We start from the raw sequence: 57,671 nt of genomic DNA, 5'->3' as shown, positions 1-57,671 counted from the left end.
GAGGTTGGCCCGCGCCGTCAGCGAGGCGGCCTGGGCCGGATCGTTGGCGATGGCCATGCTGGCGACGGCGACGCCGGGCGAATAGGCCAGCGCCAGATCGCGCTGGTTCGCCATCGGCTTGGTCGCGACGACCGCCAGCTTACCCGGGCGCGGGTTGCGGTGATACTCAAGCGCCATCGCGTCGAAATCGCCGGACATGGGCCTCTTCCTCCGATTAACGTGATTCCGGTTAATTCGCTGAACCGGCTTTGGACTGGTGGTTGGTTATAGCCGAAGACATACCCTGATCCAAAGGGAAAGGGGGCGATTCGAACCCTGTCGAACCGTCCCCCTTACCTTACATGACCCGGAAGCCGCCGGTGCGGATCACTTTCGCTTTTTCCGAAAACGGGCCGCCGCCGCGCCTCGCGTCAGATGCGGACGAGCGCCGGCTCCTTGAAGTGCTGCTGGTACTCGGCGACCGCCTTGCTCTCGTCGAACTCCCCTTCCATCTTGGCGACGACGACGGTGGCCACGCCGTTGCCGACCAGATTGGTCAGGGCGCGGGCCTCCGACATGAAGCGGTCGACGCCGAGCAGCAGGGCCAGACCCTCGATGGGCAGCACGCCGGTGGCCGACAGGGTGGCGGCCAGCGTCACGAAACCGCCGCCGGTCACCGCCGCGGCACCCTTCGAGGTCAGCATCAGGATGATCAGGATGTAGAGCTGCTGCCAGATCGTCAGGTCGACGTTGAAGGCCTGGGCGATGAAGATCGCCGCCATCGACAGGTAGATCGAGGTGCCGTCGAGGTTGAAGGAATAGCCGGTGGGGATGACGAGGCCGACGACGTGCTTGGAGCAGCCGAACTTCTGCATCTTCTCCATCATGCGCGGCAGCACGGACTCGGACGACGAGGTGCCGAGCACGATCAGCAGTTCCTGGCGGATGTAGCGGATGAAGCTCCAGATGCTGAAGCCGTAGGCCTTGGCGATGCCGCCCAGAACGACGAAGACGAAGATCGCCATCGTGATGTAGACCGACGCCATCAGCTGGCCGAGCGCGGTCAGCGACGAGATGCCGTACTTGCCGATGGTGAAGGACATGGCGCCGAAGGCGCCGACCGGGGCGACGCGCATCAGGATGCCGATGACGCCGAACAGCGCGTGGCCGACCTTGTCGAAGATGTCCTCGACGACCTTGCCCTTCTGGCCCATCGCCGACAGGGCGACGCCGAAGACCACGGCGAAGAACAGGATTTGCAGCATGTCGCCCTGGACGAAGGCGCCGACCACGTTGTCGGGCACGATGCCGACGACGAAGTCCATGAAGCCGTGCTCCTTCGCCGTGGTGGCGTATTTCTGCACGGAATCGGCCTTGAGCTGGCCGGGAACGATGTTCATCCCGGCGCCCGGACGCACGAGGTTGACGACCAGCAGCCCGATGCCGAGCGCGAAGGTGGTCACGATCTCAAAATAGAGCAGCGCCTTGCCGCCGACCTTGCCGACCTTCTTCAGATTGCCGATCGAGGAGATTCCGGTGACGACCGTCAGAAAGACGATCGGGCCGATGACCATCTTCACCATCTTGATGAACAGATCGCCCAGCGGCTTCATCTCCACCGCGAGCGACGGGTAGAAGTGGCCGAGCAGAATGCCGAAGCTGATGGCGGTCAGAACCTGGAAGGTCAGGTTGGTGTAGAAGGGCTTCTTCACCGGCCCATGCTGGGCGGTGGCGGTCGCGTTGCTCATCGACGGTCTCCTCGTGGCGTTCCTGCCGGGGCATCCGTTCTGTTGACCGACGATGCGGATGACCCCGTACTTGGTTGCCTGTGAAAGCAAGCGATGGGCCAATTGCTGAATCCAGCAACATCAAGGATTTGACGAATCCACATGCGCGAAAATCCACACGACAAGCCCTGTTGCGATGTGCGAAAATCCGCACAATCCCCGGATCTCCGCAGCAATGTTGCGGCGCAGCATGGTGTTTCGTGACGTTGCCGAAGCCCTTTGACGGAACAAGGACAGATTCGATCACACAGGGGGCCGCGCGGCTGGCGGCGCTCGCGCTCGAACGGCCGCGCCGGCTGCTGCTCGCCCTGCTGCTGATCGGGGTGCCGCTGGCCGCGGCGCTGGCCGCCGGCTGGGCCGCCGGGCAGGCGGAGACGGACCTGCACGCGCACGCGCACGCGCAATTGGCGCTCTACGACGCCAATCTGCGGGCCGAGCTGGAGCGCCACGCCGCCGTTCCCCTGGCGCTGGCGCAGGATTCCGAGGTCACGGCGCTGCTGGGCGACCCGACGCCCGAGCGCATCGACCGCATGAACCGCAAGCTGGAGGGCATCGGGAAGGCTCTCGGCGCCTCCGCGCTCTACATCATGGACACCAGCGGGCTGACGCTGACCGCGAGCAACTGGAACGGAAGCTCCAGCTTCGTCGGGCAGAACTTCGCCTACCGGCCCTATTTCCGCATGGCCATCGAGCGCGGCGAGGGCCACCATTTCGCGCTCGGCACCACCTCCTTCATCCCCGGCTACTACACCGCCCACCGGGTGGTGGCGGAAAACCGCACACTGGGCGCGGTGGTGCTGAAGGTCGGCTTCGACCGGCTGGAACGGGCCTGGGTGCCCAGCCCGGAAAAGCTGCTGGTGACCGACCGCGACGGCATGGTCTTCATCACCAACGTCGAGGACTGGCGCTACCACGCCCTGCCCCGCCGCCTGCCGATCGCCCTGCCGGTCGTGCCGGAGGGCACCAGCGAGGGGCTGGACGTGCTGCCCTGGGCCTTCGGCGGCGCCGCCGACCGCATCGCCATCGCCGAGAACGGGGTGGAGCGGCGCTATCTGCTGGCCTCGGTCGCCGTGCCCGGCGGCGACTGGACCCTGCACAGCCTGACCAGCCGGGAGCCGGTGTCGGGCCGCACGCAGGTCGCCGGTCTGCTCGCCGCCGCCGCGATGGCGCTGGCCGCCGTCGCCGCCTACGCGCTGGCCCTGCGCCGCGCCGCCTTCGCCGAGCGTCTGGCGGTCCAGGAGGAGGCGCGGGCCGAGCTGGAGCGCCGCGTCGCCGAAGCGACGGCGGAGTTGCGGGAGCGGGAGAACGAGCTGACCCAGGCGGCCAAGCTGGCGGCGCTGGGCCAGATGTCGGCGGGCATCGCGCACGAGATCAACCAGCCGCTGGCCGCCATGCGCAGCTTCGCCGACAACGCGGTCGTGCTGCTGGAGCGCGGACGGACGGATTCGGTGCGCGACAATCTTGGCGAGATCGCCGGCCTGACCGACCGCATGGCGGCGATCACCCGCCAGTTGAAGGGCTTCGCCCGGCGCGCCTCGGGCCGGCTGGGGCCGGTGTCGGCCAACGGCGCCGTCGGGCAGGCGCTGTCGCTGCTGGAATCCCGGCTGCGGCGCGACGACGTGACGGTCGAGACCGACCTGCCCGCTCACACCGTCTGGGTGACCGGCGAGGACGTGCGATTGCAGCAGGTGCTGGTCAACCTGATCGGCAACGCCGCCGACGCCGTGCGCGGCGCTCCGGTGCGCCGGCTGCGCATCACCCTGACCACGGCGGACGACGTGGCACTGCTCAGCGTCGCCGACAGCGGAACCGGCATCCGCGACGCCGACCTGCCCCGGATGTTCGTGCCCTTCTTCACCACGAAGGAGGCGGGCGAGGGGCTCGGGCTCGGGCTGTCGATCAGCCACGGCATCGTCGAGGATTTCGGCGGCAGCCTGACCGCCGCCAACGGCCGCTCCGGCCTGCTGGGCGGCGCCGTCTTCACCATGCGGCTCAAGGTCGCCGAGCAGAAAACAATGGAACAGTCATCATGACCGTGAACGGCAGCGGCAGCGGCACGGGCGGCGGCGGTGCCGGCAGCGTGCTTTTCGTGGACGACGAGCGCGCCGTCCGGCTGGCCGGGCAGCAGACGCTGGAACTCGCCGGCTTCGAGGTGACCGCCTGCGACGGGGCGGAACGCGCCCTGCGCCATGTCGCGCGCGACTGGCCGGGCTGCCTGGTGACCGACGTGCGGATGCCGCAGATGGACGGGCTCGCCCTGATGGAGCGGGTGCGGACCATCGACTCAGACCTGCCGGTCATCCTCATCACCGGCCACGGCGACGTGCCGATGGCGGTGCAGGCGATGCGCGACGGGGCCTACGACTTCCTGGAAAAGCCCTTCCCCTCCGACCGGCTGGTCGAGACCGTCCGCCGCGCCGTCGACAAGCGCCGGCTGGTGCTCGAGAACCGCCGCCTGCGCGCCGCCCTGTCGGGGGGCGGCGAATCCACCCAGGGCATCGTCGGCCGCACCGCCGGCATCGAGCGGCTGCGCGCGACCATCGCGGCGGTGGCCGACACCGACGCCGACGTTCTGGTGTTCGGCGAGACCGGCACCGGCAAGGAGATGGTCGCCCGCGCCCTGCATGGCGCCAGCGCCCGGCGCAAGCACCCCTTCGTCGCCCTGAACTGCGGCGCCATGCCCGAGGCGATCTTCGAAAGCGAACTGTTCGGCCATGAAGCCGGAGCCTTCACCGGTGCCGCCAAGCGCCGCGTCGGCCGCATCGAGCACGCCAGCGGCGGCACCCTGTTCCTCGACGAGATCGAGAGCATGCCGCTGTCGCTCCAGGTCAAGCTTCTGCGCGTCATCCAGGAACGGGTGGTCGAGCCGCTGGGCTCGAACGAGCTGGTTCCGGTCGACCTGCGCGTGGTGGCGGCGACCAAGGTCGACCTCAAGCAGGCGGCGGCGGCCGGGAAGTTCCGCGAGGATCTCTATTACCGGCTGAACGTGGTGGTGGTGAGCATCCCGCCGCTGCGCGAGCGGCGCGACGACGTTCCGCTGCTGTTCCAGCATTTCGTCGTCCAGGCGGCCGGCCGCTACAACCGCGAGCCGCGCGTCGCCTCGCCGGCCCAGATGCAGAGGCTGGTCGCCCAGGACTGGCCGGGCAACGTCCGCGAACTGCGCAACGCCGCCGACCGCTTCGTCCTGGGGCTGGAGGATGTGGCGGCGGAACCCGCCGCTCCCTCCCAGGCCTCGGCGCCGTCCCTGGCCGAACGGGTCGACCATTTCGAGAAGGGGCTGATCCAGAGCGAGCTGGCCCGCCAGAAGGGCAGCGTGAAGGCCGCCATCGAGGCGCTGAACATTCCGCGCAAGACCTTCTACGACAAGCTCAAGCGCTACGGGTTGAGCCGCGAGGATTTCGTGGAGTGACGCGGCCATGAAGGGCAACGCGACCCCGGACGGTCCCAACCGCCTGTTCGTCCTGACGGGTGGACCGGGGTCGGGAAAGAGCACGCTGATCCGCGCGCTGGAACAGGCCGGCCACGCCTGCGCCGAGGAGGCCGGGCGCGGCGTGATCCGCGACCAGACCGCCATCGGCGGTTCCGCCCTGCCCTGGATCGACCCGTCGGCCTTCGCCGAGCAGATGCTGGGCTGGGACATGCGCTCCCATCGCAACGCCCGCGGCCATCCGGGGGCCGTCTTCTTCGACCGCGGCGTGCCCGACACCGTCGGCTATCTGCGGCTGCACGGCCTGCCGGTGCCACCGCACCTGGAAAGGGCGGTCGACCTGTTCCGTTATGAAAAACGGGTGTTCATCGCCCCGCCCTGGCCCGAGATCTACGAGCGGGACGCCGAGCGCCGGCAGTCGCCGGAGGAGGCGGAGCGCACCCACCGCTCCATGGTGGAGACCTACGGCGACTGCGGCTACGAGCTGGTCGAGCTTCCCCGCCGTCCCGTGCCGGAGCGCGTGACGTTCGTTCTCGAACAGGCCGGACTCCGCTAGAGCGCTGGAAAACCGCCGAGCCTCGCCCCATGTCACCACGACAACCAGGATTTGGCCGCCTTGCCGATCGCATTTCCGGATTTCAAAGCCCAGGCGACCGCCCTCGCCTCCTTCATCGAGACGCACGCGGAGTGGGCCGGAGCCATCATCTTCCTGGTGGCCTTCACCGAGGGGATCACGATCGTCGGTCTTCTGGTTCCCGGCGTCGTCATGCTGACCGCGGCCGGGGCGCTGGTGGCCGCCGGCATCCTCGATTTCTGGACCGTCTATCTGGCGATCGTGGGCGGCGCCGTTCTGGGCGATGCCGCCTCCTACTGGCTGGGCCGCCTTTACGGCGAGCGTCTGTTCCAACTCTGGCCGTTCAGCCGGCGTCCGGAGCTGCGCGACCGGGGCGAAGCCTTCTTCCTACGGCATGGCGGCAAGAGCGTGTTCCTGGCGCGCTTCGTCGGCCCCCTGCGCGCCGTGGTGCCGACCACCGCCGGCATGATGGCGATGCCTCACCGGCAGTTCCAGACCTTCAACCTGCTGTCGGCGGCGATCTGGGCTCCCCTGCTGATGTCGCCCGGCCACCTCGCCTGGACCGGCTACGACCTGAGCAGCCTCGGCAACCGCAACGCACCGGCGGCCGGGAGCGCGGAAAGCGCGCCGGGGCTGTGCAGGGTCGCTCCCCCCGTCGCCGGCTCGCCGCGGAATCCGGCCTGCTGATTCCGCCAGCCCATCCCGGCCGATCCGCCGGACGCCAGGGTCAGCGCTTCAGCAGATCGGCGACGTTCAGCACCGCCTCCGCCACCTCGACCAGCCGCCTGTTCTGGTCCATCGCCATCTTGCGCAGCGTCCTGTAGGCCTGCTCCTCGCTGAGGTCGCGGTGCGCCATCAACAGCCCCTTGGCCCGCTCGACGATCTTGCGGTCGTTCAGCGCGGCGCGTGACTTCTCCAACTCCTCGTTGACCGTCTGGAAGCGGTGGAAGTGCCCGGACACGGTTTCCATGATCGACCGCACCAGCTTGGCGCTCAACCCGTCCACCGCGTAGATGCTGACACCGGCCCTGACGGCGCGGGCCATCAGCGGGCGGTCCTCCTCGCCGACCAGGAGCGCGATCGGGCGCGGCGTCTCCCGGTTGATCGACATCAGATCCTCCAGATAGTCGCGGTAAGGGGAGGCCAGATCGACGATGATGACGTCGGGCCGGTGCACCTGGATGGCGGCGCGCAGGTCGGCGTCGACGCCGATCACCGCCGCGATCTCCGCCCCGGACTCGCGCAGGCTGTCCTTCACCACCCCGGCGCGTTCGCCATCGTCGTCGACCATCAGAACCCGCAACGCTCCGCCCCCCGTCCGATGTCCACGCTTCGCGTCCGAAGCAAGATGCAAGCCAACCGCCAAACCCCCAAAGCCGGCCACCCGCCGCCCACGCTTTCAGCAGAAAGACGCCCGCGTGGCAGGATGCCTGGAAAAACGGCGCCTCCGCGGCCGGAACGGACAGCCGGAAGCCCTTGCATCGTCTCTCGGCGCAAAGGAACCGGCTCTTTGGTCTGGTTGCATCGGCCTTTTTCACCGCAAAATCCGGGCCATCCCTGTACCCAATCCGAAAGTCCCATCTTGACGCGACCTTTGCCCATTCCTTGGGCTGGCCGCCCATCGCCTGAACAGAATCCGGGAGTTCCGCAACCGCCGGGCTCTCCGTACGGAGTATGCCTTTGCCGGCCTCGCGCCGCGCCCTAGCTACTGTCCGGTTGGAAACCACCCTTCACGCGAGAACCAAGGAGACGACGATCATGGCGATGCGGCAATCCGACGCCGAATGGCGTGGCGACCTGAAATCGGGCAGCGGCAGGATGCGGCTCGGCAGCGGGGCGTTCGAAGGGTCCTACTCCTTCCCGTCGCGCTTCGAGAACGGCACCGGCACCAACCCCGAGGAGCTGATCGCCGCCGCCCACGCCGGCTGCTTCTCCATGGCGCTGTCGGCGGCGCTGTCGCAGGCCGGCCATCCGCCGACCCGCGTCCACACCAACGCCAAGGTCCATCTGGAGAAGGACGGCGCCGGTTTCTCGATCACCCGGATCGAGCTGGAATGCGAAGCCGAGGTTCCCGGCATCGACGCCGCCGCCTTCGCCCAGCAGGCCGACGGCGCCAAGGCCAACTGCCCGGTCTCCAAGGCGCTGGCCGGAACCGAGATCAGCCTGAACGCCAGGCTGCTCTGACGCGGCACCCCCTTGCGGATGCCCCGACCCGCGATGCTACAGTGCGCGCCGCCCGCGACCGGGCGGCGCGCCGTCGCCATGCCCGTCGCCGGCCAAGGGAAAGCGACGCGACGGGGGAAACGCGCCATGGCTCCGCAGGGGACCGCAGCAGACTTCACGGACGGCTTCATCGACATCGCCGGCGACCGGCTGGAATACCGCCGCATCCCGGCCGCGGGCGAGGGACGGCCGACGCTGGTCTTCCTGCATGAGGGCCTCGGCTGCATCGCCATCTGGAAGGATTTTCCCGACCGGCTGGCGGCGGCGACCGGCTGCGGCGCGCTGATCTACTCCCGGCGCGGCTACGGCGCCTCCTCCCCCGTCACCCCACCCCGCCCCATCGATTATCTGCACCGCGAGGCCGACATCGTGCTGCCGGCGCTGCTCGACGCCTTCGGCCTGACCGACACGGTGCTGGTCGGGCACAGCGACGGCGCCTCCATCGCGCTGCTCGCCGTCGCCGGCCCCCTCCTAGCCCCGCGCATCCGGCTGGCAATCGCCGAGGCTCCCCATGTCTTCGTCGAGGACGTCACCATCGCCGGCATCCGGGCGGCGGGCGACCTCTACCACAACGGCGGGCTGCGCGAGCGGCTGAAGCGGCTGCATGGCGACAATGTCGACGGCGCCTTCCACGGCTGGCACGAGACATGGCTGACCCCGGCCTTCCGGCATTGGAACATCGAGGATCGGCTGCCGTCGATCCGCACGCCGCTGCTCGTCATCCAGGGCGTCGGCGACGAGTACGCGACGGCGGCGCAGTATGACGCCATCGCCGCGCGCAGCGGCGGCCCGGTGTCGGTTCTGGTGCTGGAGGGTTGCGGCCACACCCCCCACCGCGATCGGGCGGAGGCCGTGCTCGCCGCCATGGCCGAGGCCATCGGCGTGGCGGCACGGCCGGCGGCATAAGCGCATCCACCCCATCCGGCCGGGGTACTTCTAGCCAAAGGGCCGATTGACCGTACCCTTTTCATCAAACCATAGTGCCCAGCCCTGTGCCGAAGCCTGTTGTTCCGGCCGCTTCCTTCAGACGATGGACGATGCCGTTGCCTGTCTTTGTCCGGATCATGATGCTTCTCGCCGTGCTTGCCCTTCCTGGACGGGCGGCCGTCGCGGCATCGGAAACCGCCGCCCGGGCGCCGGTGATCCTCGGGCTGGACGGCGAGTTCGGGCTGGCCAACAGCACCTCGGCGGAATCCATCGAGCGCGGCATCCGCACGGCCATCGACGAGATCAACCGGTCCGGCGGCGTTTTGGGCGGCCGTCCGCTGGATCTGGTGACGCGCGAGCACCGTTCCATCTCGGCGCGCGGCATCAAGAACATCCGCGAGTTGGCGGCCATCCCCAATCTGGTCGCCGTGTATGGCGGTCGCTTCAGCCCGGTGGTGATCGAGGAACTGCCGGTTCTGGAGGAGACCCGCACCCTGTTCCTCGCCCCCTGGTCGTCGGCCGACGCCATCATCGACAACGGCATGAAGCCGAACTACATCTTCCGGTTGAGCCTGCGCGACAGCCTGGCGATGCCCTTCCTGCTGGCGCACGCCCAGCGCCGGGGCTTGAACCGCGTCGGGCTTCTGCTGACCAACACCGCCTGGGGGCGCTCCAACCTGGAGGCGGCCAACCGCTATTTCACGGAGGGCGGCGTGCCGCAGCCGGCGGGGACCGCGTGGTACAACTGGCGCGACCGCTCGCTGATCGACAAGTACCAGGCGCTGGCGCAAGCCGGCGCGCAGGCCATCGTGCTGGTCGCCAACGACGACGAGGCGGCGATCCTGGTGCGCGAGGTCGCCGCCCTGCCGGCGGTGGAGCGGCTGCCCATCCTCAGCCATTGGGGCATCACCGGCGGCGACTTCGTCGGACAGGCCGGGGCAGCCCTGCACGAGGTGGACTTCAGCGTCATCCAGACCGTCAGCCTGTTCCGCACGCCGCCCGACCGCCTCGCTCCCGTCCTGGAAACCACCCGGCGGCTGTTCGGCCTCTCGCGGATCGAGGAGATCGAGGCACCCGTCGGCTTCATCCACGCCTATGACCTGACCCATATTCTGGCCCGCGCCATCGATCTCGCCGGCACCACCGACCGTGCCGCCGTGCGCGACGCCCTGGAGCGGGTCGGGCATTACCAGGGGCTCGCCCGGACCTACGACCGCCCCTTCACCCCGGAGCGTCACGAGGCGCTGACCGAGAAGGAACTCCTGATGGCCCGCTTCACGCGGGACGGCGTTCTCGTGCCCGACGGCGAGTGAAAGGGCGTATGATGACGACACCGGCGGATTCGGCACCGTCCTTCCTGCGCACCGTGCGGCGGCGCTTCACCGACGGGCGGCTGGCCCGCCGTTTCGCCTTCGTGTCGCTGATGCTGGGGGTGCTGCTGGCCGTCCTGATCGGCGCCAGCCTCTATCTGGTGTCAAGCCGCCATCTGATCCGCCAGCACCACGGCAACATCGAGGCCAACGCGGCCCTGGTCGCCCGCCAGACCGAAGGTCTGCTGACCACGCTGGTCGACACGGTGCGCGAACTGTCGGACAACAGCGTCCTGGCCAGCGCGCTGGTCGATTCCGCCGGCAAGGAAGCCTATCTGCTGCCCTTCCTGCGCAGCTTCAACCGGATCGCCAGCGTTCCCGTCGCGCTGATCTTCACCGATTTCGAGGGCGTCCCGATCGCCGACAACGGGCAGCGGACCGGGCAGTGGGCGGGCCGGCTGCGCATGACGCCGGAGGACATGGCCTGGCTGGTCCGCACCATCGCCACCGGCCATCCCGCCGCCACGGTGGTGTGGGAGAACGGCGTCCCGTTCCTGCTGGCGGCGGAGATGCTGATCTATTCGCGCACCGCCTCGCCGGAAGGCGCCCTGCTCTACAAGGTGCCGCTCAACACGCTGGTCCTGCATCCGGAGGCCGCGCTGCGCGCGACCGGCGCGCCGCCGCCGCCGACGGCCGACGGCAACATGGCGGTGGAGGTGCCGCTGTCGCTGCCCGAGCATCTGCTGCCGCTGCGCCTGACCCTGCGGCTGGAGGCCCCGGCAACGCCGTCCGCCGGCTTCCAGTCCTGGGTGCTGCCCTTCTACGGGCTGGTCGCCCTGATGTCCCTGGTGGCGCTCTATTTCGGCAGCCGGGCGGTGGGCAACCACATGACCCGGTCGCTGCGCGATCTGGAGCAGTTGGCCGGCGCCATCGCCAGCGACGGCTTCACCGGGCAGCGCGCCCGCGTGCGCGGCAACGACGAGGTCAGCGGGCTGGCCCGCACCTTCAACGCCATGCTCGACCACATCGGGGCCATCCAGAACGAGCGCGAGATGCGCGCGGTGGAGGAGATCACCGTCCAGCGCACGCTCGCCGAACGGGCGGAGCAGGCCCGCAACGAGGCCGAAAGCTCCAAGAACGAGGCGGAGCGTGCCCGCCAGGAAGCGGTCATGGCGCTGATGGTCGCCGAGCGCGCCAACGCCGCGAAGACCCATTTCCTGGCGGCGGCCAGCCACGACCTGCGCCAGCCGGTGCAGTCGCTGGTCCTGCTGACCTCGGCGCTGGCCGCCAGGCTGGGCGACCACCCGGCCTCCTCACTGGTCGGCAGCATCGAAACCTCGATGGAGGCGCTCTGCCGCCTGCTCGACGCCATCCTCGACGTGTCGAAGCTCGACGCCGGCACGGTGTCGCCCAACGTGCAGGCGGTCTCGCTCGGCGCCATCTTCGAGCGGCTGGACGCCGAGTACCGGCTGCGCGCCGCCGAGAAGGGCATCGGCTTCCGCAGCGTGCCGAACAGCCTGACGCTCTGCGCCGACCCGGCCCTGCTGGAGCGGATCATCCGCAATCTGGTGGAGAACGCGCTCCGCTACACCGACAGCGGGCGCATCCTGCTTGGTTGCCGGCGTGGCCCGTCGGGGCTGCGCATCCAGGTCTTCGACACCGGCATCGGCATCCCGCCGGAGCATCTGGAACGCATCTTCCACGAGTTCTATCAGGTCTCCAACCCGGCGCGCGACCGCGGCAAGGGGTTGGGACTCGGGCTTGCCATCGTCGACCGGCTCGCCCGGCTGCTCGGCTACCGGGTCCATGTCGCCTCCTGGCCCGGCAAGGGGTCCTGCTTCACACTGGAGATCGGCGACCTCACGGCACCGCCGCTGGAGGCCGAGAGGGCGGTTCCCGCCGATCCGGTCGCCCCGGACCCCAGCGGCGGAACCGCCCTGGTCATCGACGACGACCCGCTGGTGCGCGAGGGGCTGAGCCTGCTGATCGAAGGGTTCGGCTGGCGCGTCCTGGCCGCCGACGGCGCGGCGGGCGCCCTGCGGGTGCTGGCCGAATCAGGCCGCCTTCCCGATCTCGTCATCGCCGATTACCGGCTGGCGGACCATGAGACCGGCCTGGACGTCATCCGCGCGGTGGAGGCGGCGATGGCTGGCCGCCCGCCGCTCTGCGTCGTGCTGACCGGCGACACCGCGCCGGAACGGATCGCCGACGCGGAGGCCAGCGGCTACCGCATCCTGCACAAGCCGATCGGCGCCAAGGACATCGCCCTGCTTCTGAACGAGGCGGCGATTACCGCGACGACCCAGGGCCGTCCGGAGCGGCGGAGCCGGGGACCCGCCCTGATCGGCGGCTGATTCCGGGCGACGGTGCCCGGCGGCTGTCGGTTCTCACCCGCCCCCGTCGCGCCCCCGCACCGAAGCCTGCACCACCACGCTGACCTGATCCACCAGCCGTTCGATGATCTGCGCCGGAAGTCCCCCCTCGTGGTGGGCGGCGGCGGCATCCTCCAGGGTTCCCCGCGCCTCATCGACGGTGAGAAGCCCTTTTTCGACCATCGCAATCATCAGCGACTCACAAATCGAGAGCGCGGCCAACCCTGCCGCCTCCTCCTGCGCAGCCATGTCTCGCCCCCGTCGTTTACCACGGTTCCGGCATCATCCTGTCCCGAACCTGTTGAACAACAGGCCGAAATCGGCCCCGTCACACCCGTTCGGGGAAAAATTCTTATGCCCTTAACCTATGTTGTAGCCGTACCGGCCGAAAGGTTGAATCGTTCGTGGCTGCCCTTAATCGGGGTAGAGGCGCGACCGGCATTCAGGCGACAAATATTCTATCAAAGAAAGCAAAGAGACGACCATGACTCGCGCCTCGGCGAGATCCGTGCCGGAAGCCACTCCATTGTGGCTCAAACTCAGCAGCTACCTAATCCTTACGGATGAGGAGAAAGCTTATCTTTCTGAGCTTGAAAGGAATATCTTACGTCAGCCGCCGCGCAGCGATCTTCTCCAGCAGGGAGAGAAGTACCGCGATGTTCGCGTTATGCGTGAAGGCTGGGCGATCCGTCACAAGGCCTTGCCGGACGGCCGCCGCCAGGTCGTCAATTTTGTTCTCCCCGGCGATATCATCGGGATGTATTCGACCTTGTTCGAGTCCGCCGACCACAGCGTCACCACGCTGACGGCGGTCGAGGTCGCCTGTTTCCCCCCCGACCGGATCGTCGAACTGTTCCGCAGCTTTCCCCGTCTGGCCGCCGCGCTCGCCTGGTCGGGGGCGCGCGAGGAGGCCATCGTCGCCGAGCGGCTGCTCAGCCTCGGCCGGCGCACCGCGCTGGAACGCACCGCCCACCTGATCGTCGAGCTGCTGCGCCGGCTCACCACCGTCAACATGGCGGACAACGGGCATTTCACGCTGCCGGTGACCCAGGAGATTCTGGCCGACGCCCTTGGCCTCAGCATCGTCCACATCAACCGAACCCTGCGCCGGCTGCGCGACAGCGGCCTGATCGAGCTGAACGGCCAGCGGATCACCGTCAACGACGTCCGCCAGCTCGCCTCGGTCGGGCAGTTCGACGAGCTGTACCTCCACCTGATCCGTGCCCCGAAACGGTTGGAGCGCGCCTTTTCCGGAGAGGAGCGCCGCCCCCATGCCGGCGGCGCCGGCGAGGGCAGGCGGAAGATGTAGGATTCGGCCCGCGCGCCGGGGAGCGGCGCTCCCCGCCCCTCATCTCCGACCATCCGAAAAGACGAACGCCTTGACCCAAGCCTCCGACCAGGGTGTCCCCCCGAACCTCGACCAGCGGCTCGCCGCCCCCGCCCCCGGCGATCAGCCGGCACAGGTGCGGCGGATGGTGCGCCGGCTGGGCATCGGCGCCGCCCTGCTCGCCGTCACCGTGGCGCTGCTGCTCACCTTCGCCGGCTACCGCGCCTACCGGGAGACGAACACCGAGGTCCTGCGCGAAACCGAACTTCTGGTGGAGACGCTGTCCGGTCACGCGGCCCGCTTCATCGAGGCCGCGGACCTGATGCTCGACCGGCTGCGCCAGCTGGGCGAGGAAACCGGCTGGAGCGACCCGGCCCAATCAGCCCGCCTGCCTGCCGAGCTGCGGAGGCTGCGCGGCCTCATGCCGGCCGTCATGCGACTGGGAATCTGGGATGCCGAGGGGCGCCAGCTGGCCTCGACGGAGGACGATCTGCCGGCCGGATTCTCGGTCGCCGATCGGCCCTACTTCGCCACCCACCGTCCTGGCCCCGGCGGCACCGCGCCGGAGACGGCCAACGCCTCCCTGGCGATCAGCGAACCGCTGGCATCGCAGGTGGACGGCTCGACGATCATCGTGCTGAGCCGCCGGATGAGCCGGCCCGACGGCGGTTTCGCCGGAATCGTGACGCTGTCCTTCAAACCCATGGAATTGACCCTGCCTCCGACGCGGCCGCCTCCGGGCGGCCCCGCGTCGGTCTTCTGGACCCTGGGCGACCAGCGGATGCTGGCGGCCGAGGGGCCGACGGCGGAGCCCGCGGCCGCAACCGGGCAGGAACCGGCCCGCCGTCGGGTCGGCGCCTATCCATTGTTCGTCGAGGCGCTTCCGCCCAAGGGGGCGGAGTTCGACCGCTGGCTCGCCCTGATGTTGCCGCAGCTGGCGCTGGGGCTGGTCGTGCTGTTCGGTTTCGGGGCGGGCGCCTGGATCCTCCTGCGCTGGGCGTCGGCCGAGGATGCGCACCGCAGCACCCTGGCCACGCTGGCGACCCGGCTGCGCCGGTCCAACGCCGACCTGGAGGAGCGCGTCGCCGAGCGCACCAGGGAATTGTCCGAAGCGGTGGCCCAGCGCGACCTGCTGATGAAGGAGGTCAACCACCGGCTGAAGAACAGCCTGCAACTGGCCTGCGCGCTGGTGCAGATGCAGGGGCAGACCGGCTCCACCCCGGAGGTCCGGCAGCAGCTCGCCGACACGGTGGCGCGCCTTCAGGCGATCGCCCGCGTCCATGACCAGCTCTACCAGACCGACGATGTCCGCCGGGTGGAGGCCGCCCCCTATCTGCGGACGCTGTGCGCCGACTTGGAGCAGTCGACGCTGGCGAGCCAGCGCTTCTGGCGCATCGTCGTGACCGCCGATCCGGTCGATCTGCCGACCGATCAGGCGGTGCCGGTCGGGCTGATGGTCAATGAGCTCGTCACCAACGCCCTGAAGCACGGGCAGCCAGCCGAGGCGGATGGAGGCAACTGGGTCGTCGAGGTCGGGTTTTCCCAGCTCGCCGACGGACGGCTCCGCCTCACGGTGCGCGACCATGGCACCGGGCTGCCCGACGACACGCTGCCCCGGAGGGACGGAAGCCTGGGCATGAAGCTGCTCAACGGCCTGACCCGACAGTTGAACGCCACCCTGGCCGTCGAGAACGCCGCGCCGGGGGCACGGTTCATCATGACCTTCCGCCCCCAGGACGTGGCGTGAGGCGGGAACGCGTCGCAGGACCGCAATCCTGATCACGCCGCCATTGCTTGGGGCGGCGCGCCGGCAGGGGCAAGGATTCGGATAAAAACGCATCCGGTGGCGCCCACGGTTCGGAATATAAACCCTTCAGTTGCATCGCACGGGAAATTCACTTCCCATTTCGGGAATAATGAAAGGTTGTCCCAGGGCCACTCTGTGAAGGACGCCGCGACCAGCGGCGAATTCAATAAAATTTGAATCGGATCTTATTGTCTCTGCCGTTTTTTTGAACACGAACGCATGAAATTCTTCGCCACGCAGAGCACATCCTAAGATTGATTTCAGCACCCAGGCTCCGGATGGCGTGGTGGCGCGTCGGATGATGTCCCGACGGGATGCCTTGCCGGCCATGCCGTTCGGGCAGCCGCGTGTTCGGAAACGCCGTCTTTCCTCGCCACCCGCGATTTGCGTCGCAGCAATCCGCGATCCAGCCTCCGATCTGTATCGGACATCGCGTCGTCGGCGCAGCCCGTCGCGTCGCGCGGCACCGCCCCCGCGCCGACCGCAGCAAGACGGAAATCCAGAGCGGCTGCCGATTCGACGCCCCCATGGAGCGATTCCAATATGACACATAATCGCGCTTTACATGGATTGATCTGTATCATATTTTCCCCTTAGACAGTTCGTTGGACGCGCAATCAATCGCAGGGACGTCGATGTACACGCAAGGTTTGGACAGCAAGACCGAGCATGGCACCCAGCCGCCGCCCCGGCTGGTGACCGCCGAGGACAGCCGCTTCCAGGAACGCGTCGACGCCGAGGAGAAGATCGAGCCGCGCGACTGGATGCCCGAGGGCTACCGGCGCACCCTGGTCCGCCAGATCTCGCAGCATGCCCATTCGGAGATCGTCGGCATGCTGCCGGAGGGCAACTGGATCACCCGCGCGCCCAGCCTGCGCCGCAAGGTCGCCCTGCTGGCCAAGGTGCAGGACGAAGGCGGGCACGGCCTCTACCTCTACAGCGCCGCCGAGACGCTGGGCGTGTCGCGCGACGAGCTGGTCGAGCAACTCCTGTCCGGCAAGGCCAAATATTCCAGCATCTTCAACTATCCGACGCCGACCTGGGCCGACATCGGCGCCATCGGCTGGCTGGTCGACGGTGCCGCCATCATGAACCAGGTGCCGCTCTGCCGCTGCTCCTACGGCCCCTACGCCCGCGCCATGGTGCGCGTCTGCCGGGAGGAGAGCTTCCACCAGCGCCAAGGCTACGAGCTGATGCTGGCGCTCGCCACCGGCACGGCGGAACAGAAGCGGATGGCGCAGGACGCGCTGAACCGCTGGTGGTGGCCGGCCCTGATGATGTTCGGCCCGTCCGATGACCAGTCGGCCCATTCCGCCCAGAACATGGCCTGGAAGATCAAGCGCTTCTCCAACGACGAGCTGCGCCAGCGCTTCGTCGACGCCACCGTCCCGCAGGCCGAGTTCCTGGGCCTGACCATCCCCGACCCGGACCTGCGCCTCGACCCCGAGAGCGGCCATTACCGCTTCGGCGCCATCGACTGGACCGAATTCAACGAAATCCTGAAGGGCAACGGCCCCTGCAACCGCGAGCGCATCGAGGCCCGGCGCAAGGCGTGGGACGAGGGCGCCTGGGTGCGCGAGGCCGCCGGCGCCCACGCCGCCAAGCGCGCCGCCCGCGCGCTGAAGAAGGCCGGCTGACAAGAGACACGAGGGAAAGAGACCATGGCCCCGCCAAACACCGATCGCAAGGACTGGCCGCTGTTCGAGATCTTCATCCGCCCGAAGAACGGCCTCAGCCACAAGCATGTCGGCAGCCTGCACGCCGCCGACGCCCGCATGGCGCTCGACAACGCCCGCGACGTCTACACCCGCCGTGGCGAGGGCGTCAGCATCTGGGCGGTGCCGGCGGCCAGCATCGCCGCCTCCGACCCGTCCGAGAAGGCCAGCCTGTTCGAGCCGGCGGACGACAAGATCTACCGCCATCCGACCTTCTACGACATCCCCGCCGCCGTGAAGAACATCTGACATGAAGACCATCTGACACGGAAGGCCATCGCATGAGCACGGATCGCCAACAGGCCCTGTTCGGCTACGCGTTGCGGCTGGGCGACACCAGCCTGGTGCTCGGGCACCGGCTGTCGGAATGGTGCGGCCACGCACCGGAGCTGGAGGAGGACATCGCGCTGACCAACGTCGCGCTGGACCTCGTCGGCCACGCCCGCCTGCTGCTGAGTTACGCCGGTGAGACCGAGGGGAAGGGCCGCGACGAGGATCGCCTCGCCTACCGCCGCGACGTCTTCGACTACCGCAATCATCTGCTGGTCGAGCAGCCCAACCGCGACTTCGGCCACACCATCGTTCGCCAGTTCCTGCACGATTCCTGGGCGGCCGAGCTGTACGGCCGCCTCGCCGCCTCGGCCGACGCCACGCTGGCCGGCATCGCCGCCAAGGCGGCCAAGGAGGTGCGCTACCACGTCCGCCACAGCGCCGACTGGCTGATCCGGCTCGGCGACGGCACCGATGTCAGCCGGGCCAGGGTCGCCGACGCGCTGGAGCGGCTGTGGCCCTACACCGGCGAGATGTTCGAGCGCGACCCCGCCGAGGAGACGCTGGTCGCCGCCGGCATCGTCCCCGACCCGGCCGAGCTGCGCGCCGCCTGGAACGCCCGCGTCTCCGCCGTGCTGGACGAGGCGACTTTGGAGCGTCCGGCCGACGGCTGGATGCAGAAGGGCGGGCGGCGCGGCGAGCACAGCGAGCATCTCGGCTATCTGCTGGCCGAAATGCAGTTCCTGCCGCGCGCCTACCCCGACGCGGTGTGGTGAGGCGACCATGCCCGACGCAGCAGGCTGCTGGGGACCGGAGCCGGGGGCCGATGCGGCGGTGAAGGCCGCGTGGGAGGCCCTGGCCACGGTCATGGACCCGGAAATTCCGGTGCTGAGCGTGGTCGAGCTGGGGATCGTCCGCTCGGTGGCGCGCGACGCGTCCGGCCGGCTGGCGGTCACGGTGACCCCGACCTATTCCGGCTGCCCGGCCACCGGCGTGATCGTGCTGGAGGTGGAGACCGCGCTGGCACGCGCCGGGCTCGACGCGCGGGTGTCGGTGGTGATCGCGCCGCCCTGGACGACCGACTGGATCAGCGACAGCGGCCGCGCCAAGCTGGCCGGGGTCGGCATCGTCCCTCCGCCGAAATCCGGCAAGCGCGCGCTGACCGCTCCCGACGAGGCGGTCGCCTGCCCGCTGTGCGGGTCGGCCGATACCATGCAGATCAGCCGCTTCGGCTCGACCGCCTGCAAGGCGCTGCACCGCTGCAACGCCTGTCTTGAACCGTTCGACGTCTTCAAATGCCATTGAGCGGCCCCGACCGAGCGGCCGTACGTCCGACAAGGAATCCCGTCCCCATGAGCGCCCCCAGCTTCCACCCGCTGACCATCCGCGAGTGCCGCCGGGAAACCGCCGACACCGTGTCGATCCTCTTCGACGTCCCGCCCGGCCTCGCCGACCGCTACCGCTTCGTCCAGGGCCAGCACCTCACCCTGAAGACGACGCTGGGAGGCGAGGAGGTCCGCCGCTCCTATTCGATCTGCTCCGGGGTCGACGAGGGCGAACTGCGCGTCGCGGTGAAGCGGGTGGAGGGCGGCCTGTTCTCCACCCACGCCAACCAGACGCTGGCGCCGGGCGCGGTGATCGAGGTGATGACGCCGATGGGCCGCTTCACCACGCCGCTCGACCCGGCGGCGGCGCGAACCTACGTCGCCTTCGCGGCCGGCAGCGGCATCACGCCGATCCTGTCGATCCTGAAGACGGTGCTGACCCGCGAGCCCCGGAGCCGCTTCCTGCTGGTCTACGGCAACCGCACGGTTTCCTCGATCATCTTCCGCGAGGAACTGGAGGATCTGAAGAACCGCTTCATGGACCGGCTGGTCATCCACCATCTGCTCAGCCGCGAACCGGAGGAGGCCGGGCTGCTGTCCGGCCGCATCGACGCCGCCCTGGTTCGCGAGCTGTGCGACGGGGCGATCGACGCCGCCGCGATCGACGCCGCCTTCCTGTGCGGCCCGCAACCGATGGTCGAGGCGGTGCGCGACGCCCTGGCGGCGGCCGGCACCCCGCCCGAGCGCATCCATCTGGAGCTGTTCGGCACCGCCCCCGGTCCGCGCCCCGCCCGGCCGAAGACCGTCGCCGACAGCCACAGCCCGGCCGACGCCGCAACCATCGCCATTCTTCAGGACGGCAAGCGCAAGGAGTTCGCGCTCGCCTATGACGGGGAAAGCATCCTCGACGCCGCCCACCGGCATGGCGCCGACCTGCCCTACTCCTGCAAGTCCGGTGTCTGCTGCACCTGCCGCGCCAAGCTGCGCGAGGGCAAGGTGGAGATGGCCGAGAACTACTCCCTGGAACCCTGGGAGGTCGAGGCCGGCTATGTCCTGACCTGCCAGTCGCGCCCGCTGACCGAGCGGGTCGTCATCGATTTCGACGCCGCCTGAAGACGCGCGCCCGCAAGACGCGACAGAACGCACAACGCGACAAAAGAACGAGGAAACGCCCGATGACCACCACCCCGCAGAGCCTGTTCGCCACCCACGAGGCCACGCTGCGCCAAGCCGTCGAGGCCAGCCGCAGCCGCGCCTACTGGTCGGCCTTCCCCGAGATGCCGAGCCCGCGCGCCTATGGCGAGACGGCGGCGGCGGATGGCGAGGCGGCCTTCGCGGGGTACAAGGACAAACCCTTCGCCCTGGAACAGCCCGGAACCACCGGCACGGCCGGCGGAGAGCGGTCGCCCTTCGGCTTCGATCTCGGCGTCACCTACCCGGTGTCGGACATCGACGCGCTGCTGGCGGCCGCCAAGGCGGCGATGCCGGGCTGGCGCAAGGCCGGGCCGGACGGCCGCGCCGGGGTCTGCGTGGAAATCCTGAAACGGCTGAACGCCCGCAGCTTCGAAATCGCCAACGCGGTGATGCACACCACGGGGCAGGCATTCATGATGGCCTTCCAGGCCGGCGGCCCGCACGCCCAGGACCGCGGGCTTGAGGCCGTCGCCTATGGCTGGGCGGCGATGACCGCCCAGGCGCCGGCCGCCCGCTGGGAGAAGCCGCAGGGCAAGAATCCGCCGCTGGTGATGGACAAGCGCTTCGAGGTGGTCGGGCGCGGCGTCGCGCTGGTCATCGGCTGCGCCACCTTCCCGACCTGGAACGGCTATCCGGGCCTGTTCGCCAGCCTCGTCACCGGCAACGCGGTGATCGTCAAGCCGGGGCCGACCGCCGTCCTGCCGCTCGCCATCACCGTCCGCATCGCCCGCGAGGTGCTGGCCGAGGCCGGGCTCGACCCCAACCTCGTGACGCTCGCCGTCGGCGACACCATCGCCAAGGATCTGGCGCTGAGGCCGGAAGTGGCGATCATCGACTACACCGGCTCGACCGGCTTCGGAGACTGGCTGGAGCAGAACGCCCGTCAGGCCCAGGTCTACACCGAGAAGGCCGGCGTCAACACGGTGGTCATCGACGGCACCGACGATCCCAAGGGCATGGTCCGCAACCTCGCCTTCACGCTCAGCCTCTATTCGGGGCAGATGTGCACGACGACGCAGGTGATCTTCGTGCCGAAGGACGGCATCCAGGCCGGCGCCGAGCGGATGGGCTTCGATCAGGTGGTCGCGGCGCTGGCCGGCGGGGTCGACAAGTTCCTGTCCGACCCGGAGCGCGCGGTGGAGGTGCTGGGCGCCATCCAGTCCGACGCCACGCTGGCCCGCATCGAGGAGGCGTCCAAGCTCGGCACCGTCGCCCTGCCGTCGCGCGCCATCGCCCATCCCAAATTCCCCGAGGCCCGCGTCCGCACGCCGCTGATCCTGACCATGGACGCGGCCGACGAGGACAAATACGGGCACGAGCTGTTCGGCCCGATCGCCATCGTCGTGAAGACGGAGTCCACCGCCGACAGCCTGGAGCGCGCCGCCCGCCTGACCCGGACCAGGGGGGCCCTGACCGCCGGCCTCTACTCCACCGATCCGGCCCTGATCGAGCGGGCGACCGAGACCTTCGTCGAGGCCGGGGTCGCCCTGTCGGTCAATTTGACCGGCGGCGTCTTCGTCAACCAGTCGGCGGCCTTCAGCGACTTCCACGGCACCGGCGCCAACCCGGCCGCCAACGCCGCTCTGTGCGACCTCGCCTTCGTCGCCAACCGCTTCCGCGTCGTGCAGAGCCGCGTTCCCGTCATCGCGGAGGCCGCCCAATGAGCGGTTCGGAAACCGAGAGGAGCGTTCTCCTCGCGATCGCCGACGGCGTCGCCACCATCACGCTGAACCGCCCCGACCGGCTCAACAGCTTCACCGCCGCCATGCACGACGAGCTTCGCCAGGCGCTGGCCGAGGTGCGGGAGGACCGCTCCGTCCGCTGCCTGCTGCTGACCGGCGCCGGGCGCGGCTTCTGCGCCGGTCAGGATCTGTCCGACCGGGCCGTCGCCCCCGGCGCCAAGGGGCCGGATCTCGGCGTCTCGATCGAGACGAACTACAACCCGCTGATCCGCACGTTGCGCGACCTGCCGATGCCGGTGGTCTGCGCGGTCAACGGCGTGGCGGCGGGGGCCGGGGCCAACATCGCGCTGGCCTGCGACATCGTGCTCGCCGCCCGCTCGGCCAGCTTCATCCAGGCCTTCTGCAAGATCGGGCTGATCCCCGATTCCGGCGGCACCTGGACCTTGCCGCGTCTGGTCGGGCAGGCGCGCGCCATGGCGCTCGCCATGCTCGGCGACAAGGTGCCGGCGGAACAGGCCGAAGCCTGGGGCATGATCTGGAAGGTGGTGGACGACGAGCGGCTGATGGCGGAGGCCGGTGCCCTCGCCCGCCACCTCGCCACCCAGCCGACCCACGGGCTGGCTCTGATCAAGCGGGCGATCCACGCCTCATCCACCAACGACCTCGACACCCAGCTCGACCTGGAGCGCGATTTCCAGCGGGAAGCCGGCCGGTCCAGCGACTACCGGGAGGGTGTGGCCGCCTTCATCGAGAAGCGCGCGCCGACCTTCGAGGGCCGATGATGACGGCGCTGTCCCCCTCCGTCACCGTGGCCGTGGTCGGCAGCGGCGCCATGGGCCAGGGCATCGCCCAGGTCGCGGCGCAGGCCGGCCACACGGTCCTGCTGTTCGACACCCGTCCCGGCGCCGCCGGGGCCGCCATCGAGGCCATCGCCAAGGCCCTGACCGCGCTGGTCGAAAAGGGCAAGCGCAGCGCCGCCGAGCGCGACGCCACGCTGGACCGGCTGTGCGCCGTGGACGGCCTTGCCGACCTCGCCCCGGCCGGGCTGGTCGTCGAGGCCATCGTCGAGGACCTCGACGTCAAGCGCCGCCTGTTCGCCGGGATCGAGGCCGTCGTCGCCCCCGACGCCATCCTGACGACCAACACCTCGTCCCTGTCGGTCACCGCCATCGCGGCCGGAGTGGCGCGGCCGGAGCGACTGGCCGGCCTGCATTTCTTCAACCCGGCGCCGCTGATGGCCCTGGTCGAGGTGGTCAGCGGGCTGGCGACCGCCGCCGATGTTCTGGACAGCCTGTTCGACACGGCGCGCGCCTGGGGCAAGAGTCCGGTGCGCTGCCGGTCCACCCCCGGCTTCATCGTCAACCGGGTCGCCCGTCCCTTCTACGCCGAGGGGCTGCGGCTGCTCCAGGAGGGTGCGGCCGATCCCGCCACCCTCGACGCGGTGATGCGCGAGGCCGGCGGCTTCCGCATGGGGCCGTTCGAGTTGATGGATCTGATCGGCCACGACGTGAACTTCGCGGTGACCCGCTCGGTCCACGCCGCCTATTTCGGCGATCCGCGCTTCCAGCCCTCGCTGATCCAGCAGGAGCTGGTCGAGGCCGGACGGCTCGGCCGCAAGAGCGGACGCGGCTTCTACGACCACAGTCCCGGTGCCGCCCGGCCAGCGACGAGCGAGGCCGCCGCCGGCCCGCGCCCGTCGCGCGTCGTGGTCGAGGGCGACCTCGGTCCCGCCGCCGCCCTGCCCGGCCTGCTGCGGGACGCCGGGGCGACGGTCGAGGAACGGCCCGGCGACGGCGTCCTCATGGTGGACGGTGTCACGCTGGCCCTGACCGACGGACGCAGCGCCACCCAGCGCGCCGCCGAGGACGGCCGGACGCCCCTGGTCCTGTTCGATCTGGCGCTGGACTGGAGCAAGGCGACCCGCGTCGCCCTGGCGGCCGCCGACGGCACCCCGGCCGAGGCCCTCGCCAGCGCCGCCGGGCTGTTCCAGGCGCTGGGCAAGAACGTCTCGGTGATCGACGACGCGCCCGGCATGGTCGTCCTGCGCACCGTCGCCATGCTCGCCAACGAGGCGGCGGACGCGGCGTTCCAGGGCGTCGCCTCCCCCGCCGACATCGACCTCGCGATGACCAAGGGCGTCAACTACCCGCTGGGGCCGCTGGCCTGGGCCGACCGCATCGGCGGAACCCGCGTGCTGGCGGCGCTCGACGCGCTGGCCCGCACCTACGGCGAGGACCGCTACCGCGCCTCGGCGCTGCTGCGCCGCAAGATCTGGGGAGGAACCCATTTTCATGGCTGAGACCAACGACGCCGCGTCCACTCTCAACGCCCAGGCCGTCGCCGAGGCGGTCGGGCGCGGCATGTACGAGCGCGACCATTGCGCCCGGGCCCACGGCATCGAGCTGCTGGCGATCGCCCCCGGCTACGCCCGCATGACCATGATCGTGCGCAAGGACATGGTGAACGGCCACGACATCGGCCATGGCGGCATGACCTTCACGCTGGCCGACACCGCCTTCGCCTACGCCTGCAACGCCGCCAACGAGGCGACGGTGGCGGCCGGCTGCTCCATCACCTTCCCCGCCCCGGCGAAACTGGGCGACCAACTGACGGCCGAATGCCGGGAGATCCACCGGCGCGGGCGGTCGGGCGTCTACGACGTCACCGTCACCAACCAGGACGGCGCGGTCGTCGGGCTGTTCCGCGGCCAATCGGCGCGCATCAAGGGAAACGTGGTCGAACTCGGCTGAGTCGGCCACCATCTGTTCGTTGGTGGAGCAAATCATGAGCGAAGCCTTTCTCTGCGACGCCGTCCGCACCCCGTTCGGCCGCTACGGCGGCGGGCTGGCCCCGGTGCGTCCCGACGACCTCGCCGCCGTTCCGCTGAAGGCGCTGATGGAGCGCAACCCCGGCGTCGAATGGTCGGCGGTGGATGACGTGATCCTCGGCTGCGCCAACCAAGCCGGCGAGGACAACCGCAACGTTGCCCGCATGGCGGCGCTGCTGGCCGGCCTGCCCGACGCCGTGCCGGGCACCACCATCAACCGGCTGTGCGGGTCCGGCATGGACAGCATCGCCATCGCCGCCCGCGCCATCAAGGCCGGCGAGGCCGATCTGATCATCGCCGGCGGCGTCGAGAGCATGACCCGCGCGCCCTTCGTGATGGGCAAGGCCGACAGCGCCTTCTCCCGTTCGGCGGAAATCTTCGACACGACCATCGGCTGGCGCTTCGTCAATCCGCTGATGAAGGCCAGGTTCGGCATCGACAGCATGCCGGAGACCGCCGAGAACGTCGCCGCCGACTACGCCGTCAGCCGCGCCGACCAGGACGCCTTCGCCCTGCGCAGCCAGCGGCGCGCCGCCCGCGCGCAAGCAGAGGGCCGCTTCGCCCGCGAGATCGTCCCCGTCCGCATTCCCCGCCGCAAGGGCGACCCCGTCGTGATCGCCGAGGACGAGCATCCGCGCCCCGACACCACGCTGGAGGCGTTGGCCAAGCTCGGCACCCCCTTCCGCAAGGAGGGCGGCAGCGTCACCGCCGGCAACGCGTCCGGGGTCAACGACGGCGCCGCCGCTGTGATCGTCGCGTCGGAGGCTGCGGTGAAGCGCTACGGCCTGACGCCGCGCGCCCGTGTCGCCGGCACCGCAGTGGCCGGAGTGGCGCCGCGCGTGATGGGCATCGGCCCCGCCCCGGCCTCGCGGAAGCTGCTGGCCCGCCTCGGCCTGACCATCGCCGACATGGACGTGATCGAGCTGAACGAGGCCTTCGCCGCGCAGGGCCTCGCGGTGCTGCGGATGCTGGGCCTGCCCGACGATGCCGCGCATGTGAACCCCAACGGCGGCGCCATCGCGCTGGGCCACCCGCTGGGCGCCAGCGGCACCCGTCTGGTCGCCACCGCCATGATGGAGCTGGAGGACCGCAAGGCGTCCCGCGCGCTCTGCACCATGTGCATCGGCGTCGGCCAGGGCATCGCCATGATCGTCGAGCGCGTCTGAGCAACCAAGAACCGGCCACCAAAAGCGCCGGACCCGAAAAACGATCCAGGAAACGGGAGAAACGCACCATGCCGACCACCCTGACCGAGACCGCCCCCGTCGCGCCGCCATCGGCCGTTTCCCCGTCCGGTCTCGACCGCTACGAGATGGCCAGCCGGGATGAGATCACGGCGATGCAGACCGAACGGCTGGCCTGGTCGCTGCGCCACAGCCACGCCAACGTTCCCGCCTTCCGCGCCAAATGCGAGGCGAAGGGGGTCCATCCCGACGATTTCAGGGAACTCAAGGATCTGGCGCTGTTCCCCTTCACCGTGAAGGACGACCTGCGCCAGAACTACCCGTTCGGCATGTTCGCCGTGCCGATGGACGATATCGTCCGCGTCCACGCCTCCAGCGGGACGACCGGGCGGCCGACGGTGGTCGGCTACACCAAGGGCGACATCGACGTCTGGGCGGAATGCGTCGCCCGCTCGATCCGCGCCGCCGGCGGCAAGCGCGGCGACATGGTGCACATCGCCTACGGCTACGGCCTGTTCACCGGGGGCCTGGGCGCCCATTACGGGGCGGAACGGCTCGGCTGCACCGTCGTGCCGATGTCGGGCGGCCAGACCGAGAAGCAGGTCCAGCTCATCATGGACTTCAAGCCGTCGATCATCATGGTGACGCCCTCCTACATGCTGAACATCGCCGAGGAGATGCGCCGCCAGGGCATCGATCCGCGCGCCACCAGCCTGCGCGTCGGCATCTTCGGGGCCGAGCCCTGGACCGGCGCCATGCGCGGCGAGATCGAGAAGACCTTCGACATCCACGCCGTCGACATCTACGGCCTGTCGGAGGTCATGGGACCGGGCGTCGCCTCGGAATGCGTCGAGACCAAGGACGGGCCGGTCATCTGGGAGGATCATTTCTACCCGGAGATCATCGACCCCGACAGCGGCGAGGTCCTGCCCGACGGCTCCTACGGCGAACTGGTCTTCACCACCCTGACCAAGCAGGGCATGCCGGTGATCCGCTACCGCACCCGCGACCTGACCCGTCTGCTGCCGCCCACCGCGCGGGGGATGCGGCGGATGGACAAGATCACCGGACGCTCCGACGACATGCTCATCATCCGCGGCGTCAACGTCTTCCCGACCCAGGTCGAGGAGCTGATCTGCCAGAACCCGGCGCTCGCCCCGCACTACGAACTGGTCGTCACCCGCGAGGGCCATCTCGACTGCCTCACGGTCAGAGTCGAGATGAATCACGATGTCCACCCCTCCGAATGGGACCGGCACGCCAAACAGTTGCAGCACTCGATCAAGTCGCGTGTCGGCATCAGCACCACGGTCGAGCCGGTCGAACAGGGCGGCGTCGCCCGCTCCATCGGCAAGGCCAAGCGGGTGCGCGACCTGCGCCCCAAGGCCTGACGGCTACGGACGCTGCGCCAGCAGCGGTGTGGCGGCGTCGATGACGCCGTTCAGCAGGATCTGCACGCCGACGCAGAAGAGCAGGAAGGCGAACAGCCGCGTCAGCACCCGCGCGCCCGTCGGCCCCAGCAGGGCGACCAGCCGGTCGGCCGAGCGGTAGGACAGCCAGATCAGCACGGCGATGGCCAGCGCCGCCGCCGACACGCCGATGAAGAAGCCGGTGAGCGCTCCGCTGTCCGCCGGCCGGGTGGAACCCAGCGCGATGGCGACGGAGATCGTGCCCGGCCCGGTGGTGAAGGGCATGGTCAGCGGGAAGAAGGCGGATTCCTCGGCGGTCTCCGCCGGGGCCGCCTGCTCCTGCTTCCTGGCCTCGTGCGTCTCGGGGGCGGTCAGCAGGACCCAGGCGCGCTCGGCCACCACGAAGCCGCCGGCGATGCGCAGCGCCGCCAGCGAGATGCCGAAGAAGTTCAGCACATAGGCCCCCGCCCAGAGCGCGGTCAGCATCACCACGGCGGAGTAGAGGCCGACCAGCCCGGCCAGCCGGGCGCGCTCCCGCTCGCTGCGCTCGGCGGTCACCTGGCTGAAGATCAGCGCCATGGCGATCGGGTTGACGATCGAGAACAGCGCCGTGAAGGCAAGCAGGAAACTGTCGAGCATGCGGGCTGGTCGTCCGGCGGATGGGCGTCACCCCTGATACAGACGTCCCCGGCCGCTGGCAACTCCGCGCTTCGTGCGAGGGATCAGGGCGTCGGACCCTTCCGGCGCGGCCCGCCGCCGGGCCTGCCTGGAGGCTTGCCCCGCCCCTTGCCGCGGCCGCCGGGCTGGGCATGGTGGAAATGCGGATGGGCCGGCGGCTTGTCGCCGCCGTTGGCCGCCGGGGCGCCACCGTCCCTTGGAGCCCCGCCGTCCCGGCCGCGCCCCTCGCGACGTCCGCCACCGCCGCCCCGCCGCTCCTCCAGCCGGTTGCCGTAGCAGCTGTCGCAGACCCGGAAGCGGTGGTTGGCCTTCAACCGCGTGCCGCAGACCGGGCAGGCCCGCGCCAGCGAGCGTTCGGCCAGCGTCCGCTCGATGAAGGCGTTCAGGTGCGCCCGGCGCTCCTGGCACAGATCCATCTCGGGATAGGCCTCCGGAAAACGGTAGGCGAGCCACGCGTAGGCGGTCAGCTCCTTCACCGCGCGCTCGGCCTTCTCCAGCTCCACGTCGGTCCCGACATTGTGGCGGAAGCGCTCGGCGGCGTCGGGAGCGCCGTTGGGGATCTCCTTGCCCTGGTTCATCGCCCAGTTGCCGAGCAGGCGCAGGTTGTTCTGGTCGCGCGTGTCGATCGGGCAGCGCGCCAGGATGTCGCGGACCGCCAGCGGCAGCTTGGCCCGGTCGACCGCCGCCGCCGCCTGGATGCGCTGCTCCAGGTCGGTCATGCGGAAGGTCTGGTTGGCGCGCAGCAGCTCCTGCCCGGCCGTGCGCAGCACCTTGGCGAGGCTGTCGGTGTCGAGTTCGCGGGCGATGGCCTCGACATGGCTGAGGTTGGGCGAGATCCACGAACGCGGATCCTCCGGCGGCACCGGCGGCGAGGTCAGCGCCCGGCGCACCGGGTTGATGTTCTCGCCCTCCAGCACCGCGACGCGCCCGTCCTCCTGCATGCCGAAGCGGCCGGCGCGCCCGCCGATCTGGCGGATCTCCGAATGGTTCAGGTCGCGCTCCTCGCGCCCGTCGTATTTGCGGGTGGTGGAGAGCACGACACGGGCGACCGGCAGGTTCAGCCCCATGCCGATGGCGTCGGTCGCCACCAGCACGTCGGCCGAGCCGTCGCGGAAGCGCCGCGCCTCGGCCCGCCGCACCTCCGGCGACAGGGCGCCGTAGATCACCGCCACCGTGTGGCCACGCCCGAGCAGATCATGGCGCAGCGCCATCACGTCCTTGCGCGAGAAGGCGATCACCGCGTCGCTGCGGCGGACATTCTCCAGCGCGACCTTCTCCTCCTGCACGCGCAGCGGCGACTTGCGGGTGAACTCGACGACCTCCAGCTCCTCGCCCATCGCGTCGGCCAGCCGCTTGACGTAGGGGATGGCGTCGGCCGAGCCGGTCATCAGGATCTCGGGCGCCGCCACGCCGGCCACCGCCTGGGTCCAGGCCCAGCCGCGATCGGCGTCGCCGATCATCTGGATCTCGTCGATGACGCAGGCGCCCCAGATCTTGGACGTGTTCACCATCTCGATGGTCGAGGAGGTGAAGGAGGCCCCCGGCCGCACGTCGCGCTCCTCGCCGGTGACGAGGCTGCACGGACGGCCGCGCGTCTCCAGCGCCTCCTGCCCCTCCAGCGCCAGCAGGCGCAGTGGTGCCAGGTAGCAGCCGCTCTCCGCCTCGGCCAGCCGGTCCATCGCCGCGTGGGTCTTGCCCGAGTTGGTCGGGCCGACGAACAGGCGCAGCTTGCGGATCATCGCGCGGGCGGTGGTGAAGCTGTCGAGATAGACGCCCATGCCGGACGCGTTCTCCAGCCGCTCGCGCCGCACCTTCAGGCCGGCGCGCGAGGCGGCGGTGGAGAAGGCCTCCTCCAGCGCGTCGAGCAGGGTCTGCAAGCGGGGAATGCGGCCGCCGAAGCCGATGACGCGGCCCAGCTCCTCGGCGAAACCCTTGGGCCGCCACGCGTCGCCGAAGCCGGCGGCGCGCTGCTGCATCGACTGGAACCAGCCGTCGACCCGACCCTTGGCCTTCTCGATGGCCGAGGAGGACAGGCAGGCGGCCTTGACCTTCTTGCCCAGCGTCTTGGCCTGGGGACGGCCGAACTCCTCCTCCGCCGTCAGCAGGCCCCACAGCTCGGCCTCGATGTCCGGCAGCGGGCCCAGCGCGATCTTGAAGCGCAGCTTCAGGCTGCGGTCGGTGCCGGGGATGGCGACCGGATGGACGACCGCGATGCTCCAGCGGGCCGGCGTGCTGTCCGCGTCCACCTCGATGCCGTCGCCGCGCACGACGGCGGCGATGGCGCGCAGGGCCTCGCGGCGGTCGTATTCGTCGGCGGTGCCGGGGGTCTTGCCCGTCTCGGGGGCGGAGCGGTCGTCGGTCATGAATCCAGTGTCTTTTTCTTGAACGGGCCGGCCCCTGGCGTGGCTCAGGGGGCGCATGCGGCGACGCGCCGGCGCGGCGCACCCGCGCCTCCGCATCGGACCGGGTTCCCTATATGGGCTGAACCGCTTGCCCCGGCAAGCCGATTCCACCCCGAACGGCGAGGCCGGGCTAATTCGAATCCGCCCCGGCTTCACCAATCTCGCCCGTGCGAAAAGGGGGCAGGACCGGCCACATAGAGCCACGTGCGGTTCCCGGGCGGCGCTCCAAGGGAGTAGTCGCCCACCCGCGCCAGCATCATCGACCGGCCGGAGCGGTCCGTCCCCGCTCCCGCCCCTCTTTCCTCAGGAGATGCGCATGCCGAGCCCTCGTGACGTCCTGGAACTCGTCGAGCGAATGCGGTGCGTGTCCAACGACGCCGAACGCCGCGCTCTGCTGGCGTCCCTGGGCGCGGTGGAACGGCCGACCATCCTGTCCTTCCTGAACGCCCATGGCGTGAACGTCTGCATGGCCTCCGATCCGGCGCTGGCCGCCTTCCGGGCGTCCGACATCCTGCTGCGCGACGGGGTCGGCCTCCAGTCCGTGCTGCCCTTCCTGGGCTTGCAGCCCGGCCTGAATATGAACGGCACCGACTTCATCCCGCTGCTTCTGCGCACGCTGCCGGCCCGCAAGGTCGCCGTCTACGGCACCGCCACCCCCTGGCTGGAGCGCGCCCGCGCCGTGCTGGAGACGAACACGCCCCACCAGTACGCCGACCTCCAGCACGGCTTCCATCCGGTCGAGCATTACATCGCCCAGGCCCGCGCCTCGCGTCCCGACGTGATCCTGCTCGCCATGGGGATGCCGCGGCAGGAGGAGGTGGCGGCGCTGCTCAAGCGCTCGCTCGATTATCCGGTCCTGATCGTCAACGGCGGGGCCATCGTCGATTTCCTGGCCGGCCGCTTCAAGCGCGCGCCGGAGGCCGTCCAGCGCTCCGGCCTGGAATGGGCCTTCCGGCTGGCGCAGGAACCGAAGCGCCTGTTCAACCGCTACTGCGTCGGTGCGTTCGGCTTCGCCCGCACCGTCCTGCTTCTCCGCCGTGCCGCCTCGCTGCGGTCCACGCCCCTTCGTCCCGCCCCCATCCAGTCCACCGGGTCCGCCTCGGCCGCGCCCCGCACGCCCATGCACAAGGAGCTTTGAGACGTGGAAAACCTTCCCCAGATCAATCGCGGCGGCCCGCCGGCTCCGGCTTGGCCCACCAGCGTCGGCCATCACATGCCGCGCAACGAGTTCGAGGGACAGGCCCCCGCCATGGGCCCCGACTTCCGTTTCATCCTGCGCGTGCTCGGCGCCCACAAGATGCTGATCGCCGTCATCGTCGTGCTGCTGACGGCGCTCACCGCCTTCGGCGTCTCGCTGCTGAAGGACCAGTACACGTCGGAAGCCCTGCTGCTGGTCGACAACCGGCAGGTCCGCGTGGTGCGGGCGGAGGATCAGGCGCTGGGCTCCATCCCGGCCGAGGACGCCGCCATCCTCTCCGAGATCGAGATCCTGAAGTCCACCGCCGTGCTGTCCCGCGCGGTGGAGGACCTGAAGCTCGCCACCAACCCGGAATTCAACCCGCCGGTCCAGGCCGACGAGACCAAGCCCTTCGTGGAGCGGGCCACCGCCTTCCTCCGCGACAAGGCCCATCTCGTCTGGGGTGAGGAGCTGCCCGGCCCGGTCACCGCCATCCTCGCCCATGGCGACGGCATGACCAAGGACACGCTGGCCCGCGAGGCCCACGCCTCGGCCGGCATCGACGGGATCCTCGACCGCCTGCGCCGCAAGCTGGACGTCGCCATCGTCGGCCGCTCGCGCGTCATCCAGGTGCGCTACACCGCCAAGAACCCGGAGCTGGCGCAGGACGTCGTCGACACCATCGTCCGCCGCTACATGGAAACCCGCCAGCAGATGGACCGCGACCTGTCGACCAGCGCCGTGGCCTGGTTGCAGGACCGCATCGACACCCTGCGCAAGGAGGTCGCCGAGGCCGACCAGCGCGTCGAATCCATCCGCTTCAAGGCCGGGCTGGTCAAGGGCGGCAACGGCCTGATGGCCACCGGCGAGCTTGAGCAGGCCCGCCTGCGCCTGGCCGAAGCCTCGGCCCTGCGCGCCCGCGCCGTCGCCCAGGCCGAGACGCTGGAGCGTCGCGGCGGCAACGGCGCCAGCATCGCCTCGCCGGTCGTCGCCCAGCTCCGCGCCACCGTCGCCGCCATCTCCACGGAAATGGCGCAGCTCTCCCGCCAGTATGGTCCGAAGCACCCGCGCATCCTGGAGCTCCAGGCCCGTTTGTCCGAGGCCAACTCCTCGATGCAGACCGAAATGCGCCGCGAGATCACCGGCGTCCGCGAGGCGGCCAACGTCGCCATCGAGCAGGAAAACGCCCTGAAGGCGATGATCGCCAAGCTCGAATCCGGCTACCAGACGATGGCGGAAGAGGCCGTGCCGCTGCGCACCCTGGAGTCCGAAGCCACCGCCAAGCGCACCCTGCTTGACAGCCTGATGGCCCGCCTGGAGGAGGTTTCGGCCCAGCAGGACAACCGCGCCTTCCCAACCGCCGTCAAGCTGGTCTCGGCGCCGCAGGTCCCGCATGAGCCGTCGGGTCCCTTCCGCGTCCTTCTGCTGATCGCCGGTTTCGCCGCCTCGGTCTTCATCGCCATCTTCACCGTCTTCGGCATCGAGCTGCTCCAGCGCCGCATCCGCACGCCGGAGGCCGTCCGCCGCATCCTCGGCGTCGGCAACGTCCACATCGTCCCGCACCACTCGACCCGCGGCGCCCGCGGCCGGCTCTACCAGATCTTCCAGAACCACCCCTTCTCGCTGTTCAGCGAATCCCTGCGCGCCCTGTTCCGCAACCACCTGTCGGATCTGGGTCCGGTCGGCTCGATCGCCGTCACCTCGGCCCGCCCGCAGGACGGCAAGACCTCGATGAGCCTCGCCGTCGCCCAGGTCGCCGCCCAGGCCGGCCGCCGCGTTGTGGTCGTGGACACCGACTTCCGCCGCTCGCGCATCGACGGCCTGTTCAACCTGTCGGCCAAGAAGGGCCTGTCGGACTGGATCGCCGGCACCGCCACCCTCGACGAGATCGTCCACAGCAGCGACGACGTGCCCTTCGCCATGGTCCCGGCCGGCCGCCTGATGCCGGAGACGCTCGACCGCTTCAACGTCGACGGCCTCGTCCACCTGATGGCCGGCCTGTCGCCGCACTTCGACCTGGTGGTGTTCGACACCGCCCCGGCGCTGGCCGTGTCGGACGCCCGCATCGTCTGCGGCGCCGCCTCCAAGGTGCTGTTCGTCAGCCGCTGGGGCCACACCACGGCCAGCGACCTCCAGGCGGTCGCCGACCTCGGCCCGATCGATCACGAGAAGTTCATCGCGGTGATGACCGACGTGAACCTGAAGAAGGCCGCCTCGCGCGGGTATGAAGGGCCGTACAACAGCTACATGGCGACCCGCAAATACTACGGCGACAGCAGCCTGCGGGCCGCCCCGTAAGGCCCGCGGACCAAGCCTTCGGCGCTCCCTCTCCCCTGACCGGGAGAGGGAGTTTTTTCATTCCCTCCGTCGAAAACAGCACGTGGACTGGCCCTTATGACCAAGCTCACGCTTCCGTTCCCCCGCCGTCGCGACGTCCTGCGCGTGGCGGCCTGCGCCGCCGTCCTGGCGAGCTGCCGCGCCGCCACCGACCCGACCGCCGCCATCGCCGCCGCCTCCCACCCGGACCGGCCCGACGAGCCGGCGGTGACGCTGCGCGACGTCTGCCGCGCCGCGAAGATCCGGCACGGCGCCGCGCGCGACCATTTCATCGATCCCGAGGATCCGGCTCTCGACCGTCTGATGGCCCGCGAATGCGACGTCGTCACGCCGGAGAATGGCGGGAAATGGGCGGTCTTCCAACCCGAGGAGGGGTATTTCGACTGGCGCCGGATGGACGCCAGCGTCGAGCTGGCGCGCGGCATCGGCGCCATGCCCAACTGGCACACGATCATCTGGCAGCACATGGGCATGCCGCCCTACATGAAGCTGCCGGTCGAGCGGCAGCCCGAGCTGGGCATCGCCGAGAACGCCTATTTCTCGCCCGACGGCACGCTCGGCCCCGACACGGTGCAGGCGCGCTTCGCCGACACGGTCGCCCGCGTCAAGGCCCGCTACGGCGACAGCTTCTACCGGATCGACGTCGCCAACGAGGTCTTCTTCTGGGAGACCGCCGACAGCCACCCGCAGGAGCAGGACCGCTTCGGCTTCCGGCGCGGCATGTGGTGGGTCGCCGCCGGCGGGGCGGAAGCCGGGCCGGAATGGCTCGACCCCTTCTTCCACCAGGCCCGCGCCGCCTTCCCCAACGCCAAGCTGGTGATCAACGAGTTCGGCATCGAGCTGAACGAGGGCTGGCAGCAGCGCAAGCGCGCCTATCTGCTCGACTGGCTGACCGGCGCGGTCAAGCGCGGCGTCCCGCTCGACGGCATCGGGTTGCAGAGCCACCTGATCGCCGGCAAGCCCTACGACCGCGAGGGCATGCGACGCTTCCTGCGCGCGGTCGACCGGCTGGGGCTGGCCGTCCACATCACCGAGATGGACGTCGACGAGACGCGCCTGCCGCGTTCCTGGTCGCGGGCGGAGAAGGACCGCACGCTGGCCCTGCTCGCCGGCCAGTATCTGAGCGACGTGGCCGCCAATTCCCGGCTGGAGGAGCTGGTCTGGTGGCACCTGCGCTCCGACCTGAACTTCATCGCGCGCGAGAACGCCGGTCTGGATCCGCAACCCTCGCCCTACGACCGCCACTCCCGCCCGCTTCCCATGTACGAGGCGGCGGTCCAGGCGCTGCGCGGCAAGACCCGTGCCGGTTGAGCGCCGTACGGGGTAACGCCATCCGTGACGCTAGCCCGCCCGATCGCGCCGCGCCACCGCCCGTCCGCACCAGGGTACTCCGGCAGCCGCGGCCCCACATCTCGGTGGTGTCGCGGTTCACCGAACGAGGTCGATCTTGGATCAGCCAACCACCACCCTGGATGCTCAAGACCTGATCACCCGTTACAAGCGGAAGTTCCATCTCGCCCCGTCCTACCCGTTGAGCGAGGCGATGGTGCGGCAGCATTGGGACCTGGAGCGCCAGCTCGCCCGCGAGCTGCTCGATTCCAGCCGGGAGAACCGCTGGGACACCTTCGAGCGCGCCTACACCACGCTCTATTCCGGCTGCCCCTGGCTGAACGAGGCCGAGGACGACGCGGGCACCCGCGACGACGATCTCGACTTCCGCCATTTCCTCACCCTGCTCGGCGGGCCGCAGGACGTCTACGAGGTCGGGTCGGGCAAGGCGCGGCTGCTGCGCTACCTCGCCCGCCACGGCTACCGCTGCGTCGCCACCGAGGTGACGCGGGAGCGCGGCGAGCGCTGGATCGAGGAGGATCCCAACATCACATGGCGCTGCTGCGACGGCGTCAACCTCGCCCGCTTCGAGCCGGCCAACCGCTACGATTCGGTGATCTCGACCCACGTCATCGAGCATTTCCATCCCGAGGACGTCTCCCTCCACATGGAGAACGTCCTCGCCATCCTGAAGCCGGGCGGCCGCTACGTCCTGAACATGCCGCACAAGTTCGCGGGCCCGATGGATCTGTCGGAGGTGTTCGGCTTGGACGAGCCGATTTGCATGCATCTGCGCGAATACATCTGGGCAGAGACGGAAGCCCTGCTGCGCCAGGCCGGCTTCGACCGGATCGAGGCGGTCTACGTCGCGCCGATGGCGTTGCGGCGGCGCTGGAACCTCCACTTCGCCGGACGCGGCTATCTCGCCTATGTGCGGGGGGTGGAGGCATTTTTGGGACGCTTGCCGTTAACCCTAAAGCGCAAGCTCGGAAGGGTTGGTCAGCTCTATCTGTTCCGTCCCGAGGTGTTCATGGTTGCTCGCAAGCCCGATTGAGGCAAGGCGACTCAGAAAAATATCATTCAAATCCATATATTTAGAGACGCGAATACCACTTTGTTGCGCTTGCGCATCACAAAAGGGGTATTTTCGCGTCTCTTTCTTTTCACAGCCCTGCGTGGCATTAGGGCCGCATTTCCCTAAAATGCGAAATACCTCGTTAACCTTTTCCGTCCAATCTGGGCTCCAGCGAAACACGGAAAAGAGGTTACTTCCAATGGCAACGAACCCCGTCGATACGACCTTCGTCGTCAACGCTTCGGGTCTGGCTGCCGGAGGGGTCTGGCCGCATTTCAAGTTCCTCGTCGACGGCGTGACCGTTGGCCAGGCGACGGTCAATTCCACCAACGCCGGCCGATACAGCTTCACCACCAAGGTTGCGCCCGACGCCGCGCACAAGATTCAGATCGTCTATGACAACGACTGGCTGTCCACGGACAAGTCCGGCATGTACCGCGATCTCCTCGTCAAGTCGATCGAAGTGAACGGCAAGACCCTTGCCTCCACCAACTCGGCCGTCTCCTACGCCGCCGATGGCCAGGGCACCCTGGCCGGCCAGGAGGGCATGTGGTGGAACGGGTCGCTGAACTTCAGCATGGCCAAGGATTTCTTCCCCGGCTCGACCACCCCGACGACGCCGACCAACCCCACCAACCCGACCAACCCCACCACCGGCACGACGCCGATCATCGTCAACGCCCAGGGCATGGCCGCCGGCGGCGTGAACGCCCACTTCAAGGTGATGGTCGACGGCAAGGTGATCGGCGAGGCGACCGCCACGACCGGCGCGAAGGACTACACCTTCAACGCGAACGTCACCGCCGATCAGGCCCACAAGGTCCAGATCCAGTACGACAACGACGCCTACATCAACGGCCAGGACCGCAACCTGACCGTCAACAAGATCACCATCGGCGGCAAGGCCGTCGCCCCCACCGACAGCATCGTCACCTATGACAAGGGCGCGCTCGACGGCAAGGACGTCGCCGCCGGTCAGAAGGACATGTGGTGGAACGGCACGCTGGTCGTGAACGCCGACAAGTCGTTCTTCGCCAACGGCGGCACGACGACGCCGACGAACCCGACCAATCCCACGAACCCGACGCAGCCGAGCCTGTCGGTCAACGACGTGACGGTGACCGAGCCGACCGCCGGCACCAGCACGGGCTCCAAGGGCATCGCGCCGGGCTTCCTGCACACCGACGGCGGGCAGATCCTCGACAGCGCCGGCAACAGCGTCAAGCTGACGGGCGTCAACTGGTTCGGTGCCGAGGGCTACGCCTTCGCGCCCCAGGGGCTGTGGATGGACAGCTACCAGAACCACATGAACAAGATGCAGGAACTTGGCTTCAACGTCATCCGCCTGCCCTTCTCCGACGCCATGCTCGACAACGGCCGCATGCCGACCGGAATCGACTATTCGAAGAACCCGGATCTGAAGGGCCTGACCTCGCTCCAGGTCTTCGACAAGATCATCGACTACGCCCAGAAGACGGGCATGAAGATCATCCTCGACCACCACCGCTCCGGCGACGGCGCGTCGGCGAACGAGAACGGCCTCTGGTACACCAGCCAGTATCCGGAATCGAAGATGATCGAGAACTGGAAGATGCTGGCCCAGCGCTACGCCGGCAACGACGCGGTCATCGCCGCCGACCTGCACAACGAGCCGCATGGCGCGGCCACCTGGGGCGACGGCAACACGTCCACCGACTGGGCGCGCGCCGCCGAGCGGATCGGCAACGCCATCCAGTCCGTGAACAAGGACTGGCTGATGATCGTCGAGGGCGTCGAGATCGTCAACAACAACTGGTACTGGTGGGGCGGCAACCTGCTCGGCCAGAAGAACTACGACGTCAACTTCAACGTCGACAACAAGCTCGTCTACTCGGTGCACGACTACGGTCCGTCGCTGCACATGATGGACTGGTTCAAGGCGTCCGACTTCCCGAACAACATGCCGGCGAAGTGGGACCAGATGTGGGGCAACCTCATCAAGAACGACCAGTACCCGGTCCTGATCGGCGAGTTCGGCAGCCGCATGGAGACCGCCATCGACAAGGTCTGGATGCCCAAGCTGATCCAGTACATGAACGGCGACTGGGACGGCAACGGCACCATCGACCTGGCCAAGGGCGACCAGGGTGCGAGCTGGACCTACTGGGCCTGGAGCCCCGGCTCGGGCGACACCGGCGGCATCATGACCGACAGCTGGCAGGTCGACTACAACAAGTACAACGCCATCAAGGCCGGCCTGTTCAGCGGCTCGACCGGCGGTTCGACCACCACCACGACCGACGCGGTCTTCACCGTGAAGCTGTCCTCGGCCGCCACCCAGGCGGTGACCGTTGACTACGCCACGGTGGACGGCACGGCCAAGGCCGGCTCCGACTACACCGCGACCAGCGGCAAGCTGACCTTCGCCGCCGGCGAGATCAGCAAGACCGTCACGGTCAAGGTGCTGAGCGACAGCGTCACCGAGGGCAACGAGACCTTCAGCCTGAAGCTGTCGAACTCGACCCAGGCGACGATCGCCGACGGCACCGGCCTGGGCACCATCGTGGACGCCGCCGCCAAGGCCGCCGCGGCCTCCGCTCCGGCCGCCGAAGCCGCCGCCGCGACGAACGTGTACAACGCGATGGCCACCCAGCCGAACATCGACACGGTTCTGACCACCGCCGGCGTCGATCTGGCCCACGTCACCCATGCCGACCTCGTGGCAGCCGAAGCGATCGTGAGCTACTACGACTCGCTGCACCAGGACCTGTTGCAGCACGCGGCCTGATCCGCCGCTCGGATCGAAGGTCTAAGGGAAAGGGCCGGCAGCGCACGCTGCCGGCCCTTTCCCCTTGTCCGCTCCCCGCCACCGTCAGGGGGTCGAGGGCGCCCGCCGCGGCAGGCGCGGCAGCATCTTGACCAGCACCGCGCGTCCCGCCGATCCGATGCCGGGGCCGAACAGAACCACCCCCAGGAAGGCCAGGGTCAGCAGAACCTTCTCCGCCGTGAAGGTCGGATCGACCGCGTCGCCGAACAGATAGGCCCCGGCGGCGTAGGCGACGGCGGCCGGAGCCAGGATCCAGCCGATGCGCGCCGCGTTCAGCGGCACGTCGCCCTCGGCAAGCCGGCGGCGCACCGCCTCGGTCAGCACGAGCTGGAAGACCTCACGCCCGAGATTGGCGAGCGCCGCGCCGAACACGCCCCAGCGCCACACCAGCACCACCGCCAGCGCCGTGCCGACCGCGAGGCTCGCCGCCGAGATCCAGGGCAGCACCCCGACCCGCCGCGCCTTCAGGATGGCGACCTCCGGGTTCATGCGGACGCCGTGCAGCACGAAGGCCAGCACCAGCAGCGGCATGCAGGGCAGCACCGGCGCGTAGGCATCCGACGCGATCAGCCAGAGGATTTCCGGCGCGGTCAGCGCCATCCCCAGAGCGGCGGCGGTCAGCAGCGTCACGAACAGGTGGAAGACGAAATCGGCCTGGGTGCCGTCGCTCTCCCGCCCGGCCTCCAGCCGGCTGACCGACCAGATTTGCAGGAAGGACGCGGTCAGGAACATGTAGAGGATCTGCGCCAGCCGCATGCCGAAGGCGAAGATGCCGACGGCGGCGGTGGAGAGCAGGATGTTCAGCAGCCAGCGCGCCACGAAGTTGTTGGCGATGTCGAGCAGCGACTGCGGCATGTAGGGCAGCCCGAGCGTCGCCACCCGCTTGAGCACCGGCCAGGAGAAGCCGGCGCCGTTCTCGCGCAGGATCACCACCATCAGCCCGAGCCCGAGCACCGCGAAGGATCCGCCGTTGGCCAGGAAGATGCCCTCGACGCCCAGCCCCATGCCCCACAGGAACAGCAGGTTGAAGCCGAGCAGCGCCACCACCTTGGCCACCGACACCAGGAGGCACAGGCCCGACCGCTTGCGCACCCGGTAATAGGCGAGCGCCAGCTCGAACAGCGTGGTCAGCGCCACGCCGGCCAGCGCCAGCGCCATCACCGGGGCGTGCTCGCCCGACCCGAACATCGCCCAGCTTCCCGCCAGCCCGGCCGGATAGGCCAGCCCCAGCATCGACACCGACACGGCGAACAGGGCGATCAGGCAGGTCGACACCACGCGCTGCCGGTCGCGGCCCTCCTCATGCTCGAAATAGACCGCGGTGAAGGCGTTGCTCATGCCGATCATCAGCATGACCGCCAGCAGGTCGCTGACCACGACGACCAGCGCGTAGACGCCGAACTCGGGCGGCGCCAGCAGTTTGGTGTAGAGAGGCAGCAAGAGCAGGCCGGCCGCCCGGTTGACCACGTTGGCCACCATGAACAGCCAGCCATGCCTGATGATGTTTCCAGCTTCCGAAGCCATGCGTCTCCCCGCACCAACGCCTGAGCGCGGCCGTGCTCTCGCGACCGCACAAGAAGAGTGGCCCCAATCATTGGGAGTGGTCGGAGCACCGTCAATTCGGCCTTGAAGCCGGTCGGAGCACTCTTCGGGGCTATTCTCTCCCGCTCCGGGCGAGGGGGCGCGCGGGGGCACCCCCTTGCGAGTACACATTCCGTCCTGGCCGACTCTGCCGCCGCGCAACCGAAACTCGCAAGGGGGCGTTCGCGCCGACGCCTTGTCCGGAATTGCTGGCGAACCCCGTTCGGAGCCGCCCGCCCCCACCTCTTCGGCGGGCCGTCCGGCGGCGCCCGTCGGGGCCGACCGGAAAACCCGACCGAAGGGATGAGCGTCGGCACCCCTCTACCCACAATTCGCGGATAGCGGAAGGTGCCGACCGGGGTGGACACGCCCGGTCGGCCCACCCGTTGCGCTATCCCCTCTGGAGGCGGCACCACCAAAGCATCGTCTTTAATATTTCATGGCCCGCACCGTTCGAAGCCCTGGGGTTATCGCCGACGCGGAAGCAAAACCCCTATGATCTGTTGCTGAACGGCGTTCCTCATCCTAATTCGTACTTCAACAAGACGCGGCCCTGCTTCCACGTCGCATAAAGAGCGCAGTTCTCATAAATACGCCGATGGCGAATTTCGTGATGGGCGCTTTGCGGCGGGAGAATGTTGAGGCCGGTCGAAAGGCTGATGACGAGCGACCACCCGCACGGCGGGCGTGCGGGCTGGCTGGCATTCCCTTCAAACTCACGGGACCTGCGATGAGCAAATTGGACCCCGAAGTGGTCATCGATCTGACCCCGGCCAAGAAGGCGGCCATTCCGCCTCTGGCCCCCGGACTTCTGCTGGCCCTATCCGACGGTTTCGTGCTCGCTCTGGTCGGATGGGCGCTGAACCACTTCTTCGCGCCCGAAACAGCCCCCGTCGAGGCGGAAGCCTGGCAGCGCTCCCTGGTCACCGGCCTGATGCTGGTGCCGCTGGTCAAGTCGGTCTTCGGGATCTACACGCTGGGCCGCTTCGACTACATGGAACGGACCCGCCGCACCTTCCAGGCGGCCTTCCTGTGCTGCGCCGTGCTGGCGGTTCCCTTCATCGTGATGGACGGCTTCCGCTCCTTCTTCGTCGAGGCGCTGTCGATCGCGCTGCTCGGCTTCGCCACCACCTACGTCGCCGACCTTCTGCTCATCCAGGGGCTGCTGGCGAGCGCGCTCGACTGGCGGACCCCGGTCGTCATCGTCGGCGCCGGCGCCCAGGGCGCCGCCATCGCCGAGAAGCTCCAGCGCCTGCCCTGGCTCGGCATGCGCCCGGTCGGCTTCGTCGACAACGACGACTCCCTCTGGCAGACCCGTGTCTCCGGCCTGCCGGTGATCGGTCCGGTCGACCTGCTGGCGAAATCCCCGGCCATGGCCAGCCTGGCCCACGCCGCCATCGTCGCCGACATGGGCCGCCACGGCTGCGAGGTGACCGATCTGGTGCGCAAGCTGCCCTTCAAGCAGGTCTACTGCGTGCTGGGCGAGGGCAACGTCAGCGCCGTCGACGCCACCTACCACAACCTGCACGGCTCGCTGGCCCTGCGCGTCAGCGTCCGTCCGCCGACCGGCTACCTGCGCATCCGCCGCGCCATGGACATCGTGCTGTCCAGCATCCTGCTGGTCCTGGTCGCCCCGCTGATGCTCGGGCTGGCCGTGGCGATCAAGCTCGACAGCCCGGGCCCCGTGCTGTTCCGCCAGAAGCGCTGGGCCGGCGGCAAGCAGACCTTCGACCTGCTGAAGTTCCGCTCGATGCACATCAACGCCGAGGAGCATCTCCAGCAGCTTCTGGAAAACGATCCGGTCGCCCGCGAAGAGTACATGACCTACCACAAGCTGACGGTCGATCCGCGCATCACCCCGCTCGGCCGTTTCCTGCGCAAGACCTCGCTCGACGAGCTGCCGCAGCTGTGGAACATCCTGATGGGCGACATGAGCCTGATCGGTCCGCGCGCCTACATGCCGAAGGAACTGCCGGAGGTCGGCCCCTCGGCCGAGGTGATCGGCACGGTCCGCCCCGGACTGACCGGCTACTGGCAGGTGTCGGGCCGCCACCGCACCACCTTCCAGGAGCGCGTGTCGATGGACGTCTTCTACGTCCGCAACTGCGGCCTGCTCTTCGACTTCTTCATCCTGTGCAAGACGGCGGTGATGGTTCTGAAGGGCGACGGGTCGTAAGGCCGCCCCACCCCGCCTCGAGGCCCTTCGCGCTTCCCCCGGCGCGAAGGGCCTCGAGGCGTTTCGGGGGACAGCGTCACGGACCGCCAATCGGAGCGCGGGAAAAGGAGGGGACACGGCGGTTGCGGGTACCCCGGACGGGGAAAGCCTCCTTCGGTCTAACGCCTCCGCCTGTCTACGCGGGCGCGGCATCGGTGGGCATCTTCTTGTTGCACAGCCAAAAGCGGAACGGCAGCTCATGAGAATCCTCGAATTTCTGGAAAAGAGCATCACCGTGGTGTGCATCATGGCCTTCGGCGGCACGGTGCTCCCGGTTCTGCTGACCGGCGGCAGCGTCGTCGCCGCCGATCAGGAATCGTCGGGCGCCATGATGTTCTTCGCCGGCATCTACGTGCTGATCCTGCTGCTGATCGCGCTGCGCCCCAGCCTGGCCTTCCGCATCCCCACCGCCAGCCCGGCGGTGACGGTGCTGCTGGTGCTGGCCTTCGTCTCGGCGCTGTGGTCGCTCTACCCGGACGTCACGCTGCGGCGCTCGCTCGCCTTCCTGTTCACCACGGTGTTCGGGATCTACATGGCGCTCCGCTTCACCTTCCCGGAGATCATGCGCCTGCTGGTGACCGGCCTGTCGGCGCTGATGTTCCTGTCCTTCGCCTCGGTCGTCGCCATGCCGGCGGTCGGTCTGGACAGCGCCCAGCATGTCGGCGCCTGGAAGGGCATCTTCTTCCAGAAGAACGTGACCGGCCGCATGATGGTCTGGCTGGTTCTGTGCCTGCTGTGGCTCGACTGGCAGCGCGAGGCCAAGCGCTGGGTGACGCGCTCGCTGCTGGCGCTGGCGCTGCTGCTGATCGTCATGTCGCGCTCGGGCACCGGCCTCGTCACCTCGGTGCTGGTGGCCGCCGCCCTGCTCGCCACCGGGCTGGTGCGCGGCAACATCCGCAGCTTCGCGCCGACCATGGCGTTGATGCTGGTCGCGCTCATCCTCGCCGGCACCGCCACCGCCTCCTTCTGGCACGACGCGCTCTACGCGCTGGGCCGCGATCCAACCCTGACCGGCCGCACCGTGCTGTGGGAGCATGTGCTGGGCTCGATCTCCGACCGCTCGCTGCTCGGCTACGGCTACGCCGCCTACTGGTACGGCGCCTACGGGCCGGGAAGCTCCTTCGTCGAGAGCTGGGGCATCAACTCCGCCCACAACGGCTGGCTGGAGGCGACGCTCGACCTCGGCGTTCCCGGCGTCATCATCCTGATCGTCATCATGGGCCGCCTGCTGTTCCAGGGCTTCTTCGCCGCCCGCTACGGCGCCAGCCGGGCCGAGCCGGCCTGGGCCTTCGCGGTGGGCTGCGCGCTGATCGCCATCTCGATCTCCGAAAGCGTGTTCCTGGAGCGCCACTCCATGAACTGGATCGTCCTGGTGATCGGCGTCGTCCGCCTGATGGAGCACAGCCGCCGCCAGCGCTTCCTGCAAGCCCAGCACCACGCCCGCGCGCAGAGGCAGGCGCGCGAGCAGGCCGCCTACGCCGCCAACGCACCGGTCTATGCCGGACCCGGCCGCCCATTTTGAGGCCACTCCCCATTCCCCTTCGACCGAAGGCACAATCATGAAGTCCTCGAAAGAGCTGGTAACCGTCGTCATACCGACCCGCAACCGCCCCGACATGGTGATGCGGGCCGTGCAGAGCGCACTGGCGCAGACCCACAAGGCCCTGGAGGTGATCGTCGTCATCGACGGCCCCGACCCGGCCACCGCCACGCATCTGGCGACGCTGGCCGACCCGCGTCTGACCGTCCTGGAGCTTGAGAAGAACCAGGGCGCCGCCGAGGCCCGCAACATCGGCGTGCGCCGGGGCAAGGGCCAGTGGATCGCCTTCCTCGACGACGACGATCATTGGATGCCGGAGAAGGTGGCCCTGCAAATGGCGGCCCGTCCGCCCGGCGTGCGCTACCCGATCATCAGCTGCCGCTGCCAGGTGGTGACGGCCCGCGGGAACTTCGCCTGGCCGCGCCGGCTGGCGACGGTGAACGACTCCATCGGCGACTATCTCTTCGTCCGCCGCGGCCTGTTCAAGGGCGAGACCTTCGCGCCGACCACCACGCTGCTGGCGCCCAAGGCCCTGCTGGAGCAGGTTCCCATCCCGGAATCGCGCTTCGACGACTGGGAATGGCTGATCACCTGCGGCACGCTGGACGGCGTGGCGCTGGTCCACATCCCGCAGGTGATGGCGGTCCATTACACCGAGAACAACCGCGTCACCCTGTCGACCTGCCGCAACATCGACCTCGCCATCGAGTGGGCGGAGTCGATGCGCGAACGGCTGTCGCCGCGCGCCTACGCCAGCCTGCTGTTGCAGGCCACCGGCGGCGAGCAGGCGGCGCGGACCGCCGGGGTGCGCTGGCGGATCCTGAACTCGGCGCTGCGCGACGGGCGGCCGACGCCGATGGCGCTCGCCACCTTCACCATGCACTCGTTGATGCCGGTCGGCCTCCGGCGGCGTCTGCGCCAAGCCCTGTTCTCCGCGCCCGGCGCGGCCTGATGACGACGTCGGAAGGACCGGACTCCATGCAGAAATTCCGCGCCCCGCGCGCCGACCAGACCCAGCCGGGCCACGGCAAACCGGCGACGACGCCCCGTTCCGCCAAGGAACGGGTGGCCATCGTCTTCGCCACCCCCGGAGCCCTCGACGGCGGCGGCGGCATCGGCCGCATGACCGGCTACGTCGTCGACCAGTTCGCCGCCAGCCCCGGCGCGCCCAGCACGATCGTGCTCGACACGCGCGGCACCGGCAGCGTGCTGTGGTCCCCCTTCTTCCTCGCCGGCACGATGGCCCGGCTGGCTTGGTTCCTGGCCCGGCGCCGGGTGTCGGTGGTCCACATCAACGTGTCGGAGAAGGGCAGCTTCCTGCGCAAGGCGGCGATCCAGGCGGTGGCCGGGCTGTTCTCCTGCCCGACCGTGGTCCATCTGCACGGGGCCTCCTTCGTCGAGTATTTCGAGAGCGGCGCCTTCCCCCGCGCCATCAGCCGCTGGCTGTTCAACCGCTGCGGCCGCGCCGTGGTGCTGGGGGACAACTGGCGCGACTATCTGGTCCAGTCGGTCGGCACCGACCCGCACAAGGTCCGGGTGCTCTACAACGCCGTTCCCGACATCGGCGCCGATCTGGCCCCGCGCGATCCGCCGCCGCCGGGGGCGGAGCTGTCGCTGCTGGTGCTGGCGAACCTGTCGGAACGCAAGGGCATCGGCACGCTGCTGCGCGCCTGCCAGCGCCTGAAGCAGCGGGGCCTGCGCTTCCACGTCACCATCGGCGGCGGCGGCGACATCGACGGCTACCGCCGGATGGCCGAATCGCTGGGGGTGGCCGAGGAATGCCGCTTCCTCGGCTGGGTATCGCGCGAGGACGCGCACGCCCACATCAAGTCGCACGACCTGCTGCTGCTGCCCTCGACCCACGAGGGGCTGCCGATGGTCATCCTGGAGGCGCTGTCGGCGCAGCTGCCGGTCATCACCACCCCGGTCGGCTCGATCCCCGAGGTGCTGACCGACGGCGAGACCGCCCGGATCATCCCGGTGAACGACCCGGCCGCCCTGGCCGACGCCATCGCCGGGCTGGCCGCCGACCCGTCCCTGCACCGCAAGCTGGCGGAGCAGGGACGGCGGCTGTTCCTGAAGCAGTTCGTCATCGACGCCTACGGCAAGTCGCTGCTCGCCATCTACCAGGAACTGGACCGGCCGGGAGCCGAGCTCGACCCCCGTCTGGAACCGCTGGCCGAAGCGGCGAGCGCGTCCCCCAAGGCGTCCGTACCCCGCATGGGCGGACGCTGAACGAACGAGGTAATCGCCCCGGCACAGATGTTCTTCCGGTTGCTCCAAAACAGGTCCGTCGGACATGGCCTCGGCAAAGGCGCCTAATACCCTCGGACCGTTGCTGTCGCGTTATTCTCGACGGTATTTTCAAATACCTGCTTTGGAGTGGATAGCGCCGGACTCTTCTTTGGAACTTCGCCGGGATCAAAACAGATCGCTTCCCCTTCCGGATGGAGACCGACCGTTCGGGCCGGGGGAAACAGCGAGCGGGCACAAGGACCAGGAGCGGACATGATCTACATCGTCTCCCCCGGCGGCACTCAGGAAAAGGGCGGCATGGGACGGGTCGTCGACAACTTCACCACCGATCTGCGGGAAAACTGCCCGGAGGTGCGGTTCGAGGTGGTCGACAGCTATGGTCCCGGCAAATTCCGGCTGATGCCCTTCTACTTCGCCCGCGCGACGGCTCATCTGACCGGCTGCTTCGCCTCGGGCAAGGCGCAGCTCGTCCACATCCACATGGCCGAATACGGCAGCGTGCTGCGCAAGGGCATCCTGATCGGGCTCGCCCGCGCCTTTGGCGTGCCGGTGGTGCTGCATCTGCACGGCGGCCGCTTCCCCAAGCATTACAAGGACGCCAATCCGCTGATCCGCTGGGGGATCCGCCGCATGATGGCGATGACCAGCGAGATCGTCGTCCTCGGCGAGTTCTGGCGCGACTGGGTGGCCGACGCCTTCGGCCCCGACGCGCGGCGGCGCACCACGCTGCTGCACAACGCCGTGCCGGGGCCGGCGCAACCACCGCGCCGGGCGACGGCGGATGGCGAGGTGGAGGACGGCCCGGTACGGCTGCTGTTCCTCGGCCGGCTCATCAAGCTGAAGGGCATCGACGTGCTGCTGAACGCGCTGGCCTCCCCCGCCTGCCGCGACAAGCCGTGGCATGTGACCATCGCCGGCGACGGCGACCTCTGCACCTACCGGGCGCTCGCCCAGGATCTGGGAATCGCCGACCGCGTGCGCTTCACAGGCTGGCTCGACCAGCAGGGCTGCCGGCGCGAACTGGCCGCCGCCCAGGTGCTGGTGCAGCCCTCGATGTTCGAGGGCTTGCCGATGTCGGTGCTGGAGGCCATGGCCGAAGGGCTGACCATCGTCGCCACCCCGGTGGGCAGCGTTCCCGACGCCATCGCCGACGGCGAGACCGGCCTGCTGGTGCCACCCGGCGACACCGACGCGCTGGCCGCCGCGCTGGCCCGCGTCATCGACGACCCGACCCTGCGCCGCAACCTCAGCATCGGCGCCCGCTCGCGCTGGGAACGGCAGTTCGACATCGCCGTGTACCGCGAGCGGATCCTCGACATCTACCGGCGCAACGCGCGGGGCTGGAGGACCGAGACCGAGACTCCGCCCACCGCCGGGCCCATGGGCGCCCGCGGTCCCGCCGAGCGCACCGGATGACGCCCCCGGCTCCGCGCGCCCCGCCGCAAGGGAGGGTCGCGCGGAGCCGGCCATGTCTTGAGCGGCGCCGCCCGGACCATGTCTTGAGCGGCGCCACGGAAAAAGGAACGGACACCATGAAGCAGCAAACCATTGCCGCCATGGTGCGCTGGTCGGGATTTGGCGCCTTGCAGCGCTTCCTGATGGCGCGCCGGGGCGTGACCATCGTGGTCTACCACAACCCCGAACCCGAGGTGATGCGCCAGCATCTGGAGTGGTACGCGAAGCGCTACAACTTCACCACGCTGGACGCCGTCGCGACGGCGATGGAAACCGGGCGCTGGGACGCGCTGCCGCCCTACCCTCTGGTGGTGACCTTCGACGACGGGCATCGGAACAACACGGCGCTGGCCCCCCTGTTCCGCGAATACGACCTGCGGCCGACCGTCTACCTGTGCAGCCGCATCGTCGGCACCGCGCGGCCCTATTGGTGGAAGACCGCGGCGGCCGACCGCATCGGGGTGGAGACGCTGAAGCGCGTCCCCGACGCCGAGCGCCGCCGCCTGCTGGCGGAGGCCGGCGACGACCCCGACCGCGACGGCGCCGACCTCCAGGCGATGAGCTGGGACGAGGTCGCCCGCATGACCGACGTCGCCGATTTCGGCGCCCACACCCGCACCCACCCGATCCTTCTGCAATGCGACGACCGGCTGTGCGCCGAGGAGATCGGCTTGTGCCGGACGGAACTGGAGGAGGCGGTCGGCCTGCCCTGCCGCCATTTCGCCTTCCCCAACGGCGACTTCAGCGAGCGCGAGGTGGAGGAGATCCACAAGGCCGGCTACCGCACCGCCCGCACCATCGATCCCGGCTGGAACGGCGCCGGCAGCGATCCGCTGCGGCTGAAGGCCTTTCCGCTCTCCGACGACGCGTCGGTCGAGTGGCTGAGCGTCCAGCTCACCGGGATTCCGGCCTGGCTGCGCAAATGGAGGTCGCCGGCCGCCCCCGCGCAGCCGGCGGCCGGCTGGAAGCCGGACAGCGCCACCCCGTCGGCCCATCAGCCGGCCGGCGTATGACCGCCTACCCTCGGCCTGGAGGCCGATGCGGAAGTCAAGCACGTCGAGTTCTAAGATCTATGCCGACCGTTTCAAGCTCTACATCCCGGAACAGAGTGGCTAACCACAGTCTTCGACCCACCCCTATCCTTTGCTCTCTCGCCAAACCAGGAATTTGACACAATAAAAGTACTGTATCACGCGGATGCGAAACGCGGTGACCGGGCCCGAGGAAGGCTCAACCGCCAGATGAGACCAGCCACCGTTTCACGCCCGAACCTACGAGGAGTTTTCAGCGACATGCGGACCGCCACCCTGACCGAAACGACCCTGAACGCTCCCGCCCTGCCGGAGATCCGCGCCTTCATCGTGGAGAACTTCCTGCTCGGCAAGGACTCCGGCTTCGACAACGGCGAATCCCTGCTGGAATCCGGCATCATCGACTCCACCGGCATCATGCATGTCGTCGCCTTCCTGGAGGAACGCTTCGGCATCACCGTCGACGACGAGGACATGATCGCCGACAACCTGGAATCGGTGAACCGCATCACCGCCTTCGTCGAGCGCAAGCAGACCCTGCGCACCGCCGCCTGACGGCGGCACCGGACGCGCCGCGGAACCGGAAACCGGTTCGGCCCGCCGGCTCTGTTGATTGACGGGGACGATCATGGCCCATCTGCTTCATCAGTTCCTGACCGAGACCGCCGCCCGCACCCCCGCGCGCACCGCGCTGATCGCGGGCGACGCCCGCCGCTCCTTCGCCGAGCTGGACCGCGACAGCGACGCCGTCGCCTGCGCGCTCCAGTCGGCGGGGATCGGGCGCGGCGACCGCGTCGCGGTGATGCTGGAGAACTCCATCGAGTATGTCGCCGGCCTGTTCGGCGCGCTGAAGGCCGGCGCCGTCTTCGTCCCCGTCAATCCCTCCACCAAGTCCGACAAGCTGGGCTATCTGCTGGCGGACTGCGGCGTCCGCGCCCTGCTGGCTCCGTCGGCGCTCGCCCGCCAGGTCCTGCCCGCCCTGTCCGACCTGCCGACCCCGCCGGCCGTCCTGTGGGTGGGCGCCGCCCTTCCCCCGGAGGCGGAGGGGCTGCTCTACGCCGACGCGCTGTCGGCCCCGCACCGGATCCCCGCCGACCCCGGCCTGATCGACCAGGATCTGGCGGCGATCATGTACACCTCCGGCACCACCGGCCGGCCCAAGGGCGTGATGCTGACCCACGCCAACTTCGTCAACACGAGCTGGGCGATCTCCAGCTATCTCGAAAACACGCCCGAGGACGTCGTGATGTGCGTCCTGCCGCTGACCTTCGGCTACGGCCTGTCGCAGATCCTCACCGGCGCCCGCGTCGGCTTCACCGTGGTCCTCGAGCGCTCCTTCGCCTTCCCGCTGGAGACGCTGAAGCGCATGGTCCAGCACCGCATCACCGGCCTGCCCGGCGTGCCGACCTTCTTCTCGACCCTGCTGAACCTGGAGGCGCTGAAGACCGCCGACCTGTCGTCGCTGCGCTACGTCACCAACGCCGCCGCCCCGCTGCCGGCCGCCCATCTGCGCCGCGTGCGCGAACTCTTCCCGCAGGCCGTCTTCCATTCCATGTACGGCATGACCGAGTGCTGCACCCGCATCTGCACGCTCGACCCGGCCGACCTCGACAGCAAGCCGGCCTCCGTCGGCCGCGCCATCCCCAACTGCGAGACCTTCATCGCCGACGAGGACGGCAACCGCCTGCCCCCCGGCACGGTGGGCGAGCTGGTGGTGCGCGGCGCCAACGTGATGCGCGGCTACTGGAACCGTCCGGAGGAAACCGCCAAGCGCCTGCGCGGCGGCCCGCTGGGCGAAACCCTGCTGTTCTCCGGCGACCTCTTCACCCAGGATTCCGACGGGCATCTCTACTTCGTCAGCCGCAAGGACGACGTCTTCAAGTGCCGTGGCGAGAAGGTCAGCCCCAAGGAGGTCGAGAATGTCCTCTACGAGTTGGAGGCCGTCGCCGAGGCCTGCGTCGTCGGCGTCCCCGACGCCGCCGATGGTCTCGCGGTGAAGGCCTATCTCGTGCCGCGCGACGGCGCCATCCTGTCGGAGCCGGCAATCCGCCAGCACTGCCGGGGCCGGCTGGAAAGCCATCTGGTGCCCAAGTTCCTCGAGATCCGCGACGCCCTGCCGAAGACCGAGACCGGCAAGATCCGGCGCGCCGATCTCGCGCAGACCGCCTGAATCCGTCCTCCCCTCCGCAAAGAGAGAGCAATCCCATGTGTGGTGTCGCCGGAGTTCTCGCCGGACCGCGCGCCGAACCGGCCGATCTGGACGAGCTGAAGCGGATGATCGCCATGCTGGGCCATCGCGGCCCGGACGGCTACGGCTTCTACCGCGACGAGCGGGTCGGACTGGCCCACGCCCGGCTCAGCATCGTCGGCCTCGCCGGCGGCTTCCAGCCGATCCACAATGAGGACCGCACGCTCTGGGTCAGCTACAACGGCGAGATCTTCAACCACGTCGAGCTGCGGCGCGACCTTGAGGCGCGCGGCCATCGCTTCTACACCCAGACCGACACCGAGGTGATCGTCCACGGCTTCGAGGAATACGGACCGGCCCTGTGGGCCAAGCTGAACGGCCAGTTCGCCATCGCCCTGTGGGACGCGCGCCGCCACGACCTCTGGCTGGTCCGCGACCGGCTCGGCATCCTGCCGCTGTTCCACGCCCGGCGCGGCGATCATCTGGTCTTCGCCTCGGAGGCCAAGGCCCTGTTCGGCGGCGGCCGCGTCACGCCGGAGTTCGATCCGGCCCGCCTCGCCCAGGTCTTCACCCACTGGAGCGCCGCCCCCCACGGCAGCGTCTTCGCCGGGGTCGAGAGCGTGCCGGCGGCGACCGCCATCCGCATCGACGCCAACCTCGTGCCGCACGCCGAGCGCTACTGGCAGCCCGACCTGTCCGGCGACGCCTCCCTGTCGGACATCTCGCTCGACGAGGCCGCCGACCGGCTGGAGGAGAAGCTGCTCGACGCCATCCGCCTGCGGCTGCGCGCCGACGTGCCGGTCGGCGTCTACATCAGCGGCGGGCTCGACAGCTCGGTGATCGCGGCGCTGGCCCGCAAGCTCGACACCACGACCATGCACAGCTTCGGCGTGCGCTTCACCGACGCCGGCTTCGACGAGACCCCGCAGCAGCGCCTCGTCGCCGCCCATGTCGGCACCGAGCACCACGACATCCTCTGCGGCCCCCAGGACATCCAGGCGGCCCTGCCCGACGTGATCTGGCACGGCGAGTCGCCGCTGGTCCGCACCGCGCCCGCCCCGCTCTTCCTGCTCTCCCGCCTCGTGCGCGACAGCGGCATCCGCGTCGTGCTGTCCGGCGAGGGCGCCGACGAGTGGCTGGCCGGCTACGACATCTTCAAGGAGGACAAGGTCCGCCGCTTCTGGGCGCGGCAGCCTACCTCCAAGGCGCGTCCCAAGCTGCTCGGCCGCGTCCACCCCTTCGCCGCCGTCACCGGCCAGAAGGACAGCCCGCTGTGGCAGGCCTTCTTCAAGCGCGGCATGATGGACACCGACGAGCCCTTCTACGCCCACCGCACCCGCTGGCAGAACACCGCCTGGTCGCAGCGCCTTTTGAACGGCGACGTCCAGGCCACCGCCGACGCCGCCGCCTTCGAGGAGCGGATCGCCGCCCACCTGCCCGACGGCTGGTCGCGCTGGTCGCCGCTCGCCCGCACCCAGTGGGCGGAGATCGCCTCCTTCATGACCCCCTATCTGCTGGCCAGCCAGGGCGACCGCGTCGCCATGGCCAACAGCATCGAGGTCCGCTACCCCTTCCTCGATCCGGGCGTCGACGACCTCTGCGCCGCCCTGCCCGACCGGGTCAAGATGCTGGGCCTGCGCGACAAGCTGGCGCTGCGCTGCCTCGCCGCCCGCCATCTGCCGGCGGAGATCGGCCATCGCCCCAAGCGCCCCTACCGCGCGCCGATGACCAGCGCGCTGTTCGGCGCCGACGCGCCGGCCTATGTCCGCGACCTCCTCTCGCCCGAGGCTCTGTCGCGCTACGGCCTTGCCGACGCCACGGCGGTGTCGGCGCTGGCCGGGAAGGCCCACCGCCAGAACGGCCACATGGCCGGCGAGCGCGAGGAGATGGCGCTGGTCGGCGTGCTGACCCTGCAAATGCTGGCCAAATCCATGCTCGACGACCTGCCCCAGCGCGTCCGCCAGCAGCGCGACGCCCTGGAGCGCGCCGACATCCATGTCCTGGAGGACCGCCTCGCCACCGCCCGCTCCACGGCGGCGGCCTGACGGCTCTCTCCACTCTTACCGACGATGCTTCAACCGCGAACCGGGAAATCTGACGCCATGCTGAACGCCCTTCACTCGTTCGACTCCAAGGCCCTCGATCTGGACTACGAGGCCGCGGCGCGTGAGATCGAGCAAGCCATCCAGCGCATCGTCGCCCATGATCTGCGCCGCCAAGGCATCGTGCTCGGTGTGTCCGGCGGCATCGACAGCTCGGTCTGCGCGGCGCTCGCCGTCCGCGCCCTGGGACCGGAGCGCGTCTGCGCCATCCTGATGCCGGAGAAGGAGAATTCGCCGAAGAGCACCCGCCTCGGCACCCTGCTCTGCGAGCATCTCGGCGTCACGCCGATCATGGAGAACATCACCGCCCCGCTGACCGCGCTCGGCTGCTACGAGCGGCGCGACAACGCCATCCGCCGCCTGTTCCCGGAGTTCGGCCCCGGCTGGAAGCAGAAGATCGGCCTTGCCGCCGGCCTGCTCGACGCCGACCGCGTCAACTACTTCACCCTGACCGTCGAATCGCCGGACGGTGAGCGCCAGAGCAGCCGCATGCCGGTGGACGTCTATCTCGACGTCGTCGCGGCGACCAACCTGAAGCAGCGCATCCGCAAAACGGTCGAATACACCCACGCCGACCGCCTGAACTACGCCGTGCTCGGCACGCCGAACCGGCTGGAATATGAGCTGGGCTTCTTCGTGCGCGGCGGCGACGGTCTGGCCGACCTCAAGCCGATCGCGCATCTCTACAAGTCGCAGGTCTACGGGATGGCGGCCCATCTCGGCCTGCCCGCCGAGATCCAGGGCCAGTCGCCCAGCACCGACACTTACACCCTGCCGCAGTCGCAGGAGGAGTTCTACTACGCCCTGCCCTATGACCAGCTCGATCTGGCGCTCTGCGCCTACGGTCGCGGCGCATCGGAGGAGGAGGCCGCCGCGGCCCTCGGCATTCCGGTCGAGCAGGTCCACCGCGTCTACAAGGACATCACCGCCAAGCGGCGCACCTCGGCCCGCATCCTGCGCCACGCCGCGCTGGTGCAGCCGGTCGACATCGGGAGCGACGCATGAGCGTCATCGACTGGAAGCAGCGTGGGGTCGTCCGGTATGAGCCGGAGGACCGCCCTCTTCTGGAAACCTTCCAACGGGAGAATTTCGGCGCCGACGCCATGCAGCTGGCGCCCGACCACTTCCACTGGCTGTTCGAGGAGCCCCCGGAGCGCGACGACGAGGGCGTCCAGCTCTGGGTGTGCAAGCGCAACGGCGCCATCGTCGGCCAGCAGGGCGGAATCCCCTTCGCCCTGAAGGTCGGCGATCGGACCCGCAAGGCGTCCTGGGCCATCGACCTGATGGTCGCGGCCGAATGGCGCCTGCGCGGGGTCGGCCCGGCCCTGTCGGAAAGCCACATGGCGGCCAGCGACCTCGCCGTGTCGCTGTCGATGACCGACGCGGCCTACAAGTCCTACAAGCGCGCCGGCTGGACCGACCTCGGCACCATCCCGACCTATCTGCGCGTCCTCGATCCGCCGCGCTGCCTGCGGGTCAGCCCCTACGGCGGCGGCTTGGCGAAGCTGGTGGCCAAGGTCGGCAAGCCGGCCCTGACCACCGCCTCCTTCGGCTACGCCATGGGCAGCCGCGCCTTCGGGGCCAAGCTCGTCGAGATCGGCAGCTTCGACCACCGGGTCGACGAGCTGTGGGAAGCGGCTTCGCCGCAGCACCCGGTGATCGCCCGGCGCGACTGGGCGTTCCTGAACTGGCGGTTCGACGCCTCGCCCAAGGCGGACCGGCACCGGCGCTTCTACGTCACGCGCGGCGAGACCGTGCTGGCCTACGTCGTGCTGCGCGTCGATCATTGGAAGGGCGAGCCGGTGGCGGTGGTGTGCGACTATCTGGCCCGGCCGGGCTGGCTGATGCCCGCCTTCGCCCTGGTGGTCGAGCAGGCGCGGCGCGAGGGGATGGCGGCGCTGATGTGCCGGACCCTGAACGCCCAGGCGGCGCGGCCGCTGTCGCTGATGGGCTTCCTCTGCCTGAAGAACGGGTTGCGGACGCCAACCCGCATGATGGTGCGGCCGGCGCTCGACCAGCCGGAGCTGAAACCGCTGACCGGCGATCCCAAGGCCTGGTTCGTCACGACAGCCGACAGCGACATGGGCTTCAAGAGCCTGGGCGAATAGAAAGGCAAGAACCAGAATACGAAAAGGGCGCCTTCCAACGGAAGGCGCCCTTTTTCGATCAGGATCGCGATAAAGTCGAGTTTCGTGACGGATCGTGAATTCTGAGGATGCAATCTTTCCGGCGTCCATGAGCGGCTTACCGCTGTGCATGGCGCTCGGAGGAGATCAAGCCAATCGAGCGATTAGTAAGGCTTAGCTTCGGGCGTTGCCGCCCTTCCACACGCCTCCTATCGACGTGATGGTCTGTCACGGCTCTCAAGGGAGGTCTGGTTTAGAGGTGGGTTTCCCGCTTAGATGCTTTCAGCGGTTATCCCGTCCGCACTTAGCTACCCGGCCATGCCACTGGCGTGACAACCGGTGCACCAGAGGTGCGTCCATCCCGGTCCTCTCGTACTAGGGACAGATCCTCGCAAAACTCCTACACCCACGGCAGATAGGGACCGAACTGTCTCACGACGTTCTAAACCCAGCTCACGTACCACTTTAATCGGCGAACAGCCGAACCCTTGGGACCTGCTCCAGCCCCAGGATGTGATGAGCCGACATCGAGGTGCCAAACGACGCCGTCGATATGGACTCTTGGGCGTCATCAGCCTGTTATCCCCGGCGTACCTTTTATCCGTTGAGCGATGGCCCGTCCACATGGAACCACCGGATCACTATGGCCGACTTTCGTCTCTGCTCGACTTGTCAGTCTTGCAGTCAGGCGGGCTTATGCCATTGCACTCGACGAGCGATTTCCGACCGCTCTGAGCCCACCATCGCGCGCCTCCGTTACACTTTGGGAGGCGACCGCCCCAGTCAAACTACCCGCCATGCAGGGTCCCGGACCCGGATAACGGGCCGCGGTTAGATGCCAGAGACCTCAAGGGTGGTATTTCAAGGTTGGCTCCACACGAGCTGGCGCCCATGCTTCCAAGCCTCCCACCTATCCTACACATGAGATCCCTAGCACCACTGCAAAGCTGTAGTAAAGGTGCACGGGGTCTTTCCGTCTGACCGCGGGAACTCCGCATCTTCACGGAGAGTTCAATTTCGCTGAGTTGGTGTTGGAGACAGCGGGGAAGTCGTTACGCCATTCGTGCAGGTCGGAACTTACCCGACAAGGAATTTCGCTACCTTAGGACCGTTATAGTTACGGCCGCCGTTTACCGGGGCTTCAATTCGGAGCTTGCACCCCTCCTCTTAACCTTCCGGCACCGGGCAGGCGTCAGACCCTATACGTCGCCTTGTGTGGCTTCGCAGAGCCCTGTGTTTTTAGTAAACAGTCGCCACCCCCTGGTCTGTGCCCCCCGCCCATGCTTGCGCACGAACGGGGCCCTCTTCTTCCGAAGTTACGAGGGCAATTTGCCGAGTTCCTTCAACACCATTCTCTCAAGCGCCTGGGTATGCTCTACCTGTCCACCTGTGTCGGTTTGGGGTACGGTCTGATGCGGGGGCTATTTCCTGGAACGGGTCCCCAGCGCGGCCAATCCGATAAGGCCGCACACGCTTTCCCATCCGTCACACACCCGCTGGCCCACGACTATTAACGTGGTTCCCATCGACTACGCCTTTCGGCCTCGCCTTAGGGGCCGGCTCACCCTGCGTGGATTAACCTTGCGCAGGAACCCTTGGACTTTCGGCGAGAGTGTTTCTCACACTCTTTGTCGCTACTCATGTCAGCATTCTCACTTCCGATACCTCCAGGCGGCCTCACGGACACCCTTCGCAGGCTTACGGAACGCTCCGCTACCACGTGATCTGAGATCACATCCGCAGCTTCGGTACACGGCTTGAGCCCCGATACATTTTCGGCGCAGGCCGGCTTAACTAGACCAGTGAGCTATTACGCTTTCTTTAAAGGATGGCTGCTTCTAAGCCAACCTCCTGGTTGTCATGGCCTTCCCACATCCTTTCCCACTTAGCCGTGATTTGGGGACCTTAGCTGGCGGTCTGGGCTGTTTCCCTCTCGACGATGGACCTTAGCACCCACCGTCTGTCTGCCGGACTGTGCTTCCGGGTATTCGGAGTTTGGTTAGGTTTGGTAAGGCTCGCGCCCCCCTAGCCCAT

The 57,671-nt window shown here is 68.9% G+C and carries 44 protein-coding genes and 1 rRNA gene (2 of these 45 only partly in view); 37 read left to right on the top strand and 8 right to left on the bottom strand.

Annotated features, from left to right (window positions below; translation table 11 throughout):
- Positions 1–198, bottom strand: partial view of an NADP-dependent malic enzyme gene (locus JN22_RS10795; RefSeq protein ID WP_085553934.1) — the start only. It extends 2,115 nt beyond the left edge of the window; the window shows 198 of its 2,313 coding nt (coding positions 1–198); it begins with the start codon at positions 196–198; the stop codon falls past the left edge of the window.
- Between the two features lie 212 nt (positions 199–410).
- Positions 411–1,727 (bottom strand): dicarboxylate/amino acid:cation symporter, encoded by a 1,317-nt coding sequence (locus JN22_RS10790; RefSeq protein ID WP_143268257.1) that lies wholly within the window; start codon positions 1,725–1,727, stop codon positions 411–413.
- Between the two features lie 239 nt (positions 1,728–1,966).
- Between JN22_RS10790 and JN22_RS10785 the strand changes: the two genes are divergently transcribed.
- The 4 genes from JN22_RS10785 to JN22_RS10770 are packed head-to-tail and all read left to right on the top strand — an operon-like array spanning position 1,967 to position 6,454.
- Positions 1,967–3,799, top strand: a complete 1,833-nt coding sequence (locus JN22_RS10785) for a sensor histidine kinase (RefSeq protein ID WP_223677671.1) — start codon at positions 1,967–1,969, stop codon at positions 3,797–3,799.
- The gene (locus JN22_RS10780; RefSeq protein ID WP_085553933.1) at positions 3,796–5,175 is read left to right on the top strand and encodes a sigma-54-dependent transcriptional regulator; all 1,380 of its coding nucleotides are present in this window, start codon (positions 3,796–3,798) and stop codon (positions 5,173–5,175) included. Before JN22_RS10785 ends, JN22_RS10780 begins: the two co-directional genes overlap by 4 nt.
- Before the next feature lie 7 nt (positions 5,176–5,182).
- Complete coding sequence (locus JN22_RS10775) at positions 5,183–5,749, top strand: AAA family ATPase (protein ID WP_085553932.1); 567 nt, start codon at positions 5,183–5,185, stop codon at positions 5,747–5,749.
- A gap of 60 nt (positions 5,750–5,809) precedes the next feature.
- On the top strand, positions 5,810–6,454 hold the full coding sequence (locus JN22_RS10770) for a DedA family protein (protein WP_085554637.1): 645 nt from the start codon (positions 5,810–5,812) through the stop codon (positions 6,452–6,454).
- Between the two features lie 40 nt (positions 6,455–6,494).
- Here the strand turns inward: JN22_RS10770 and JN22_RS10765 are convergent, their stop codons facing one another.
- Positions 6,495–7,058, bottom strand: a complete 564-nt coding sequence (locus JN22_RS10765) for an ANTAR domain-containing response regulator (RefSeq protein ID WP_085553931.1) — start codon at positions 7,056–7,058, stop codon at positions 6,495–6,497.
- A 467-nt stretch (positions 7,059–7,525) separates the two neighbouring features.
- Between JN22_RS10765 and JN22_RS10760 the strand changes: the two genes are divergently transcribed.
- The 4 genes from JN22_RS10760 (at position 7,526) to JN22_RS10745 (ending at position 12,581) form a co-directional block, all read left to right on the top strand.
- Positions 7,526–7,951, top strand: coding sequence for an OsmC family protein (locus JN22_RS10760; protein WP_085553930.1), 426 nt, complete (start codon positions 7,526–7,528; stop codon positions 7,949–7,951).
- A 126-nt stretch (positions 7,952–8,077) separates the two neighbouring features.
- Positions 8,078–8,896: an alpha/beta fold hydrolase gene (locus JN22_RS10755; protein WP_085553929.1), complete on the top strand. Its 819-nt coding sequence runs from the start codon at positions 8,078–8,080 to the stop codon at positions 8,894–8,896.
- A 137-nt stretch (positions 8,897–9,033) separates the two neighbouring features.
- The gene (locus JN22_RS10750) at positions 9,034–10,230 is read left to right on the top strand and encodes an ABC transporter substrate-binding protein (RefSeq protein ID WP_223677670.1); all 1,197 of its coding nucleotides are present in this window, start codon (positions 9,034–9,036) and stop codon (positions 10,228–10,230) included.
- An 8-nt stretch (positions 10,231–10,238) separates the two neighbouring features.
- Entirely contained in the window at positions 10,239–12,581 is a 2,343-nt protein-coding gene (locus tag JN22_RS10745) for a hybrid sensor histidine kinase/response regulator (RefSeq protein ID WP_223677669.1), read from the top strand.
- A 33-nt stretch (positions 12,582–12,614) separates the two neighbouring features.
- Here JN22_RS10745 and JN22_RS10740 read toward each other — a convergent pair whose 3' ends face one another.
- Positions 12,615–12,848, bottom strand: a complete 234-nt coding sequence (locus JN22_RS10740) for a hypothetical protein (RefSeq protein ID WP_085553928.1) — start codon at positions 12,846–12,848, stop codon at positions 12,615–12,617.
- Between the two features lie 235 nt (positions 12,849–13,083).
- On the opposite strand from JN22_RS10740, the gene JN22_RS10735 reads away from it, so the two are divergent.
- The 13 genes from JN22_RS10735 (at position 13,084) to paaK (ending at position 27,321) form a co-directional block, all read left to right on the top strand.
- Complete coding sequence (locus JN22_RS10735) at positions 13,084–13,908, top strand: Crp/Fnr family transcriptional regulator (protein WP_085553927.1); 825 nt, start codon at positions 13,084–13,086, stop codon at positions 13,906–13,908.
- Positions 13,909–13,978: 70 nt separating this feature from the next.
- The gene (locus tag JN22_RS10730) at positions 13,979–15,673 is read left to right on the top strand and encodes a sensor histidine kinase (RefSeq protein WP_179166116.1); all 1,695 of its coding nucleotides are present in this window, start codon (positions 13,979–13,981) and stop codon (positions 15,671–15,673) included.
- Between the two features lie 695 nt (positions 15,674–16,368).
- On the top strand, positions 16,369–17,370 hold the full coding sequence (gene paaA, locus JN22_RS10725; protein ID WP_085553925.1) for a 1,2-phenylacetyl-CoA epoxidase subunit PaaA: 1,002 nt from the start codon (positions 16,369–16,371) through the stop codon (positions 17,368–17,370).
- Between the two features lie 24 nt (positions 17,371–17,394).
- A complete protein-coding gene (gene paaB, locus JN22_RS10720; protein ID WP_085553924.1) occupies positions 17,395–17,697 on the top strand; it encodes a 1,2-phenylacetyl-CoA epoxidase subunit PaaB in 303 nt (100 codons plus the stop codon).
- Positions 17,698–17,729: 32 nt separating this feature from the next.
- Positions 17,730–18,494 (top strand): 1,2-phenylacetyl-CoA epoxidase subunit PaaC, encoded by a 765-nt coding sequence (gene paaC, locus JN22_RS10715; RefSeq protein WP_085553923.1) that lies wholly within the window; start codon positions 17,730–17,732, stop codon positions 18,492–18,494.
- 7 nt (positions 18,495–18,501) lie between these two features.
- The gene (paaD, locus tag JN22_RS10710; protein ID WP_085553922.1) at positions 18,502–19,023 is read left to right on the top strand and encodes a 1,2-phenylacetyl-CoA epoxidase subunit PaaD; all 522 of its coding nucleotides are present in this window, start codon (positions 18,502–18,504) and stop codon (positions 19,021–19,023) included.
- A 47-nt stretch (positions 19,024–19,070) separates the two neighbouring features.
- Entirely contained in the window at positions 19,071–20,156 is a 1,086-nt protein-coding gene (paaE, locus tag JN22_RS10705; RefSeq protein ID WP_085553921.1) for a 1,2-phenylacetyl-CoA epoxidase subunit PaaE, read from the top strand.
- 62 nt (positions 20,157–20,218) lie between these two features.
- A complete protein-coding gene (paaN, locus tag JN22_RS10700) occupies positions 20,219–21,901 on the top strand; it encodes a phenylacetic acid degradation protein PaaN (RefSeq protein ID WP_085553920.1) in 1,683 nt (560 codons plus the stop codon).
- A complete protein-coding gene (gene paaG, locus JN22_RS10695; protein ID WP_085553919.1) occupies positions 21,898–22,701 on the top strand; it encodes a 2-(1,2-epoxy-1,2-dihydrophenyl)acetyl-CoA isomerase PaaG in 804 nt (267 codons plus the stop codon). The genes paaN and paaG overlap by 4 nt, the downstream gene beginning before the upstream one ends.
- Positions 22,698–24,218: a 3-hydroxyacyl-CoA dehydrogenase PaaH gene (gene paaH / locus JN22_RS10690; RefSeq protein ID WP_223677668.1), complete on the top strand. Its 1,521-nt coding sequence runs from the start codon at positions 22,698–22,700 to the stop codon at positions 24,216–24,218. Before paaG ends, paaH begins: the two co-directional genes overlap by 4 nt.
- Positions 24,211–24,669, top strand: a complete 459-nt coding sequence (paaI, locus tag JN22_RS10685; protein ID WP_085553918.1) for a hydroxyphenylacetyl-CoA thioesterase PaaI — start codon at positions 24,211–24,213, stop codon at positions 24,667–24,669. The genes paaH and paaI overlap by 8 nt, the downstream gene beginning before the upstream one ends.
- 34 nt (positions 24,670–24,703) lie before the next feature.
- Positions 24,704–25,912 (top strand): 3-oxoadipyl-CoA thiolase, encoded by a 1,209-nt coding sequence (pcaF, locus tag JN22_RS10680; RefSeq protein WP_085553917.1) that lies wholly within the window; start codon positions 24,704–24,706, stop codon positions 25,910–25,912.
- A gap of 146 nt (positions 25,913–26,058) precedes the next feature.
- A complete protein-coding gene (gene paaK, locus JN22_RS10675) occupies positions 26,059–27,321 on the top strand; it encodes a phenylacetate--CoA ligase PaaK (RefSeq protein WP_223677722.1) in 1,263 nt (420 codons plus the stop codon).
- 3 nt (positions 27,322–27,324) lie between these two features.
- Here paaK and JN22_RS10670 read toward each other — a convergent pair whose 3' ends face one another.
- Both JN22_RS10670 and JN22_RS10665 read right to left on the bottom strand, forming a co-directional pair.
- The gene (locus tag JN22_RS10670) at positions 27,325–27,978 is read right to left on the bottom strand and encodes a MarC family protein (protein ID WP_085553916.1); all 654 of its coding nucleotides are present in this window, start codon (positions 27,976–27,978) and stop codon (positions 27,325–27,327) included.
- 83 nt (positions 27,979–28,061) lie between these two features.
- Positions 28,062–30,380 carry a helicase-related protein gene (locus JN22_RS10665; protein ID WP_085553915.1) on the bottom strand — a complete coding sequence of 773 codons (2,319 nt, stop codon included), beginning with the start codon at positions 30,378–30,380 and terminating at the stop codon, positions 28,062–28,064.
- Between the two features lie 355 nt (positions 30,381–30,735).
- Here JN22_RS10665 and JN22_RS10660 point away from each other — a divergent pair, with 355 nt between their 5' ends.
- The 5 genes from JN22_RS10660 to JN22_RS10640 all read left to right on the top strand — a co-directional run bounded on the left by JN22_RS10660 (position 30,736) and on the right by JN22_RS10640 (position 39,104).
- Positions 30,736–31,557, top strand: a complete 822-nt coding sequence (locus JN22_RS10660) for a WecB/TagA/CpsF family glycosyltransferase (RefSeq protein ID WP_085553914.1) — start codon at positions 30,736–30,738, stop codon at positions 31,555–31,557.
- 3 nt (positions 31,558–31,560) lie between these two features.
- Positions 31,561–33,894, top strand: coding sequence for a GumC family protein (locus JN22_RS10655; protein WP_223677667.1), 2,334 nt, complete (start codon positions 31,561–31,563; stop codon positions 33,892–33,894).
- Positions 33,895–33,990: 96 nt separating this feature from the next.
- Positions 33,991–35,244 (top strand): endo-1,4-beta-xylanase, encoded by a 1,254-nt coding sequence (locus tag JN22_RS10650; protein WP_085553913.1) that lies wholly within the window; start codon positions 33,991–33,993, stop codon positions 35,242–35,244.
- A 136-nt stretch (positions 35,245–35,380) separates the two neighbouring features.
- Positions 35,381–36,316: a class I SAM-dependent methyltransferase gene (locus JN22_RS10645; protein ID WP_223677666.1), complete on the top strand. Its 936-nt coding sequence runs from the start codon at positions 35,381–35,383 to the stop codon at positions 36,314–36,316.
- Between the two features lie 220 nt (positions 36,317–36,536).
- Complete coding sequence (locus tag JN22_RS10640; protein WP_085553912.1) at positions 36,537–39,104, top strand: cellulase family glycosylhydrolase; 2,568 nt, start codon at positions 36,537–36,539, stop codon at positions 39,102–39,104.
- 84 nt (positions 39,105–39,188) lie between these two features.
- On the opposite strand, the gene JN22_RS10635 is transcribed toward JN22_RS10640, so the two are convergent.
- Positions 39,189–40,667, bottom strand: coding sequence for a lipopolysaccharide biosynthesis protein (locus tag JN22_RS10635; protein WP_085553911.1), 1,479 nt, complete (start codon positions 40,665–40,667; stop codon positions 39,189–39,191).
- A gap of 787 nt (positions 40,668–41,454) precedes the next feature.
- Here JN22_RS10635 and JN22_RS10630 point away from each other — a divergent pair.
- The 11 genes from JN22_RS10630 to JN22_RS10580 all read left to right on the top strand — a co-directional run bounded on the left by JN22_RS10630 (position 41,455) and on the right by JN22_RS10580 (position 55,619).
- Positions 41,455–42,900, top strand: coding sequence for an exopolysaccharide biosynthesis polyprenyl glycosylphosphotransferase (locus JN22_RS10630; RefSeq protein ID WP_085553910.1), 1,446 nt, complete (start codon positions 41,455–41,457; stop codon positions 42,898–42,900).
- Positions 42,901–43,138: 238 nt separating this feature from the next.
- Positions 43,139–44,461: an O-antigen ligase family protein gene (locus JN22_RS10625; protein WP_085553909.1), complete on the top strand. Its 1,323-nt coding sequence runs from the start codon at positions 43,139–43,141 to the stop codon at positions 44,459–44,461.
- A gap of 37 nt (positions 44,462–44,498) precedes the next feature.
- Positions 44,499–45,431: a glycosyltransferase family 2 protein gene (locus JN22_RS10620; RefSeq protein ID WP_085553908.1), complete on the top strand. Its 933-nt coding sequence runs from the start codon at positions 44,499–44,501 to the stop codon at positions 45,429–45,431.
- A 26-nt stretch (positions 45,432–45,457) separates the two neighbouring features.
- A complete protein-coding gene (locus tag JN22_RS10615) occupies positions 45,458–46,714 on the top strand; it encodes a glycosyltransferase family 4 protein (RefSeq protein WP_085553907.1) in 1,257 nt (418 codons plus the stop codon).
- Between the two features lie 273 nt (positions 46,715–46,987).
- Positions 46,988–48,151, top strand: a complete 1,164-nt coding sequence (locus JN22_RS10610) for a glycosyltransferase family 4 protein (RefSeq protein WP_179166115.1) — start codon at positions 46,988–46,990, stop codon at positions 48,149–48,151.
- 116 nt (positions 48,152–48,267) lie between these two features.
- On the top strand, positions 48,268–49,203 hold the full coding sequence (locus JN22_RS10605) for a polysaccharide deacetylase family protein (protein WP_085553906.1): 936 nt from the start codon (positions 48,268–48,270) through the stop codon (positions 49,201–49,203).
- 279 nt (positions 49,204–49,482) lie between these two features.
- A complete protein-coding gene (locus tag JN22_RS10600; RefSeq protein ID WP_085553905.1) occupies positions 49,483–49,776 on the top strand; it encodes an acyl carrier protein in 294 nt (97 codons plus the stop codon).
- 73 nt (positions 49,777–49,849) lie between these two features.
- Complete coding sequence (locus JN22_RS10595; protein ID WP_085553904.1) at positions 49,850–51,391, top strand: class I adenylate-forming enzyme family protein; 1,542 nt, start codon at positions 49,850–49,852, stop codon at positions 51,389–51,391.
- 35 nt (positions 51,392–51,426) lie between these two features.
- Positions 51,427–53,454 carry an asparagine synthase (glutamine-hydrolyzing) gene (asnB, locus tag JN22_RS10590; protein ID WP_085553903.1) on the top strand — a complete coding sequence of 676 codons (2,028 nt, stop codon included), beginning with the start codon at positions 51,427–51,429 and terminating at the stop codon, positions 53,452–53,454.
- A gap of 57 nt (positions 53,455–53,511) precedes the next feature.
- A complete protein-coding gene (gene nadE, locus JN22_RS10585; protein WP_085553902.1) occupies positions 53,512–54,516 on the top strand; it encodes an NAD(+) synthase in 1,005 nt (334 codons plus the stop codon).
- Complete coding sequence (locus tag JN22_RS10580) at positions 54,513–55,619, top strand: GNAT family N-acetyltransferase (RefSeq protein WP_085553901.1); 1,107 nt, start codon at positions 54,513–54,515, stop codon at positions 55,617–55,619. Before nadE ends, JN22_RS10580 begins: the two co-directional genes overlap by 4 nt.
- A gap of 161 nt (positions 55,620–55,780) precedes the next feature.
- Here JN22_RS10580 and JN22_RS10575 read toward each other — a convergent pair.
- Positions 55,781–57,671: ribosomal RNA gene (locus JN22_RS10575) — 23S ribosomal RNA — on the bottom strand; it runs 852 nt beyond the window's last position.

The organism is Azospirillum agricola, from assembly GCF_020005195.1.
In the GTDB taxonomy this organism is placed as follows: Bacteria; Pseudomonadota; Alphaproteobacteria; order Azospirillales; family Azospirillaceae; genus Azospirillum; species Azospirillum agricola.
The sequence above is the reverse complement of the archived record's forward strand: the minus strand, read 5'-3'. Positions and strand labels throughout refer to the sequence as shown.

Excerpts from the sequence above, each read along its gene's own strand:
- JN22_RS10595 (WP_085553904.1), top strand. The coding sequence starts at position 49,850 with ATGGCCCATCTGCTTCATCAGTTCCTGACCGAGACCGCCGCCCGCACC.
- JN22_RS10775 (WP_085553932.1), top strand. The coding sequence starts at position 5,183 with ATGAAGGGCAACGCGACCCCGGACGGTCCCAACCGCCTGTTCGTCCTG.
- JN22_RS10650 (WP_085553913.1), top strand. The coding sequence starts at position 33,991 with ATGACCAAGCTCACGCTTCCGTTCCCCCGCCGTCGCGACGTCCTGCGC.
- paaA (WP_085553925.1), top strand. The coding sequence starts at position 16,369 with ATGTACACGCAAGGTTTGGACAGCAAGACCGAGCATGGCACCCAGCCG.
- nadE (WP_085553902.1), top strand. The coding sequence starts at position 53,512 with ATGCTGAACGCCCTTCACTCGTTCGACTCCAAGGCCCTCGATCTGGAC.
- JN22_RS10670 (WP_085553916.1), bottom strand. The coding sequence starts at position 27,978 with ATGCTCGACAGTTTCCTGCTTGCCTTCACGGCGCTGTTCTCGATCGTC.
- JN22_RS10630 (WP_085553910.1), top strand. The coding sequence starts at position 41,455 with ATGAGCAAATTGGACCCCGAAGTGGTCATCGATCTGACCCCGGCCAAG.
- pcaF (WP_085553917.1), top strand. The coding sequence starts at position 24,704 with ATGAGCGAAGCCTTTCTCTGCGACGCCGTCCGCACCCCGTTCGGCCGC.
- paaI (WP_085553918.1), top strand. The coding sequence starts at position 24,211 with ATGGCTGAGACCAACGACGCCGCGTCCACTCTCAACGCCCAGGCCGTC.
- paaD (WP_085553922.1), top strand. The coding sequence starts at position 18,502 with ATGCCCGACGCAGCAGGCTGCTGGGGACCGGAGCCGGGGGCCGATGCG.
- JN22_RS10790 (WP_143268257.1), bottom strand. The coding sequence starts at position 1,727 with ATGAGCAACGCGACCGCCACCGCCCAGCATGGGCCGGTGAAGAAGCCC.
- JN22_RS10640 (WP_085553912.1), top strand. The coding sequence starts at position 36,537 with ATGGCAACGAACCCCGTCGATACGACCTTCGTCGTCAACGCTTCGGGT.
- JN22_RS10745 (WP_223677669.1), top strand. The coding sequence starts at position 10,239 with ATGATGACGACACCGGCGGATTCGGCACCGTCCTTCCTGCGCACCGTG.
- asnB (WP_085553903.1), top strand. The coding sequence starts at position 51,427 with ATGTGTGGTGTCGCCGGAGTTCTCGCCGGACCGCGCGCCGAACCGGCC.
- paaE (WP_085553921.1), top strand. The coding sequence starts at position 19,071 with ATGAGCGCCCCCAGCTTCCACCCGCTGACCATCCGCGAGTGCCGCCGG.
- JN22_RS10635 (WP_085553911.1), bottom strand. The coding sequence starts at position 40,667 with ATGGCTTCGGAAGCTGGAAACATCATCAGGCATGGCTGGCTGTTCATG.
- paaK (WP_223677722.1), top strand. The coding sequence starts at position 26,059 with ATGGCCAGCCGGGATGAGATCACGGCGATGCAGACCGAACGGCTGGCC.
- JN22_RS10580 (WP_085553901.1), top strand. The coding sequence starts at position 54,513 with ATGAGCGTCATCGACTGGAAGCAGCGTGGGGTCGTCCGGTATGAGCCG.
- JN22_RS10615 (WP_085553907.1), top strand. The coding sequence starts at position 45,458 with ATGCAGAAATTCCGCGCCCCGCGCGCCGACCAGACCCAGCCGGGCCAC.
- paaB (WP_085553924.1), top strand. The coding sequence starts at position 17,395 with ATGGCCCCGCCAAACACCGATCGCAAGGACTGGCCGCTGTTCGAGATC.
- JN22_RS10600 (WP_085553905.1), top strand. The coding sequence starts at position 49,483 with ATGCGGACCGCCACCCTGACCGAAACGACCCTGAACGCTCCCGCCCTG.
- JN22_RS10760 (WP_085553930.1), top strand. The coding sequence starts at position 7,526 with ATGGCGATGCGGCAATCCGACGCCGAATGGCGTGGCGACCTGAAATCG.
- paaC (WP_085553923.1), top strand. The coding sequence starts at position 17,730 with ATGAGCACGGATCGCCAACAGGCCCTGTTCGGCTACGCGTTGCGGCTG.
- JN22_RS10660 (WP_085553914.1), top strand. The coding sequence starts at position 30,736 with ATGCCGAGCCCTCGTGACGTCCTGGAACTCGTCGAGCGAATGCGGTGC.
- JN22_RS10610 (WP_179166115.1), top strand. The coding sequence starts at position 46,988 with ATGATCTACATCGTCTCCCCCGGCGGCACTCAGGAAAAGGGCGGCATG.
- JN22_RS10605 (WP_085553906.1), top strand. The coding sequence starts at position 48,268 with ATGAAGCAGCAAACCATTGCCGCCATGGTGCGCTGGTCGGGATTTGGC.
- JN22_RS10755 (WP_085553929.1), top strand. The coding sequence starts at position 8,078 with ATGGCTCCGCAGGGGACCGCAGCAGACTTCACGGACGGCTTCATCGAC.
- JN22_RS10665 (WP_085553915.1), bottom strand. The coding sequence starts at position 30,380 with ATGACCGACGACCGCTCCGCCCCCGAGACGGGCAAGACCCCCGGCACC.
- paaG (WP_085553919.1), top strand. The coding sequence starts at position 21,898 with ATGAGCGGTTCGGAAACCGAGAGGAGCGTTCTCCTCGCGATCGCCGAC.
- JN22_RS10740 (WP_085553928.1), bottom strand. The coding sequence starts at position 12,848 with ATGGCTGCGCAGGAGGAGGCGGCAGGGTTGGCCGCGCTCTCGATTTGT.
- JN22_RS10765 (WP_085553931.1), bottom strand. The coding sequence starts at position 7,058 with ATGGTCGACGACGATGGCGAACGCGCCGGGGTGGTGAAGGACAGCCTG.
- JN22_RS10780 (WP_085553933.1), top strand. The coding sequence starts at position 3,796 with ATGACCGTGAACGGCAGCGGCAGCGGCACGGGCGGCGGCGGTGCCGGC.
- JN22_RS10620 (WP_085553908.1), top strand. The coding sequence starts at position 44,499 with ATGAAGTCCTCGAAAGAGCTGGTAACCGTCGTCATACCGACCCGCAAC.
- JN22_RS10735 (WP_085553927.1), top strand. The coding sequence starts at position 13,084 with ATGACTCGCGCCTCGGCGAGATCCGTGCCGGAAGCCACTCCATTGTGG.
- JN22_RS10625 (WP_085553909.1), top strand. The coding sequence starts at position 43,139 with ATGAGAATCCTCGAATTTCTGGAAAAGAGCATCACCGTGGTGTGCATC.
- paaH (WP_223677668.1), top strand. The coding sequence starts at position 22,698 with ATGATGACGGCGCTGTCCCCCTCCGTCACCGTGGCCGTGGTCGGCAGC.
- paaN (WP_085553920.1), top strand. The coding sequence starts at position 20,219 with ATGACCACCACCCCGCAGAGCCTGTTCGCCACCCACGAGGCCACGCTG.